Source organism: Kitasatospora sp. NPDC058063 (assembly GCF_042885395.1).
GTDB classification, from domain to species: Bacteria; Actinomycetota; Actinomycetes; order Streptomycetales; family Streptomycetaceae; genus Kitasatospora; species Kitasatospora lactacystinica.
In genome coordinates this window covers 56,139-102,714 of the sequence record NZ_JBHVSD010000031.1, presented here as the reverse complement: position 1 = coordinate 102,714, position 46,576 = coordinate 56,139, and the positions used below count along the sequence as shown (strand labels likewise).

The window sequence follows — 46,576 nt, the reverse complement described above, 5'->3', positions numbered from 1 at the left end:
GCCGATGGGCCCGTCCGGCCGGCCCCGGGTGGCGCCCTCGGGCGCCAGGGGGAGGCGGCCCGGCCGGTGCGGCGGGCCGGGCCCGTCGAGTGCTACGCGGAAAGGGCGGCGCGCCGGGGTGCCCGGCGCCGGTCGGCGGAGCCCTGGTTGTCGCGGCCGGAGGCGGCCCGGGTGTTGCCACCGGTGTTGGCCCGGGTGTTGCCGCCGGTGTTGGCGGGGCCGCCGCGGCCGCGGCGGCCGCGGCTCGCGGACGCGCTGCGGCGCGGCCGCTCGACGACGGGGTCGGGGATCACGACGGGCACGCCGGTGGGCACCCGGGCGCCGGTGATCCGGACGAGGTCCTCGTCACCGGCGGTGACCCTGGTGGTGACGGGGGTGATGCCGGCGGTGGTCATCATGCGGGCCATCGCGCGGCGCTGGTTGGGCAGGACCAGGGTGACGACGGTGCCGGACTCGCCGGCCCGGGCGGTGCGTCCGCCGCGGTGCAGGTAGTCCTTGTGGTCGCCCGGCGGGTCGAGGTTGACGACGAGGTCGAGGCCGTCGACGTGGATGCCGCGGGCGGCGACGTTGGTGGCGATCAGCGCGGTCACCTGGCCGGTGCGGAACTGCTCCAGGGTGCGGGTGCGCTGGGGCTGGGACTTGCCGCCGTGCAGGGCGGCGGCCTTGACCCCGTTCGCGAGCAGGTCCTCGACCAGGCCGTCCGCGCCGTGCTTGGTGTCGATGAACATGATCACCCTGCCGTCACGGGAGGCGATGTGGGCGATCGTGGCGTTCTTGTCGAAGTTCTGCACCTGCAGCACGTGGTGCTCCATGGTGCTGACCGTCGCCGCGGACGGGTCCACGGAGTGGGTGACCGGGTCCTTCAGGAAGCGCCGCACCAGGCGGTCGACGTTGCGGTCCAGCGTGGCGGAGAACAGCAGGGTCTGGCCGCCTTCGGCGACCTGCTCGAGGAGCTCGGTGACCTGGGGCAGGAAGCCCATGTCGGCCATCTGGTCGGCCTCGTCGAGCACCGTGATGTCGACCCGGTCCAGCCGGCAGTCGCCGCGCTGGATCAGGTCCTTGAGCCGGCCGGGCGTGGCCACCACGACCTCGGCCCCGCGGTTCAGCGCCTGGGCCTGGCGGCCGATCGAGGTCCCGCCCACCACGGTCGTCATCCGCAGCCGTACCGCGTGCGCGAACGGGGTGAGAGCGTCGGTGACCTGCTGGGCGAGCTCGCGGGTGGGGACCAGCACCAGGGCCAGCGGCTGGCGGGGGTCGGCCTTCCGGCCGGCGGTGCGGGCCAGCACGGCGAGACCGAACGCGATGGTCTTGCCGGAACCGGTGCGGCCCCGGCCCAGGACGTCACGTCCGGCCAGCGAGTTCGGGAGCGTCGCGGCCTGGATCGGGAACGGCGCCGTGACACCCTGCCGGGTCAGCGTGGAGAGCAGGGCCTTGGGCATGTCCAGCTCGGCGAACGTTTCGACGGCCGGGAGCGCCGGGGTGGTGCTCACCGGCATCGCGAACTCCTGCTGGGCGGAGGAACCCTGACGGGTGGTGCGGCCGCCCGAGGGCCGGTCCCCGTAGAAGGAGCTGCCACCGGCGCGGGTTCCGTGGGCGCGGCTGGAACGGGAGTTGGCGTTCTGGTACGAGGAGCGAGTGGAGCGGTTCATGCGGGAGACCTTCCTCGGGGCGGCACGTCACGGGGAAGGCTCCGGGGCGCGGTGCGCCGACGGAGACCGCAAGGGAACGGGCCGAGAGCTGTGACGGGTGGGGCGTGGACGGTGCAACCGTGCGGCACGCCACCTGCGGTCGGCGCCCGCCGGCATGGGCGGGAGCGAGGACCTCGAATCGAGATGTCACGGCAGGGGGGTGATTCGGACGCGGCGCTGTGCGTCTCGCGTGGGGGTGCCCGCCGGCGGCGGTGCTGGTCAGCGGGCTCAGTGGCCGGGGGCGCGCCTGAGGCAACGCCGAGGGGCCCGCACCGGGCATTGTGTACGCGGTGCGGGCCCCTCGCTGCTAGGCGGGTGCCGTGGCAGAAGAATTACAGCGGGCGAATGTTCTCGGCCTGCGGGCCCTTCTGGCCCTGAGTGACGTCGAACTCCACCTTCTGGCCCTCGAGCAGCTCACGGAAGCCGTTGGCGTTGATGTTCGAGTAGTGGGCGAAGACGTCCGGGCCGCCACCCTCCTGCTCGATGAAGCCGAAGCCCTTTTCCGAGTTGAACCACTTCACGGTGCCATTAGCCATTAAAAATCTCCTTCAAGGGGCTTTCCGGAGCACGCACAGCGCGAGCTCCGAGTCGCCGCGATGAGCACCCACCCGGGGAAGAGCCGGGAAACAAAAATGCGCCTGCGGAATACATCAGCAGGCGCACACAAAGTTCATGGGAACCACTACTGCAACTAAAACGACTCTAGCAGGCCCGGGCGGGCAGCGGGCGGATATTTCGCCTCCGGTTTCGGGGAAGCCTCGTCCGGGGCCGCCGGTCCCGAGCGAGGCAGGGACCCAACACGCTTTGAGGGCAGGATGGTTGGCATGACGTGCACGGTCCGTGGAGGCGCCTCCCACCGGCGTGAATCCGCTGGGCGCGCCGTGTCCGGCCGCGCACCCCTACGCCCTGGCGCCCTCGCGCACTCCGAGCGGGACACGTCGCCGTCGGAGACCGCCTCACCCGCGACACGTACGGGGACCGGGCCGTGCCCTACCCTGGGAGTCATGTCGAACCCTGATGGGCTGCTCGTCGACATCGCCGCGATGGTGGAGTCCGAGCACAGCAACCAGATGGCCTTGACCGTGGTGGTCCCCGGCGCGGTGATCACCGGCAGACTCGCACCGGTGGCCCTGTGGTGGGAACGGGTGGCGGAGGTCCTCCAGGCCTCGGATCACCTGAAGCCGTTCGCCGCCCTCTTCGCCCCGCCCGCGGACGGCCCGCCCGCGCGGCCCACCCACCTCCACCTCCACCGGGCGAAGATCCTGCAGGGCGACTTCGCACTGCCCCACACGGGCGGCATGTACCGCATCGCCATCGAGGACATCAGCAGCTGGACGATCGGGGACCTCAGCTACTCCGATACCTGACAGCCCCGGCCGCCGCGCTCCCGCTCCGGCGCTCAGCCGTCCAGGCGGCGCCGGCTGAGCCAGGCGACCATCTCGGGATCCCGGTGGTCGAAGAACAGCGTCGTGCCGGTGTCGAGGGCGGCGACGGCGGACATCTGGTCGTGGTCCAGTTCGAAGTCGAAGACGTCGATGTTCTGCGCCATCCGGTCGGGGTTGACCGACTTGGGAATGGTCACGATGCCGCGCTGAACCAGCCAGCGGAGCACGACCTGCGCCACGGACTTGCCGTGCGCCTCGCCGATCCCGGCGAGGACGGGGTTGGTGAACAGCTCGTTCCTGCCTTCGGCGAAGCCGCCCCACGCCTGGTGCCGGACGCCGTGCTCGCGCATGAGGGCCTGGTCGGCGGCGCGCTGGAAGAAGGGGTGGGTCTCGATCTGGTTGACCGCCGGGGTGATCTCGTTGTTGAGGACCAGGTCGAGGAGCCGGTCGGGGTAGAAGTTGGCGACGCCGATCGCCTTGGCCAGGCCCTCGCGGTTGACGGCCTCCATGGCGCGCCACTGGCCGTACACGTCCCCGTACGGCTGGTGCATCAGGTACAGGTCGACGTGGTCCAGGCCGAGCCTGGTCAGCGAGGTCTCGAAGGCGCGGCGGGCGTTGGCCTCGGCGGGGGCGTCCTGGATCCACAGCTTGGTGGTGACGAACAGCTCCCGGCGGGGGATTCCGCTGCTCCCGATGGCGCGGCCGACGGCTTCCTCGTTGCCGTAGGCGGCGGCGGTGTCCAGCAGGCGGTAGCCGACGGCGAGGGCCTCGGAGACGGCCTGCTCGGTCCGGTCCGCCGGGATCTGGTAGACGCCGAAGCCGAGGATCGGCATCCGGACGCCGTTGTTCAGGGTGACGTGCTGCACGGGGGCTCCTGGAGAGGACCGGATGGAAGGGGGCGGTGTCAGGTCGGCCGGTGGCTTCGGCGATCGCCGCCGGGACGCCGGTGGCGCGCCGTCCGGCGGCCTGCTGCTCCGCCCGGGTGGCCGTCCGAGGGTCCGTGCACGTCGGTGCCGCGCCATGGTGGTTCGCACTCTATCCATGACTCGTGCGATGCGCGCCGCCGACGGAGGCGGAGCGAGCATGGGAACGGTCACCACGGACGGTGACGGGCAGGCTCGTCGGCGGGCGCGGCCGGCCGGGGCCCGGCCGGCCGATGCGCCGCCCGTCACCAGGGCGCGTCCTCCCGCCGGATCACCGGTCGGCCGGGATCCCCGGTCCGGCGGCCCCGGCCGGAGCGGTGGCGTCGGCAGGGCCGGCCCCGGCCGGGGTGGCGCGCGATCCGAGGAGCTGTGCGACCGGATCGGCGCTGCCCGTGGCGCTCAGCTCCTGCACCAGCTCGCAGTTCCTGGCGATCCTGCCGGCGACCCACTCGCGCAGCCACTCGGACAGCTGCGGGAGCGGCAGGTCGGACGGGGCCAGCCCGGTGAGCACGCACCCGGTCGCCGCCGCGCCGCCGACGTTGACGACCACGTCCGGCAGGACGGTGTGGCCGGCCTCGCGCAGCAGCCGGCGGGCCGGTGCGGTGCAGCTCAGGTTCCCGCCCTCGACCACCAGACGGGCCCGGACCGCGGGCACCGCCTCCTCGTCGACCGCGGAGGCGGAGGCCGCCAGCACCAGCACGTCGGCGTCGACGTGCAGCCACGCCTGCCCGGGGCCGTGGACCGTGACCCGGTCGGGCAGCCGGCTCCGGTCGATCGCGCCGTCGCTGCTGGTGAGCGCGGCGAGTTCGGTGACGGGCAGTCCGCGCTGGTCCTCGACGGTGCCCCGGACGTCGGCCACGGCCACCACCCGGTGGCCGTGGGCGGCCAGATGACCGGCCACCGCGCGCCCGACGGTGCCGAAGCCCTGGATCGCGATGCGCTGCGGGGTCGGCGCGCCGGAGGCCCGTAGGGCGCCGAGCACCGCGACGGCCACGCCGAACCCGGTGATGTCGGCCATGTGGTCCCACAGTTCGGCCCAGCCGACGGTGAGGCGGGTGGTGCCGGGGAGGCGGGTGACGTCGTACCCGGCGGCCTCGAAGGCCAGCCGCCGGTCGGCGTAGGTGGTGCCCTGGTCGCAGCCCAGGTACACCCCGCCGTGCAGCAGCGGGGCCGCGGCGCGGCCGAACTCCCGCATCACCGCCTCCCGTTCGACGCCGGCGTCCGGGTCGGGGGCGATGCCGGCCTTGGCGCCACCGATGGGCAGGCCGACCAGCGCCAGCTTGTGGGTCATCGCCCTGGCGAGCCCGGTCAGCTCCTGCTCGGTCACCGTCCGGGTCATCCTGGTGCCGCCCATGGCGAGGCCGTCGACCACGGAGTCGACGACGACCCAGCCCCGGGCCCGGCACTCCGGGAGGTCCAGGGCGGTGGAGAGCACGGGCCCGGTCGCCGGGCGCGCACCGTGCGGTGCGAGCGTCGGGTTCACTGCGCACCGTCCTCCGGGACGGACCGCAGGCGCAGGCTGCGGGGGCGCATGTCGGTCCACACGCGTTCGATGTGCGCGAGGCATTCGTCCTTCGCGCCCTGTACGCCGACCTCGTGCCAGCCCGCCGGCGACTCGCGGTCGGCGGACCAGATCGAGTACTGCTCCTCGTCGTTGACGACGACCTTCCACTGCTCGGTTGCCGCGCTGGTCATGGTGTTACCTCCGGATGTCGCTGGTGGGTGGGGGGTCCGCCGGGCGGCGGACGGGTGGAGCCGGTTCGGGGCCGGCGTCGGGGCGGGTGCCGAGGCGGGCGTTGGGGCGGGTGTCGGGGCGGGTGCCGAGGCGGGCGTCGAGGCCGTCCAGCCATCCCGGCAGGCCGGCGGTGCGCAGGAGGCCCGTCCCGACGAGCACACCGGCGAAGCCCTCCCCGAGCAGGCGGGCGGCGTCGTCGGGGCAGCGGATGGCTCCGGCACTCACCGGGCACCGGGTGCCGCTGTTCAGCACCGCGGGCAGGAGCGAGGAGCTCCGGCCGAGGTCGCCCGGGCCGCGTTCACGGGTGGCGATGTCCTTGTTGTTCACCGCGACCACGCACTCCTCGGCGCGTGGCACGCGGCTGATCTCCTCCTCGGTGGTGACTTCGACGAACGGCGTCAGGCCCAGGCGCAGGCCGAGGTCGACCAGGTGGCCCAGGGTGGCGCGGGGCAGCAGTGCGGCGGTGAGCAGGACCGCGGAGGCGCCGCTCTCGCGGGCCTGGTGCAGTTGGCTCCGGCGGGTGATGAAGTCCTTCTGCAGCACGGGCAGGTCCGTCGTCTCCACGACCTCGCGCAGCAGGTCCTGGGTGCCGCCGAACCACCGCCCGGTCACCACGGACAGGCAGGGTGCGCCGACGCCCTGGTAGTCGGCGACCAGGCGGGCGGCCGACCTGTCACCGAACAGGTCGTTTCCTGCGGCGTCCTGCCGTTTGAGCTCCATGATCACCGGTCGGCGGGCGTCCAACAGTGCCTCGATGAACTCGGCGGTCATCCGGGCACCCCGCTGCCGTCCGTCGCGTGCCAGCCGCGCCGCACGGCCGTGACCCGGTCGGTGCTCAGCCGTCCGTCGGAGTCCCTGGCCGCCGTGTCCACGTCGATGCCCAGGAACAGGGGGTGGTCGACCACCTCCCGGTAGTCCTCCCGGTTGCCGGCCGTGATGCCGCCGGCCAGCAGGAAGGGGCGCGAGAGGCGGTCCGCGATCCCGAGGACGGCCGCGCGGTCGGCCGGTTGCCCGGTACTGCCGATCCGGCCGTCCCCGGCCACCGTGTCCAGCAGGAAGAGGTCCGTTCCCGCCCGCTCGTACGCCGCGATCAGGGACCGCTCCGCGCGGGTGTCCGTACCGAGGTGCAGCACCTTGACCACGGTGAGGTCCGCGGTGCTCTTCAGCGCGCGGACCAGACCCGGCGGCTGGTAGCCGTGCAGTTGGACCCACGGCACCCGGGCCGCGTCCGTCGCCGCGCGCAGCGCCCCGGCGTCGTTCAGGAAGGTCACGAGGACCGGACACAGTCGCGCCGTCCGGTGCACGACGTCTGCCAGCACGGTCAGTTGACGCAGCGTCAGCTCCGTGCAACCCCCCGGAACGCCGTGCCACAGGCCGACCAGGTCGGCTCCGGCGCTTTCGAGCGAGGCCACGTCCCCGGCCGAGGCGGCTCCGCAGATCTTGACCAGCATCAGGCGTCACAGCCCCAACATGGCGGCGACGCGGTTGCGTTGGATCTCCGAGGTGCCCGAGTAGATCGGGCCGGCGACCGCGTCGCGCACGTCCTTCTCCAGTCCGTACTCGGCCAGGTACCCGCTGCCGCCGAAGATCTGCACGGCGGCCAGCGCGGAGGAGAGGTTGCTCTCGCTGGCGACGAGCTTGCTGACGGCGATGTCCCTCGTGACGTTCTCGCCCTCCGTCAGCCGAACCGCCGTGTCGTACAGCCATTTCCGCGCGGTGTCCAGGCCGATGCTCATGTCCACGAGCTTGTGGGAGATCGACTGGTACGAGCCGATCGGATGGCCGAACTGGACGCGCTCCTTGGCGTACTCGACGCAGCGATCGAGCCGGTACCGCATCTGCCCGGTGTTGATGACGAAGGAGCAGAGGATCTCCCACTTCATCACGTGGTCCAGGACCAGGAACCCGGATCCGACCCGGCCGATCACGGCGGACGCGGGGACCCTGCAGTCGTCGAAGTGCAGTTCGCCCAGCGGAGCGGTCCGCAGTCCCATGGTGGCGACGGGCGGCCCGACGACGAGCCCCGGGGTGTCCCGCTCCACGACGAAGGCGGTGATGCCGAGCGGGCCGCCGTTGGGGTGGGTGCGCGCGTAGACCACGAACACGTCGGCCACCGGGCCGTTGGTGATGAAGGACTTGCCGCCCCGCAGCACGAAGCCGTCGTCCTCGCGGGTGGCCGTGGTCCTCATCGCCAGCGCGTCGGAGCCGCTCTCGGTCTCGCTGATCGCGTGCGCCCCGATCGTCTCTCCCGAGCAGATCCCCGGCAGGTAACGCGCCTTGAGCTCAGGCGATCCGAACCGCTGCAGCGGGACCCCGGCGCCGACCAGGTGGGTGGCGACCGAGAAGTTCAGTCCGCCGTCACGGCATCCGGTACCGAGCTGTTCGAGCACGTGCATGGTGGTGAGCAGGTCCTGGCCCAGCCCGCCCCACTGCTCGTCGAACGGCAGGCCGAGGATTCCGGACCTCCTGATCAGCTTCCACTTGTCCCACGGGAAGGCGCCTTCGGCGTCCCCTTCGAGATGGCCCGAGCTGAGTTCCTCGCACCACTGGGCGATCCCCTCGCCCAGGGCGATCTGGTCGGCGTTCCACCTGATCATCTGTCGGTCCCGTCAGTCCTGTCGGTCCTGTCAGTACTCGGAGAATTCGGCCGAGTCCAGGTTGTGGCGTTCGTCGCCGCGCAGCGCGGGCGAGAACACGCAGACCAGGCGGAGGTCCTCGTCCTGGCTCGCGATCAGGAAGTGGGCGTCGTGCCGGTCGAGCGCGTACAGCGTGCCCGGCTCGATCGGGTGGGACGTGCCGTCGGCGTCCACGACCTCGCCCGTCCCCTCGATGCAGTAACAGGCCTCCAGGTGGCGGCGGTACTCCAGCCTCGACTTGGTGCCGGCGCGGACGGTGGTGTCCGTCATCGTGTAGCCCAGGCCGTCGGATTCGAGAAGGAACCTGCGGCTGAGCCCGTTGCCCCAGTCCACGGTCTTCGCTTCGTCAAGGCGTCGGACGATCATCGGGTGTGCCTCCTGGTGTTGGCTGAGTACGGCGAAAGGGTGTGCACGAAGGTGTGGAACTCCTCGACCACGTCGGCCCCTTCGGCGAGGGCCTGCTCGATCCGGGCGACCCCGGCGCTGCCCACGACCGCGGCGTCGGCACCGAGGCCGTGCAGCAGGTCGATGTCCGCCCCGGAGCGGACGCCGAACCCGACGGCGATCGGTACGGCGGTCGCATTCCGCAGTTCGGCCAGCGCGGCGGCCAGCTCCCGGTGGTCGGCCGTGAGCCTGCCGCCGCTGCGGCCGTAGTGGGCCACCAGGTACAGGTACGCGGTGGCGCTCTCGGCGGCCGCCGCCTTCACCTCGGCCGTCGACGCGGCGTAGCAGGTGGCGACCATGGGCAGCCCCGCCTCCCGCACCGCTTCCAGGCAGCCGGCCCGCAGCCGCGGTGGCAGGCCGTGGACCAGCAGCCCGTGGACGCCCGAGTCGGCGACCCGCCGGACGAACACGGGCACGGTCAGGTCCCTGACCGTGTGGCTCCAGTCGGCCAGCAGAGCCACCCGCAGGTGGCGCAGCCGGGGCAGGATCCCGCCGAGGAAGTCGAGCACCTCGTCGAGTCCGCCCCCGTCGGCCAGGGCCCGCTGCGCCGATCGGCGGATGACGGGCCCGTCGGTGACCGAGTGGGGAAAGGGCACCGCCAGCTCCAGGCAGTCCACCCGGCAGTCGTCGAGCATCCGCATGACGTCGGCCAGTACCGGCAGCGGCGGGTCTCCGGCGTTGAGGAACACCGCCAGGCCGGGCCGGTCCGGCGGCCGGTGCGCGAAGAACCCGCTCACCGCGCACGCGCCGCGGCCGCCGTGCGGCGCGCCGGTCGGGCGCGCAGGCGCTCGACGAGCTCGCGGGCGGCGCCGCTGCGCAGGGCGTCGTCGGCCGCCCCGATCGCCTCCGGCCACCCGTTGACCAGCCCGCTCGCGACGGCCAGCGCGGCGGCGTTCAGGCGGACGGTCCGCGTCGCGAGATCCGTCCCCTCCCCGGAGAGCACGCCGAGGAAGTGGTCGACCACGTCCTCGCCCCTTCCGGCCGGCCGCAGTTCGGCGATCGCGTCGGTCCCGATCCCGATCCCGGTCCCGGTCCCGGTCCCGGTCCCCGGAGCCTCGGCCGACAGCCGGATCCCGTCGGTGCCGTCATTGGTGAGGACGGTGTTGTCGACGGAACCGACGAGCTCGTCGATGCCCAGCTCGTTGGAGCACAGCCAGATCCGCCGGCCGGCGACGGTGGCGGCGACATGGCCCAGAGTCGGCACCAGCGAACGGTCCGAGACGCCGACGAGCTGGGCGGAGACCGGCACCGCGGCGAGGAAGGGGCCGACGAAGTTGATGAATCCGCCGATCATCCGCAGGTCCATCGGCACGATGCTCCGGGCCAGCAGCGCCACCTCCCGCGGGTAGACGAAGTTCCCCGGGAAGGCGATGCCGAAGCGTTCCAGCTGGGCCTCGGTCTGCTCGTACGAGGTGGTCCTTCCGATGCCGAGGCGGTCGAGCAGATCGTGGGAGCCGCAGCTGCTCGTATAGGCGCGGGATCCCGTCTTGACGATGCGGACGCCCAGGGCCGCGGCGACGAACGCCGCCGCGGTGGAGATGTTGAACGTGGCCGGACCGCCTCCGGTGCCGACGATGTTGGCCGCGCCGTCCAGCCGCGCGGGGACGGCCGGCCGTCGCTCGTCCAGGGAGCGGAGCATCGCGACCAGCGTGTCCGGATCGGGCATCCGGGTGGACAGCGAGGACAGCAGCGCCACCGTCTCGCCGGACCGCAGCGCGCCGTCGCGCAGCTGGTCCCAGAAGGACCCCCACAGCTCCTGGTCGACGGTGCGGTCCCGGTCGATCAGCGCTCGCAGTACCTCGTGCATGACTAGTGGGATTCCGTCCGGTGCGGCTGGGCCTCTTCGATGAACCTGCTGATCGAGGCGACGGAGCGGAAGCTGTCCGGGTCGAGGTCGAACTCCTCGACGCGCAGGTCGAAGCGGTCCTCGAGCCAGGCGATCGTCTTGAGCAGGCCGAGGCTGTCGATGACCCCGCCGTCCACGAGGTCGTAGTCGGAGTCCAGCTCGTGCGCGCCGACGTCCGGCAGGAACTCCTCGATGATGAACCGGGTGACTGTCGCGGCGTGCTTCACGTGGCCGTTCCTTCGCTGGGCTGGGGTTCGCTGAGCTGGGACTGGAGCTGGGACTGGGAGCAGGTGCGCTCGATGGGAGTGCGGTCGATCTTTCCGGTGGACGTCCTGGGCAGCGGGTCGTCCGTGATCAGCAGGGTCGAGGGGACCGCGGTGAGCGGAAGCCGTTGTGCGCAGTGCCGGCGCAGCGCCAGCGAGTTCAGCCGACTGTCCGGGGCGCGACGGACCACGCTCCGCAGCAGCCGGCCGGCCACCGGGTCGGGCACGGCCAGCACGGCCGCTTCGACGACGTCGGGATGGTCGAGCAGCACCTGTTCGACCTCATGGGTGTTGACCCGTGTGCCGCGGACCTTGACCTGGTGGTCGTTCCGGCCTTCCAGGGTGATGCGGCCGTCCCGGTCGCGCCGCACGAGGTCGCCGCTGCGGAAGTAGCGCCGCGCCTCCCCTTCGTGGCGGTGGGTCGCGAACCTGTCGGCGTTCTGCTCCCGGTCCAGGTAGCCGGCGGTCTGGAACGGCGTCGCGACATGGAGCTCGCCGGTGCCCGGCCCGGTCACGATCCCGCCGTCGGCGTCGACGATCACCGCGTGGACGCCGGGCAGCGGGCGCCCGATCGGCACCGGGCCGTCCGCCGGCTCGGTGCCGTCGACCTCGTGCAGGAAGCTGTCGTTGGTCTCGGTGCAGCCGTAGACGTTGTAGAGCCGCGCGCGGGTGAACAGGTGCGGAAGTTCGGCCAGGCAGCGGGCGGGCATGCTGTCACCGGTGAAGACGACGTGCTCGACCGTGTCGAGCCGCCGGCCGCTCTCGGCGGCCGCGTCGACCAGCAGCCGGTAGAACATCGGTACCGCCTGGACGAGTTGGACCCGGTGGCGGGAGACGAGGTCCAGCAGGTGGCCCGGGTGGGTGGCCCGGGCCGGATCGACCAGGACGACGCGGCCGCCGTACTTGAGCGTGGTCCAGATGTCCAGCAGGCACAGGTCGAAGGTGAGCGGGGCGTAGTTGAGGACCGTGGTCCCCCGGCGGATGCCGAACCGCTCGCCGGCCCAGGTGGTGAAGCGGTCCACCGCCCCCGTACTCAGCGGCACGATCTTCGGCCGCCCGGTGGAACCGGAGGTGGTGAACATGAAGGAGATGTCGGCGGGCTCCGTATCGCGCGCCGCCCCCGGTTCCGCCGGCCGGTCCCCGGCGCCCGGCCCGGGCGCCCGGGGGCTGTCCGGAGTCAGGACGTGCCGGATTCCGGCCCGCTCGACCAACGCGTGGGACGTCCGCCCCTCCGGCGTGGGGGCCGGCAGCAGCAGGAAGCGCCGCCCTTCGAGCAGGCAGGCGAGCACCAGGGCGATCGTCGAGGGCGACTTGGCGGCCAGGATGCCGATCGGCTCGTCCTCGTCCGGGGCGAGCCGGCCGATCCGGGCGCGTTCCCGCTCCGCCAGTCGGTGGAGTTCACCGTAGGTCGTCTCTTCTCCGTGCCACACCAGCGCCGGATCGCCGGGATGGCCGGTGGCGTGCGAGACGAATGAACCCACCAGGCTCTGCTGCTGCGTCATGCCTTCTCCGAGTTCATGCGAACGAAGTGAGTTCATATTCAACGGATGAGTTCATGCAACGGGTTCACCGATCTCATTCGGAACATTGTTGGGGCCGACACGAAAGGGGCTCACCCGGCCGTCCACCTGGTGAAAGAAGAATTATCACGTGGCGCCCGTCCACGGAAGTGGGTTGCTCGACCGGGGTCATGACGGCACGTCAGAGGCGGTCTCGCGGCCGATCGCGCCGATGCTAGCCGTCGAGCGTGTTCGATCTACATAAGGAATCCGGTGGACTGGCGTAAAGATTGTCTTGATGCCTGCAACTCCGTTTCCTGTCTTGCGGAGTGAGACGGGAGCTGCCTACTATCCGCCGTACTGATCGCGATGTAGCGAATCGGCGAGGGGATTTCCGGGGCGTTCGAGCGTTCCCGATCGCCGTGAAAGGTGGATCCGTCATGCCTGGCTCCGATCGGCGCGCGCACGCTCCGACCCTGTTGTCCTTCGCCCAGCAACGGCTGTGGTTCCTCGACCGGCTGCGGCCGGGTCGGCCGGACCACAACGTTCCGACCGCGGTCCGCCTGCGCGGCCGGCTGGACCAGGACGCGCTCGTCCGGGCGCTGACCGAAGTCGTGCGGCGCCACGAGGTGTTGCGCGGCAGGATCGTCGACTCCGGCGACGGCCCGCGCCACGTCACGGATCCGGTCGGGACCTTCGTGCCGACGATCACCGATCTGACGCACACCCCGGCGGAGCAGGCCCGGCAGCGGGTCCGGGAGCTGATGGCCGCCGATCTGGCGACCCCGTTCGACCTCGGGACCGCTCCGATGCTGCGGGCCCGACTGATCCGCACCGCCCCCGACGACCACCTGCTGCTCCTGGTGATCCATCACATCGCCTGTGACGGCTGGTCGTTGTCGGTGCTGTGGGAGGAGGTCTCCGCCGGATACGGTGCCGCCGTGGAAGGCCGGCCGATCGCCCTGGCGGACCTGCCCGTCCAGTACGCCGATTTCGCGGATTGGCAACGGGACCATCAGGACGGAGCCGCGCTGCAGGAGCAACTCTCCTACTGGCGCGAGCACTTGGCCGACCTCGGCCCGTCGGTGCTCCCGACGGACCGGGCCCGCCCCGCGGTGTGGTCCGGCCGGGGCGACCAGGTCGAGATCGAGATTCCCGCCGAACTCGCCGACCGCGTCCGCGCACTGGGGCGCGCCCACGAGGTCACGCCGTTCATGACACTGCTGGCCGCCTTCCAGGTCCTGCTGGCGCGCTGCACGGGACGGGCCGACGTGACGGTGGGGACGCCGATCTCCGGACGGACCCGGATCGAGGTGGAGCCGCTGATCGGCTTCTTCGTCAACACGCTCGTCCTGCGCACCGACCTGTCCGGCGACCCCGGCTTCACCGACGTGCTCGCCCGGGTACGGCGGTGCGCGGTGGAGGCCTACGCCCACCAGGACGTCCCCTTCGAACGGCTGGTGCAGGAGCTGCGGCCCGAACGCGATCTCGGTCAACACCCGCTGTTCACCGTCATGTTCCAGCTGGAGGATCCGCCCGCGCTCCCGTCCGGCCTCCCGGGGATCGAGGTGAGCGACCATCGGATACCGAACGAGGTGGCGAAGTTCGACATCGAGGTCTCCCTGACGGACCGCGGAGACCGCATCACCGGCGTCATCCGCTACGCCACCGACCTCTTCGAGCGCGACACGGTGCGGCAGCTCTCCGAGGGTTTCAGGGCGCTGCTCGACCAGCTCGTCGGCAGCCCCGAACGGCCGATATCGGCGTGGGAGACCCCTCCCGGCCTCCGTGCGAGCCGCTCCGCGCCCGCCACTGCCGCCGTGCCGCCCGCGGCCCCGCGGTCCGGTGCCGACCGGGCCGGCGCTCCCGTCGCTCCCGTCGCGAGGACCGCGACCGAGACCGAGCTTCTCGTGCTGGAGATCTGGGCCGAGGTGCTCGGTGCCGCCCCGGACGACGTGCACGGCGACTTCTTCGAGCTGGGCGGCCATTCGCTCCTCGCGTCGAAGATCATGTCCCGACTCGGCCGGGCACTCGACCTCGAACTGCCGGTCACCCTGCTGTTCTTCCACCCGACCGTCGCCGAACTCGCCGAGGCCGTCGACGCGGCGCTGCTGGTGGACCTCGGCGCCGCCGAAGCGGAACCACGTCCCGCCGAAGCGGAACCACGTCCCGCCGAAGCGGAACCACGTCCCGCCGAAGCGGAACCACTCCTCGCCGAAGCCGAACCGCTCCCCGCCGAAGCCGAACCGCTCCCCGCCGGAAAGGCCCGTCACCCGTGAAGGCACCGCACAGTCGATCCGAACCCGGCCGGCCGGCCGGTTCCCCGCCGGCCACCACCCGGGCCCTGCTGGACCAGCGCGTCCGCGCGGCCCGGAGCAGGGCCGCCGAGGGCGAGCCGGGGGACGCGGTCCCACGCCGCCCGGAGGGCGCGCAGGTGACGTCGTTCACCCAGGAACGCATGTGGCTGATCGAGCGGCTGTCCAACGGCCCCGCGATGTACAACGTCCACGAGGTCTTCCGGCTGCGCGGCCCGCTGGACGTGGCCGCCCTCGGCCACAGCCTCACCGAGCTGGTGCGGCGCCACGAAGTCCTGCGCACCGCCTTCCCCGAGCAGGACGGGCGCCCCGTCCCCTCGCTCTTGCCGGCCCGGCCGCTCGACCTGCCCGTCACGGACCTGCGGGCCGAGCCCGCGGAGCACCGGACGCGGCTGGCCCTCGATCTCGTCCACGCCGAGATCCTGCGCCCGTTCGATCTGGCCACCGCCCCGCTGCTGCGCGCGGCACTGCTGCGGGTCGACGAGGACGAACACGTCCTGGTGGTGGTCGTCCACCACATCGCGGTCGACGGCTGGTCGATGCCGCTGCTGTGGGACGACCTGTCGGCGATGTACCGGAGCCGGCTGGAGGGCCGCGAGCACGAGCTGCCGCCCCTGCGGATCCAGTACGCGGACTTCGCCCACTGGCAGCGGGCCCGCCTCTCCGGCGAACGCCTGCAGCGCCAACTGGACTACTGGAGCGCACAGCTGTCCGGGCTGTCGCCGCTGGACCTGCCCACCGACCGTCCGCGCGGACCGGTCCGCGCGGGCCGGGGCGAGCGGATCACCTTCACGGTGCCCGAGGAGCTGGCCGGGCGGTTGCGGCTGCTGGGGCGGCGGCACGGCGCGACGATGTTCATGACGCTGCTCGCCGCGTTCCAGGCCCTGCTCGCCCGCTACAGCGGGCAGTCGGACGTGGCGGTCGGCACCCCGGTCGCGGGCCGCACCCGTCCGGAACTCGACCCGCTGGTGGGCTCGTTCATCAACACCGTGGTCATCCGCACCGACCTCGCGGGCGACCCGAGCTTCGCCGAGCTGCTCGATCGGGTCCGCCGGACCGTCGCGGACGCCTACGCGCACCAGGACGTGCCGTTCGAGCGGCTGGTGCAGGAGCTGCGGCCGGCCCGCGGTCTCGACCGCAACCCGCTGTTCCAGGTGATGTTCGCCGGCCTGTCCGACCCGACCGCCTCCCTCCGGCTGCCGGGGACGGAGGCCGAACGGATCGAGGTTGACAACGGCACGGCCAAGGTCGACCTCAGCCTGGTGATCGCCGACGGGCCGGCCGGCACGGGCGGGACGACCGGGACGGTGGCCTTCGACACCGATCTGTTCGACCGCGCGAGCGTGGAGCGCCTGGTCGGCCACTACCTCCGGCTGCTGGACGCCGCGGCCGGCGATCCCGACCGTCCCGTCTCGCGCCTGGAACTGCTCACCGAGGCCGAACGCGAAGCGCTGCTGGTGGCCGCCAACGCCACCGACGAGCCCTTTCCCGCGGACCTCTGCGTGCACGAGCTGGTCGAGGAGCGGGCCCGGCGGACCCCCGACGCGGTGGCGGTCCGCTGCGGCGCCGAGCGACTGACCTACCGGGAACTCGACCGCCGGGCCAACCGGTTGGCCCGGCACCTACGAGCCCGGGGAGCACGGCCGGAACGCCTGGTCGGCGTGTGCCTGCCGCGCTCGGCGGACCTGGTCGTGGCCCTGCTGGCCGTCCTCAAGTCGGGCGCCGCCTACCTGCCGCTGGACCCGGACCTCCCGGCGCAGCGCATGTCGTTCATGCTCGCCGACGCCGACGTGCCGCTGCTGCTCACCCAGGACTCCCTGGCCGACCGGCTCCCGAGCCACGGCGCCGCGACGGTGCGGATGGACACCGAGGCCCGGCTCATCGCGGCCCGGCCGGACGACCCGCTGCCACCGCTCGCGACGCCCGCCAACCTGGCGTACTCGATCTACACCTCCGGTTCGACCGGCCGCCCCAAGGCCGTGCTGGTCCCGCACGAGGGCGTGGTCAACTACCTGGTGGTCCGCGGCCGGCAGCTGGACCTCGGCGGGGACGACGTCGTCGCCTCGGTGGCCTCGATCTCCTTCGACGTCATCGTCCCGCAGGTGCTCATGCCCCTGGCCTGGGGCGCGAGCGTGGTGATCGCCCCGTCGGAGGTCGCCGTCGACGGCCCGCGCCTGACGGAGATGATGCGCGAGTTCGGCGTCACCACGCTCATGGCCACACCCGCCACCTGGCTCCTGCTGCTGGACGGCGGATGGCAGGGCGGCCGGTTCCAGGCGATCTGCGTGGGTGAACCGCTCCAGCCCGCCCTGGCCCGGCGGCTCCTCGACCGGGTCTCCACACTGTGGAACGGCTACGGTCCCACCGAGGCGTCCGTCGGCTGTGTCACCCGGCGCGTGGACGCCGAACGGGACCTGGCCCGCCCGGGCGGGTCCGTGCCGATCGGCCGGCCGCTCGGCAACCTCCGGATCCACCTGCTGGACCCGGCCGGCGCCCCGGTGCCCGTCGGCGTACCGGGGGAGATCCACATCGGCGGGGTCGGCGTCACCCGCGGCTACGCCAACCGGCCGGGGCTGACCGCCGAGCGCTTCGTGCCGGATCCCTTCGGCGCGGCCGGCGGCCGGCTGTACCGGACCGGCGACCTGGCGCGGTACCTGCCGGACGGCAGCCTCGTCTTCCTCGGCCGCACCGACGAGCAGGTGAAGATCCGGGGATACCGCATCGAGCTGGGCGAGATCGAGGCCGCGCTGTGCGCGCAGCCCGGTGTCGCCAGGGCCGCGGTGACGGTGCGCGGCAGCGGGACGGACGCCGAACTCGCCGGCTACCTGGTGTGGCAGGACCGGCCCGGTGACCTGGGGGACCTGCGGCGCTCCCTGCGCGAGACCCTGCCCGAGTTCATGGTGCCCACGACGCTGACCGCGCTCGACCGGATCCCGTTGACCACCAACGGCAAGGTGGACCGCGGGGCCCTGCCCGCGCCCGCCCGCCACGGCCACGAGGCCGGTGCGCTACCGCCGCGGGACCTGCCGGAACTCCTGATGACCGGGATCTGGGAGCGTGTGCTGGGCACCCCGCGGGTCGGCGTCCGGGACGACTTCTTCGCGCTGGGCGGGCACTCCCTCAGGGCGGTCGAGCTGGTGGAGGCGATCCGGCGGGAGTGGGGGGTCACCGTGCCGCTGAACACGGTGTTCCGCCACCCCACCGTCGAGGGCCTGTGCGCGGAACTGCCCGACGCGTCCCGGGCGCTGCGCCGGCTCGTCGTCCCGCTGGCCGAGGGGGACCGCCGCCGGGCGCCGCTGATCCTGGTGCACCCGCAGAGCGGCGACGTGTGCTCCTTCCTCCAGCTGGCCGGACAGCTCACCGGGCGCCTCGCCGCATCCCCTGCGGGCGCCCGGCCCGTCCACGGCCTGGAGGCCGTCGGCTACAACACCGACGAGCCGCCCCTGGCCACCGTCGAGGAGCAGGCGCAGCGCTACCTGCGGGAGCTGCGGTCCGTCCTGCCCGACGGCCCGTACCTGCTGGCCGGCTGGTCCTTCGGCGGGCTGGTCGCCTTCGAGATGGCCCGCCTGCTGGAGGAACAGGGGAACCCCCCGGGATTCCTCGGGATCATCGACGCCGGAGCGCCCGCGTCCACCGCCGGAGCCGCCGACGGGTCGGCCGGGGACCTCCACGGGCTCGACGAGCAGGACGTCCTCTCCCTGCTGCTCCACGACGCGAACTCCGGTGAGCGCCTTCCCCGGCGGGGGCGCACCGAACAACTGCAACGCATGGTGCGGGTCTTCACCACCAACGGCGAGGCCGCCCGACGCTACCGGTCGACGGCACGGCTGCGGACACCGATCCACCTGTTCACGAGCGCCGAGGCCCACCCCTCGCTGGCCGGCCCGGTCGTCGTCCCCGCCCGGTGGCGGGAACGCACCCGCGGGGCGCTGAACGTGGTCGAGGTCCCCGGCAACCACCACGACATGCTCTCGCCGCCCCATGTGGCGCCCTTCGCCGACGCGCTGTCGGCCGTCCTGGAGGAGCTCGGATGAGCGACGGACACGAGTTGCCGCTGTCGTCGGCGCAGTCCGGCATCTGGTTCGCCCACCACCTGCGCCCCGGCAGCCCCGCCTACAACACCGGCGAGTACGTGGACATCCCCGGGCCGATCGACCCGGAGCTGTTCGAGACGGCCGTGCGGCGCGTGGTGGACGAGACGGAGTCACTGCGCGTCCGCCTCACCGACGGTGCCGACGGCCCCCGGCAGGTCGTCACCCCGGCGCCCGACTGGACGATGCACCACGTCGACCTCACGTCGACACCGGATCCGCTGCGGGCGGCCGAGCGCTGGATGCGCGCCGATCTGTCCACACCGGTCGGGCTCACCCGGGACCCGCTGTTCCGCCAGGCCCTGTTCACCGTCGCGCCGGACCGCTTCCTCTGGTACCAGCGCGTCCACCACATCGTGGTCGACGGCTTCAGCATGTCGCTGATCGCGCGCCGCGTCGCCAAGACCTACACCGGACTGGTCGAGGGCAGGGGCGGGGCAGGACCGGCCTTCGGGCCGCTGAGCCTCCTGCTGGCGCACGACGCCGCCCACCACGCATCGCAGCAGCCCGAACAGGACCGGGAGTTCTGGGCGGCCCGGCTGGCCGGCCGACCGGATCCCGTCAGCCTCGCCAGCCGCTCGGCGGCCGCCTCGGACGGCTTCCTGCGCCGTACCGGCAGCCTCGACGCGCCCACCCTGGCCGCGTTGCGGCGGGCCGCGCGACCCGCCGGGGCGAGCTGGCCCACCGCCTTCACCGCGACGGTCGCCGCGTACCTCCACCGCCTCAGCGGCGAACGGGACATCGTGCTCAGCATGCCGGTGACCGGGCGCACCGGCTCCTCCGTACCGGCCGTCCCCGGCATGGTCGCGAACGTGGTGCCGCTGCGGCTGAGCGTGCACCCCGAACAGGGTCTGTCCGCCCTCGCGCGACAGGTGGCCGAGGAGGTCGCCGCGCTGCGCCCGCACCAGCGCCACCGCAGCGAGGACCTGCGCCGGGAGCTGGACCCGGCACGCTCGGAGCGGGTCCTCTTCGGGCCCGTCGTCAACATCATGTCCTTCTACTACCGCCTGGACTTCGCGGGGGTCCGGGCCACCGTGCACAACCTGTCCAACGGGCCGGTCGAGGACCTCTCGTTCTCCGTCTACGACCGCTCCGACGGCACCGAACCCCGGCTCGACGTCGACGCGAACCCCGCGCTCTACTCCGAGGCCGAACTCGCCGCCCACCAGCAGCGGTTCCTCCGGTTCCTGCACGCGGTGGCCGCCGACCCGGACCGGCCGATCGGCCGGCCCGACCTCCTCACCGAGGCGGAACGGCACCGGACCGTCGTGGCCGGCAACCGCACCACTCGGCCGCTGCCGCACCCGACGGTGCCGCTGGCCTTCGCGGCCGAGGCCGCGCGCACACCCGACGCGCCCGCCGTGGTGTGCGGGGAAACCACGCTGTCCTACGCGGAGTTGAACGCCCGGGCCAACCGGCTGGCCCACCGGCTCATCGCCCTGGGCGTCCGCTGCGACAGCACGGTGGCCGTGCTCATGGAACGCTCCGCCGACGTGGTGGTGGCGGTCCTGGCGATCGGCAAGGCCGGCGGCGCCTACGTGCCGCTGGACACCCGGGCCCCGACGGCCCGCCTGCGGCGCGTCCTGGACGACACCGGGGCGGCGGTGCTGCTCACCCACCGGGCCACCCGGGAGCACACACCGTCCCACGGCACACCGGTGGTCGTCGTCGACGCCGACCCCGGCCTCGCCGAGGAGCCGGCCACCGACCCCGTGGTGCCGCTGCGCCCGGACCATCTGGCGTGCGTGCTGTACACCTCGGGGTCCACGGGCACGCCGAAGGGGGTGGCCCTGAGCCACCGCAACGTCATCAGCATGACCGCGCAGGGCTGTTGGCGCGAACAGGGCGGCCCGCGCGTGCTCGCGCACTCCCCGCACGCCTTCGACGCCTCGACCTTCGAGTGGTGGGTACCGCTGCTCAACGGGGGCCGGGTGGTCGTGGCCCCGCCCGGGGAACTGGCGCTCTCCGACCTCCACCGGCTGATCGTCGACCACCGGGTCGGCGCACTGTGGTTGACGGCCGGGCTGTTCCGGGTGCTCGCCGAGGAGTCCCCCGGCACGCTGGCCGGGGTCGGCCAGGTGTGGACCGGCGGTGACATCGTGCCGGCCGACGCGGTACGGCGCGTCCTGGCACGCTGTCCGGACTCCGTGGTGGTCGCCGGGTACGGCCCGACCGAGGCCGCCACGTTCACCACGCGCCGGGTGCTCCGCCCCGGCGAGGCCGTGCCCGACGTCGTCCCCCTCGGCCGGCCGATGGACAACAGGCGGGTGTACGTCCTGGACGAGGCGCTGTCGCCGGTGCCGCCGGGGGTGGCCGGCATGCTGTACGTCGCCGGTGCGGGCGTGGCGCGCGGGTACCTGAACGACCCCGGCCGCACGGCAGGCCAGTTCGTGCCGTGCCCGTTCGGCGAACCGGGGGAGCGGATGTACCGCACGGGCGATGTGGTCCGCTGGAACGCGGAGGGGGAACTGGAGTTCCTCGGCCGCGCGGACGAGCAGGTCAAGCTCCACGGGTTCCGCATCGAACCGGGCGAGATCGAGGCGGTGCTGGCCGGGCACCCCGCCGTCGCCCAGGCGACCGTGGTCGCCGGCCCGGGTGCCCCGCCCGGACGGCGTCTGATCGGCTACGTCGTCCCGGCCGGGGACTCGGGGCTCGACCCGGCGTCGGTGCGGGAGCACGCCTCGGCGGTGCTGCCGGACTACATGGTGCCCTCGGTGATCGTCACGCTCGACGCCTTTCCGCTGACCCCCAGAGGGAAGATCGACCGGGCCGCGCTGCCCGTCCCGGACCTCGCACCGGCACCGTCCGGTCCCGGGCCGCGCACCCCGGCGGAGCGGACGATGTGCGCGCTGTTCGCCGAGGTGCTCGGCCGGCCCGCGGTGGGCGTCGACGACGGTTTCTTCGCGCTGGGCGGCAACTCCCTGCTCGCGACCAGGCTGGTCAACCGGGTGCGGGTGAGGTTCGGCCGCGAACTCACCCTCGGCGCCCTGTTCCAGGCGCCCACGCCGGCGCGCCTGGTCGACGCGCTCGACGACGCCCCGGACGCCGCGGCCGTACCGGACCTCTCACCACGTACCCGACTCCGACAGCTCTGACAGTTCCGACAGCTCTGGCAGCTCCGACAGCGATCACAGGAAGCACCTCGGCATGGCCCACACCCTCTCCCAGCCCGACGACACACCGGCAGCGCCGGCACCACCTGAATCCCCGATCGCGGCAGCATCCCCGACGGCCCCGGCACTGGGGGTGTCCCAGGTCCGCCGGTACTACCAGCTCGTCGACGCCGGGGACGTGCCCGCGCTGGTCGCCCTGTTCACCCCGGACGCCCGCTACCACCGCCCCGGGTACCGGCCCATGGTCGGGCACGCCGAACTGGAACGCTTCTACCGCGACCAGCGGGTGATCCGCACCGGCGTGCACACCCTGGCCACCGTGGTCACGACCGACGACGAGGTGGCGGTGCACGGCCTGTTCCGCGGCGTGCTGCACGACGGCGGTGAGGTCGAGCTGCGGTTCGCGGACTTCTTCCGGATGACGCCGCAGGGCCGCATCGCCGCGCGGGACACCTTCTTCCACGTGCCCGCGGTCTGAGTCACGGCCACAGCGGCCACAGCAACTGCAATGGCCACAGCAACTGCAGCGGCGCCAACGGCGACGGCCCACCCGGTCGCGCGTCCAACCCCGACGGGGACACTTCAGCACAGGAAAGCGGGAAGCAGTTGACCAAGACCGTCTTCACCTCCGACATCCCGGCGTTCGTCGGCAGCGGACGGCCGCCGTTCGACGCCCGGGCCATCCACGAACTGGTCGCCGAACAGGCGGAGCGGGCCCCGCACGCGCCCGCCGTCACCTGCGACGGACGGACCCTGACCTACCAGCAGCTCAACGACCGCGCCCACCGGCTCGCCGGGCGCCTGCGAGCGGCCGGACTGGCGCAGGAGGACGTCGTGGGCGTGCTGGTGCCGCGCTCGCCGGAGCTGATCGTGGCCCTGCTCGCCGTCCTCGTCGCCGGCGGGGCGTACCTCGGACTCGAACCGGACGACCCGGCGAGCCGCCACGCGCTGCTGCTCAAGGACGCCGGCGCGGGCATGGTGATCACCGAGGAGGCCCTGCGGGAGCAGCTGCCCGGCACCGTCGTCACGGTGACGGAAGGCCGCCCGGCGCGGGAGCCGGCCACCGGGCCGGCGGTTCCGGCCCGCCCCGGCGACCCGGACCGGCTCGCCTACGTCAGCTACACCTCGGGCTCCACCGGCGAGCCCAAGGGCGTCGGCGTGCCCCACCGGGCGATCGACCGGCTCGTCCGGGGCGCGGACTGGATGGACGTCCGCGCCGAGGACGTCTTCTTCCACCTCGCGCCGGTCGCGTTCGACGCGTCCACGTTCGAGATCTGGGCCCCCCTCGTCAACGGCTGCCGACTGGTCCTCTTCCCCCCGGTCGCCATCACGCTGGAGCACGTGGCGCGCGTCGTCCGGGCCGAGCGCGTGACGGTCCTGCTGCTGACCACCGGGCTCTTCCACCAGATGGCGAGCTCCCACCCGGAGGCGTTCGCCGACGTGCGGCACGTCCTCACCGGGGGCGACGTGGCCTCCCCGAGCCACGTCCAGCACCTGCTGGCCCGCCACCCGCAGCTGCTCTTCACCAACGGCTACGGACCGACCGAGAACACCACGTACACGACCTGCTGGACCAGCAGCACCCTCCCGGAGCTGCGGAGCGTGCCGATCGGCCGCCCGATCAGCGGCACCAGGGTCGCCGTGCTCGACGGCGACCTCGGCCCGGTGCCCGTCGGCGAGTGCGGGGAACTGTACGTGGCCGGGGCGGGCCTGGCCCGCGGCTACCTGGGCCGCCCGGCCGCCACCGCCGAACGGTTCCTGCCGGACCCGTTCGGGACCGAGCCGGGCGCCCGGATGTACCGGACCGGCGACCTCGTGCGATGGCTGCCCGACGGCACCCTGGAGTTCGTCGGACGCGCGGACGACCAGGTCAAGGTCCAGGGCTACCGCGCCGAACCGCGAGCCGTCGAGGTCGAGCTGGAACGGCTCGCCAGGGTGCGGCACGCGGTCGTGCTGCCGCAGCCCGACCCCGCGGGCGGCACCCGGCTGCTGGCCTACGTCGTGCCCGCGGAACCCGATCCGGCGGGCAACGCCGAGCTCGGCCGGCGGCTGCGCCACGAACTGCGGGACCGGCTGCCGGGCTACCTGATCCCCTGGGCGATCCTCGTCCGTCCCGAGCTGCCGGTGAACCGCAACGGCAAGATCGACCGCCGGGCCCTGCCCACCGCCACCCGGGTGCCGCGCAACGTGCCCAACGAGTTCGTCCCGCCCCTCACCGAGGTGCAGACGCGACTGGCCGAGTTGTGGGGCGACGCCCTCGGCGTCGAACCGGTCGGCGTCGACGACGACTTCTTCGACCTCGGCGGACACTCCCTGCTGGCCACCGACCTCCTGGTCGCCACCCAGCGTGAGTTCGACGTGGACCTGCCCGCGCAGACCCTGTACCTCTCGCCGACCGTTGCCGAGCTGGCGACGGCGCTCACCGCCCGGATGCGGACGCCGGGCCCGGACGGCCCGACGGACGGCCCGACGGGGGACCCGGCCGACGAGGCGGGGGAGGGGCAGCTCCGATGACGGCGGTTCCCCCGACCATGCGCTGCCCGGTCCTCGCCCCGCAGCCGGTCGATCTGATCGACCCCGACCTCTACCTCTCGGGCGGGGCGCACGAGGCGTGGCGACGGCTGCGCCGCGACGCCCCGGTGAGCTGGCAGCCGGTCGGCGACATCGGCTACTGGTCGATCGTCGCCCACGCCGAGGCCAACCGGGTCCTGCGCGACCACGACACGTTCACCTCCGAACAGGGCACCCTGCTCAACCTCCTCGGCAAGGGCGACCCCGCCGGCGGCCGGCAGATGGCCGTGACCGACCCGCCCCGGCACTCGCGCCTGCGCGGCCCGCTGCAGCAGGCGCTGTCGATCAAGACGGTGGAGAACGACCGGGAGGCGATCCGCCGGGCCGTCGTCGAACTGCTCCGGCCGTTGGCCGACGGCGGCCCGTACGACTTCGCCGCCGCCATGGCCACCCTGCCGATGGCGGTGATCGGCACCATGATGGCGCTACCGGAGCAGGACTGGCCGCGGCTGGTCCTGCTCGCCCACGCCTGCATCGCCGCGGACGACCCCGAGTTCCAGCTCGCCGCCGGACCACGGGCCACCCTCGTGACCGCCCACCGCGAACTGTTCGCCTACTTCCAGGACCTCGTCACCGCGCGTCGGCGCGCACCGGGCGGCGACCTGATCAGCGTGCTGCTCACCATGGAACTGGACGGACGCCGACTGTCGCCCGGCGAGATCGTGTCCAACTGCTACAGCCTGCTGCTCGGAGCGACCGTCACCACCGCCCAGCCGCCGATCGCGGCGATGGCCGAACTGGCCGGGACCGCCGTCCTGGACGACTGGGCGGCCCACCCGGAACTGCTCGGCAGCGGCGTGGAGGAGGCACTGCGCTGGGCCTCGCCCACCCAGCACTTCATGCGCCACGCCACCCGCGACGTTGAGATCCGGGGCGTGCCGATCCGCGCGGGGGACGCCGTCGTCGTGTGGCTGGCGTCGGCCAACCGCGACGAGACCGTGTTCGCCGACCCGGACACCTTCGACATCCGGCGGCGTCCCAACAAGCACATCGCGTTCGGCGTCGGCGCGCACTACTGCATCGGACACACCGTCGCACGGGTGGCCCTGCGGATCCTCTTCGCCGAACTGCTCGGCCGGTTCACCGGCTTCGAACCCGCCGGGCCGCCGCGGCGCATGCGCTCGAACATCATCGCGGGCTTCACCCACCTGCCGATCACCGCGCGGACCCGGTAGGAGCCGTCGCCACGGCCGCTGCCGAACCCGAGAAGAAACCCCACCCACGGAAGGTCATCAGTGGACGCTCCGACGGCCCGTACCCGCAACAAGTGGTTCCTGCGCGAGCCGTCGCCGGTGGCACCGGCGCGGCTGTTCTGCCTGCCCTACTCCGGCTGCGGTGCGAGCATGTACCGCCAGTGGCCGTCACAGGTCGACGGCGTCGAGGTCTGCCCCGTGCAGCCGCCCGGCCGGGAGAACCGGATGCGCGAGCCCGCCCACACCACCTACGAGGCGCTGGCCGACGACCTCTGCGAAGCGCTGCGCCCCCACCTGGACCGCCCCTACGCCCTGTTCGGGCACTGCGGCTCCGCGCTGGCGGCGTACGAGACCGCCGTACGGCTGGTCCAGCGGGGCTGCCCCGCCCCGACCCGGCTGTTCGTCTCCTCCGAGGTCGCGCCGCAGGACGGCCCCTACGGCCGCTTCCTCGGCATGAGCGACGACGAGCTGGCCGCCGAACTGCGCCGGCTCGTCGCGGAACTGGGCGGCACCCTGGAACCGAGCCTGCTCGCGCTCTACCTCGGCGTCCTGCGCAACGACGTCGACATGAACAAGCGGTACCACGTGGCCGAGCCGGTCCGGCTGCCGTGCCCGGTCACCGCCATCGGCTGGACCGAGGACACCGGCATCGCCCCGTCGCTGATGACCGGCTGGTCGGCGTGCGGCGAAACGACCTTCGAACTCCTGGAGGGAGGCCACTACCGCTTCATCGAGGCGCCGGCGGAACTCCTGGCGCTCCTGGTCGCGGATCTGACGCCCACCCGGTCCCGCACGCCCTGACACCGGACCGTCCGGTGTCGACCCGGTCAGCTGTCCCGGCTGCGCAGCGCGAGCCAGCCGGCCAGCAGGGCCGCCGCCGTCCAGGCCGCGAGGACCAGCAGACCCGTCGCCGGGCCGAGGCCCGGATCCGCCTTCATGACCTCGGCGCCGGCGTGGTCGGGCAGGTACCGGGCGGCGGACCGCAGCACCGGGACGGCGTTGGCCACCGGCGAGAGCACGAAGACGAAGGCGAACAGCAGTGTGAGCGTGAGAGCGGTCCTGCGCAGCACCGTCGCGACGCCGATCGAGAACAGGCACATCAGGGTCAGGTAGAGGCAGGCCCCGAGGACGGCGCGCAGTGCGCCCGGACGGCTCAGCCCGATGCCGTGCGGGCCCAGCGCCGCCTGGGAGGCGAGGAAGGAGAGGAACGCGGTCGGTACGGCCACCAGCAGGGCCACCACGGTGGCGGCGGTGATCCTGGAGAGATAGAACAGGCCGCGGTCGGGCACCGCCGCGAGCGAGGTGCGGATCATGCCGCTGCCGTACTCGGTGCAGACCATCAGCACCGCGAAGGCGATCAGGGCCAGCTGGCCGCACTGGACGCCGACGAAGCCGGCGTCCAGCGGGTCGAAGTCGGGGCGGAGCAGGCTGCTCCTCCTGTCGATCGCCGAGCGGGCCGAGGCACCGTTCAGCACGCCGATCCCGACGCTGACGAGCAGGGCGACGACGAGCGGGACGAGCGTCGACCGGACCGTCCCGATCTTGGTGAGCTCGGCCCGGACCACGGCGGTGGCCGCGTTAGAGGACATGCCGGTTCCCTTCCGTGAAGACCCCGGCCCGGAACTGGGCGGCGTCGCCGGTGAGACGGAGGAAGGCGTCCTCCAGGGAGGCCGCGCGGACGGCCAACTCCCCGAGGGCGATCCCGGCCCCGGCCGCGATCCGCCCCACCTCCTCCGCCCCGGCGCCCTCGACGACCACGGCGCCGCGCTCCTCCTGGCGCGCCGTCAGCCCGGCGCGGCCCAGGACACCCAGCAGCCGGTCCGGCTCCGAGGTACGGACCAGCACCCGGGGGCGGCAGTGCTCGGCGATGAAGTCGTCCGTGCCGGTGTCGGCGAGCAGCCTGCCCCGCCCGATCACCACCAGGTGCTCGGCGGTGATCGCCATCTCGCTCATCAGATGGCTGGACACCAGGACCGTCCGGCCCTCGGCGGCCAGGCCCCGCAGCAGGGTGCGGATCCAGCGCACGCCCTCCGGGTCGAGGCCGTTGACCGGCTCGTCGAGCAGCAGCACCTGCGGGTCGCCGAGCAGCGCGGCGGCGATACCGAGCCGCTGACCCATACCGAGGGAGAAACCGCCGGCCCGGCGGGAGGAGACGGACTCCAGACCCACCAGAGCGAGCACCTCGCGGACCCGGGCGCGGCCGATCCGGTTGCTCCGGGCGAGCCACAGCAGGTGGTGGTACGCGGTGCGACTGCTCTGCACCGCCTTGGCCTCCAGCAACGCGCCGACGTGCCGCAGCGGCTCGCGCAACTGGTGGTAGCTCTTGCCGTCGTAGCGGACCTCGCCCCGGTCAGGGCGGTCCAGGCCGAGCATCATCCGCAGGGTGGTGGACTTGCCGGCCCCGTTCGGTCCCAGGAAGCCCGTCACGTGGCCGGGCCGGACCGTGAAGGTGAGCCCGTCGATCGCCACCGTGTCGCGGTAGCGCTTGGTCAGTTGCCGTAGTTCGATCACGGCACCAGGCTGGCGTGGAGCGGCACCCCGGCACATCGGCCGGCGCTCCGAGCCGTGGCTTCCACCGGGCGGCGGAGGCGGCGGGCTCCACCGGCGTCATCTCCTACCACGGGTGGTCGTTCCCGCGGCCGAGGCGACGTCGTGCCCGAGCGGCTACGGTGAGCGCATGGCCCAACTCCCTTCGACCCGGCAGGCGCTGTACCGTGACGGTGCCGTCCGACCGCTGCGCCGAGGCGAGTTGGTGGCCGTCGACGGTCTGGTGGCGGTGGTGCTGACCGCGCTCTTCCTGGCGCTGCCGGGCTCGGAGTGGAGCTCCCACGGCGGTTGGCCGGTCCGGCTCGCCGTCGCGGCCGCGATGGGACTGCCGCTGGCCCTGCGCCGGATCCGTCCGGCCTCGGTCTGCGCCGTCGTCGCGGCGGCCTCGGTGGCGGCCGCGGTGGTCGGCGCCGTCCGGGAGCCGTTCCTCGGCGCGGCCTTCGCGCTCTACCAGGTGGCCGTCACCACCTCGGCCCGGCGGGTGCCCACCCCCGTGATCGGGGCGGTGAGCGGCGGAGTGCTGGTGCTGCTCCTGATCTCGGGCTCCCCGAGGGGAGGCCTGCAGGACCTCGTGCTCCGCCTGGCCGGCCTGGCCCTGGCCGGGATGGCCTGGGTGCTCGGCCGGGCGGTCCGCGAGCGGCGCGCGCACGCCGCCCGATCGGCCCGGCGGGCCGCCGGGGAGGCCGTCACCGAGGAACGGCTGCGGATCGCCCGGGAACTGCACGACATCGTGGCGCACCACGTGGGAGTGATCGCGGTGAAGGCCGGCGTGGCCAATCACCTCCTGGCCGTCCACCCGGAGGGGGCCGGTGAGGCGCTGCGGGTGATCGAGACGGCCAGCCGATCGGCGCTGACCGAGATGCGGCAGATGCTCGGCGTGCTGCGGACCGGCGGATCCGAGCCGGAGGCCGACGAGGCGGACGGGCTGCGGCCGGCACCCGGGCTCGCCGCCCTGCCCGAACTGGTGGCCGGTGCCACCGCGGCCGGGCTCACCGTCGAACTGCGCACCGAGGGCATCGCCGAGGGCATCACCGACCTGCCGCAGGGCGTGCAGAGCTCGGCGTACCGGGTGGTGCAGGAGGCCCTGACCAACGTGCTCAAGCACGCCGGGCCGACCCGCTGCCTGGTCGAACTGGCGGCCGACGGACGCGAGTTGCGGATCGAGGTGACCGACGAGGGCGCCGCCACGGCCCGCGGCGCCCGCCGGCCCGGCCAGGGCGGCGGGCACCCGACCCGGCACGGGCCCACCGAGGCGGCCGGGCACGGGAGTGGCCACGGCCACGGCCTGCTCGGCATGCGGGAACGGGTGGAGGTGTTCGGTGGACGCTTCGACGCCGGGCCACTGGCCGGCGGCGGCTTCGCCGTTCGGGCCGGAATGCCCTACCGGGCGGCCGTGCCGGTGGGGGAGGAGCCCTGATCGGGACCGGCGCGACGGACCGGCCGGGGCCGGGGGCCGGACTGCCCGGGGCGTCCTGTTTCGGACGAACGACGAACGACGAACGTGTGGAGGACCGTGTGACCGAGCCCGTCCGTGTCCTGGTGGTGGACGACCAGGCGCTGCTGCGCGGCAGCTTCCGGATGCTGATCGACGCCGAACCCGGCCTCACCGCGGTCGGCGAGGCGGCGGACGGCGCCGCCGCGATCGAGCTGGTCGCCGAGCAGCGGCCCGACGTGGTGCTGATGGACGTGCGGATGCCCGGAACGGACGGCATCGAGGCCACCCGGACGATCTGTGAGCGGAACCCGGGCGTGCGGGTCCTGATGCTCACCATGTTCGACCTGGACGCGCACGTCTTCGCGGCGCTGCGGGCCGGAGCCGCCGGGTTCCTGCTCAAGGACATCCCGCCGGCCGAACTGCTGCACGCGATCCGGGTGGTGGCCGTCGGGGAGAGCCTGCTCTCGCCGAGCGTCACCCGGCGACTGATCTCGGAGTTCTGCCGCCAACCGGCCACCGGGCCGACCGGTCCGCCGCCCGCCCTGGACGGCCTGACCGGCCGGGAGCGGCAGGTGCTCCAACTGGTGGGCACCGGAAGGTCCAACGCGGAGATCGCGCAGGAACTGCATGTCTCCGCGGCGACGGTGAAGACCCACATGGGACACCTGCTGGACAAGCTCAACGCCCGGGACCGGGTCCAGCTGGTGATCATCGGCTACGAGAGCGGCCTGCTCACCCCACGCCACCGGGCCTGACCGGTCGGCGTCGCACCCGCCGCGGCGCCCTCCGTCCGACGCACCCGCCGCGGCGTCCGACGCGGTGTCCGAATGCCGCCAGCACGCGGCCCCGTCCAGGGACGACGATCGGAACAGCCCGACCGTGCGGCGCCCGCGGCCCTCCCGGCCTGCGGGCCCACGCCCTCGCCGGTCCCCGCCCGCCACCTGCCCGCCCCTCACCATCAGTAGGCGCCGTGAACACCCTTGCCCCCGACACCGTCCCCAGCACCGCCGAGGCCGTCGTCCGCACCCTCGACGCCGCCGACTGGACCGCCCTGACCGCCGAACTCGACACCCACGGCTGCGCCCCGACGCCGCGCCTGCTCGACCCCGCCCAGTGCCGGGAGATCGCCGCGCTCTACGACCGGCCCGAACTGTTCCGCACCACCGTCGACATGGCCCGCCACCGCTTCGGCTCCGGCCAGTACCGCTACTTCACCCACGACCTGCCCGAACCCGTCGCCGCCCTGCGCGAGGCCCTCTACCCCCGCCTGCTCACCGTCGCCCGTGCCTGGGCCGAGAAGCTCGGCCGCCCCGCCCCCTGGCCCGACACCCTCGCCGAGTGGACCGCCAGGTGCCACGCCGCCGGCCAGGACAAGAGCTCCCAGATCCTGCTGCGCTACGGCCCCGGTGACTGGAACGCCCTGCACCGCGACGTCTTCGGCGACCTCGTCTTCCCCCTCCAGGTCGTCATCGGCCTCGACGCCCACGGGACCGACTACACCGGCGGCGAGTTCCTCCTCGTCGAACAGCGGCCCCGCGCCCAGTCCCGCGGCACCGCCACCGTCCTCCCCCAGGGGCACGGCCTGATCTTCACCACCCGCGACCGCCCCGTCCCCTCCGCCCGCGGCCACCGCGCCGGCCCGGTCCGCCACGGCGTCAGCACCGTGCGCACCGGCCGCCGCCACACCCTCGGCCTCGTCTTCCACGACGCCTGAACCCCGCCGCCATGGCCGCCGCCGGCGCACCTGCGCCCACACCTGCGCCCACACCCGCACCTGCGCCCACACCCGCACCTGCGCCCACACTCACACCCGCGCCCACCGTCGGCACCGCCCCGGTCCCGTCGCACCGCTACACCCTGACCGGACCCGACAACCGCCCCTACTCCAGCACCGCGCCCGGCACCCTCGGCGGCCACCGCCGGGGCCGCCGCTACGGCCGCCTCGACTGCCCCTCGGCCCTGCGCGCCATCGCCGCCGGCGGCTACGTGCGCCACCGCGTCTTCTTCGCCGACGAGGCCACCGCGATCGCCGCCGCCTACCGGCCCTGCTCGGTGTGCCTGCCCGGGAAGTACCGGCAGTGGAAGACCCGTCAGAAGGACCGCACCCCATGAACCCCCGCCCCGCCCCCGACCGCTCCCCACTCCTTCCCGAACCCGGGACCACCGCCTACGGCGACCTCCCCGCACCCGCCCCCCACACCGCCCCCGAACTCGCCGCCCTGCTGCGCCTGCTCGCCGAGCACCGCCGCCCGCCCCTGCGCGGCGTCGCGATCGGCCACAGCCGCGACGAGGCCTCCCGCACGGCCGCCGCCGCGTTCGCCGCCGCCTGGCAGGCCGCCGGCAACGCCGTCCTGGCCGTCGTCGACTGGCCCGAACAGGCCGCCTCCTGGCTGCGGCCCGCCCACCGCCTCACCGCCCCCGAACCCGACGCCCTCGTCATCGCCGCCGCCCCGCTCGGCTGGGCACAGCTCGCCCGACGCCTGCGCCACAGCACCCCCTGGCGCCCGGACCGCACCTTCGGCTTCGGGTCCCTCGCCGAGCCGGTCGCCGCGGCGCTCGCCGGGCCCGGCGTCCTGGACGGCGTGCGCGGCGCGAGCGCGGACGGCGGCACCTGGCGCATCGAATCCGGCTGGACCGCCTCCTTCCCGCCCCCCGGCCCGGGCGCCGCCGCGTGAACAGCACCCCCGCCCTGTTCGGCCCGCCGCCCGCCGGCTACGAGCGCCGCGAGATCGCGCCGGGCGCCGTCCACCTGCCCGGCTGGCTCACCCCCGACCTGCAGCGCGAGCTCGTCGCCGCGTGCCGCGCCTGGGCCGTCGGCCCCGTCCCGATCCGGCACACCCGGCTGCCGGGCGGCGGCGTCATGTCCGTGCAGACCGTGTGCCTGGGCTGGCACTGGCAGCCCTACGCCTACACCCGCACCGCCGACGACGTGAACGGCCGCCGCGTCCTCCGCCTCCCTGACCGGCTCGCCGACCTCGGCCGCCGGGCGGTGGCCGACGCCTACCAGGACCCCGGCCAGGGCGCCGCCTACGAACCCGACGCCGCGCTGGTCAACTTCTACGACGCCGACGCCCGGCTCGGCATGCACCAGGACAAGGACGAGCGCTCCCTCGCCCCGGTGGTCTCCCTCAGCATCGGCGACACCTGCCTCTTCCGCTTCGGCAACACCCGCAGCCGCAACCGGCCCTGGACCGACCTGACCCTCGCCTCCGGCGACCTCCTGGTCTTCGGCGGCCCCTCCCGCCTCGCGTACCACGCCGTGCCGAAGATCCTCCCCGGCACCGGCGACCCCGCCATCGGCCCCGCCCGGGGCCGCCTCAACATCACCCTGCGCGTCACCGGCCTCACCGGCCACCCCGCACCCGCGGCGACCGGAGCGCCCCGGTGACCGCCGCCGCCCGGTGACCGCCCCCGCCCCCGCTCCCGCTCCCGCTCCCGCTCCCGCCCGGCCACCGGCCGGGATCAGTGCCTTGAGGCCGCGTCAACCCGAGGCGCGCCGAATGTGAACGCTTCATTAACCCAAACTGGTCAGTGTGTGACATATTCTTCCTCGGCGGATGAATTCGGACCAATCGTCCTGAACCCGCCCGGAGGGCATCCCCTCACCCTCCCGTACCCTCAAGCACTCCCAGGAGCCCTACCTTGAGCGACCGCATACCATCCGTCACGAACGCGGTGCGGCCGATACCCGGATCTCGGGCCCGACGTGTGCCCGGTCGTGCCGTACTCGGGGCTCTCGCCACCACGACGCTGGTGCTCGCGTCGTCCGTGCCGTTCGCCGTGCACGCCGCCGCGGCACCGCCGGCGAAGGCCGGTACGAGCGGGGCGCAGCGGCCGATCGGTCCGAAGCCGGCGCTCGACCTGCTGGCGCACGGCAACCTCACGATGGCGTCCAACTCGGTGGTCTCCTGCGACCCCGAGGACAGCGACTGCGACCTCAACGCCTACAACAACAACCGGGTCAACTGGGTCAAGACCGACCCCAAGGCCCCCGGCAACACCGCCTCCGCGGCCACCCTGACCGTCCCGCCGGGTGCCAAGGTGCTCAACGCCCGGCTGTACTGGCAGGCCAACCCCGTCGGAACCTCGCGGCTGTCCACGTCCGGTGACGCCTCCAAGGCCGACCAGGTCGAGTTCAAGGTCCCCGGTGCGACCGGCTACCAGCGGCTGACCGCCGACACCTACGACTGGTTCGACCAGAAGACCGGCGGTACGCCCCCGGCCCCGCTCACCGCCCACGCGGGTGTCAAGGACGTCACCGACCTGGTGCGCGCGGCCGGTTCCGGCGAGTACACCGTGGCCGACATCCAGGCCTGTCAGGGCCGTTCCTCCACCTCCGACTTCGGCGGCCAGAACGTCGGCTGCTGGGGCGGATGGTCCCTGGTCGTCGCCTACGAGGACGCCAAGGAGCCGCTGCGCTACCTGCAGGTCTGGGACGGCTACCAGCTCATCCGCCCGCCCGAGCCCAGCATCACCATGACCCTCGACGGCATCCGCACCCCGGCCGGCCGCGCACCGGCCGCCACCATGGGCGTCATCGTCGGCGACGGCGACGCCCCCATCGCCGGGGACTCCCTGGAAGTCGGCCCCGACGCCGGCCGGCTGACCCCGCTGCTCATGCCGACCGCCACCGGGCCCGCCCCCGACAACGCCTTCACCAGCCGCATCGACCGGGTCGCGCCCGACGGCACCGGCACCAACCTCACCGACCGCAACCCGAACACGGTCAACAACGTCGGCTACGACGCCCGGACGATCGACGTCACCGGCAAGCTGCCCGCCGGCAGCAAGCAGGCCGTGCTCCGCGTCACCGGCCAGGGCGACGCGCTGCACCCCCAGGCGGTCTGGCTCGCCGTCGAGGCCCTGGAACCCGACCTCCAGATCGTCAAGGCCAACACCCCGGCCGGCTCCACCACCAACAGCCCGCCCGGGCTCGTCGACCCCGGAGCCGAGATCACCTACACCTTCACCGTCGCCAACCGGCACCCCGACGGCACCACCGCCGACCTCGACACCGCCACCGGCGTCACCCTGACCGACGTGCTGCCCCAGGGCACCAGTTACGTCGACGGCTCCGGCACCGGCTGCACCGCCTCCGGACGCAACGTCACCTGCCCCACCGCCGACCTCGCGCCTGGCGCCGAGACCACCGTCTCCTTCCGGGCCAGGGTCGACGCCGGCCTCGCACCGGGCACCAGGCTCGACGACACCGCCTCCCTCGCCTACCGCGGCACCCAGACCGGCCGCGAACAGCACCGCACCAGCAACACCGTGCGCAACACCGTCACCGAACACGCCGGCTACCGGGTCACCAAGACCGCCGACAGGAGCCAGGCCGCCCCCGGCGACACCGTCACCTACCACGTGGACGTCACCAACGCCGGGAACACGCCCCTCACCGCACTGACCGTCACCGACGACCTGAGCGCCGTCCTCGACGACGCCACCTACAACGGCGACGCCACCGCCACCCTCGGCACCCCCTCCTACACGCAGCCGGTCCTCACCTGGACCGGCGACCTGCCGGCCGGCGGCAACGCCCGGCTCACCTACACCGTCAAGGTGAAGGACCCCGCCGCCGGGGACCACACCCTGCGCAACACCGCGGTGGCCGACCGGCCCGGCGGCAACTGCCCGCCCGGTGCGACGGCCGGGGAATGCACCGCCACCGTGACCGTGACCACGTCCTCCCCGACCCCGACGGCCTCCCCGACCACGTCGCCCTCCACCACGCCGACATCCGCGCCCTCGCCGACCGCGACCGACGGCAACGGCGTCGACCCGGCGCCCACCGGCAAGCCCCAGCAGCCGGGCGGTGGCGGCGGTCTCGCCGCGACGGGCAGCCAGGTCGCGCTGGTCGGCGGCATCGGCGCCGCCGTCCTCCTCGGCGGCGCGGCCCTCCTCCTCGCCTCCCGCCGCCGGCGCCACCGGCACTGACACCCCGTCCCGACCCTGACGTGGGGGCGGCCACCGACCCTGTCGGAGGCCGCCCCCACGGCCGTCCGGCAGCGCCCGTCCACCAGCCCGGCACGGCGACAGCCGAACGGCCCGTCGTGGAGAATCACGTCCATGCGCATCCTGATCGTCACCACCGGCTCCCGCGGGGACGTCGCGCCGTTCACGGGCCTGGGCCGACGCCTGATGGACGCCGGGCACCGGGTCGCCGTGGCCGCCCATCCGACCTTCACGACACTGATCGAGTCCTGCGGTCTGGAGCACCGGCCGCTGCCGGGGGATCCCGAGGAACTCATCCGCGCCAGGGCCCGCGCGACCTCCCCGGAGGAGACCCGTGCGCTGATGACCGCGTTCGTGGACGGACTCGCCGACGGCGTGGCCGAGGCCGCGGCGGGCGGAGCCGACCTGCTGCTCACCGCCTTCGCCCCGTCGCCGCTCAGCCGCACGGCCGGGGAGGCCCACGGCGTGCCCGTCCTCGGCACCTACCTCACGCCCGCCTTCGCCACCAGGGAGTTCCCACTGCCCGGCCCCGCCGGCAGCGAGGACCTGGGACCGGAGGGCAACCTCGCCGCCGGCCAGGAACGGCTCCGGAGCGCGGACCGGCTGTTCGCGGGCGCCGTGGCCCGGATGCGCGAGCGCCTCGGCCTGCCCGGCACGACACCACCGCCACCGCTCGGGCACACCCGACCGGTCGTCCACGGCTACAGCCCCCTGCTGCTGCCGCGCCCGGCGGACTGGCCGGCCCCGGTCGACGTGGCGGGCTTCTGGTGGCCCGCCAGGCCGCTGGACTGGCAACCCCCGGCCGAACTGGTCGACTTCCTCCACGCCGGCCCGGCCCCGGTGTTCATCGGCTTCGGAAGCATGGCACCGGGCGAGGGCGCCCGACTCGGGGAAGTGGTGACGGCGGCCGTACGGCAGGCCGGCGTGCGGGCAGTCGTCCAGGCGGGCTGGGCCGGACTGGAGGCGGCAGGCGACGGCGTCCTCTCCATCGGCGACCTCCCCCACGACTGGCTCTTCCCCCGGACCGCCGCCGTTGTCCACCACGCCGGAGCCGGCACCACCGGCGCCGCGCTGCGCGCCGGGGTCCCCGCCGTACCGGTGCCCGTCATGGTCGACCAGCCGTTCTGGGCGGCACGGCTGCACCGGCTGGGAGTCGCCCCGCAGCCCGTGCCGTTCGCGGAGCTCACCGCCGAACGCCTCGCCGCCGCGATCAGGGCCGCGCTGGCCGAGCCGGTCCGCCGCCGTGCGGCCGCCGTCGCCGGGCTGATGGCAGCGGAGGACGGCGCCGGCGCCGTCCTCGACCGCATCGCCCGGATCGACGAGAACCCCGGCCACTGAGCCCCGCCGCCCGCCGCCCGCCGCCCGCCGCCCGCCGCCGGCCCGACCGGGAGAGGGGAGCCGAGCCGATCATGGGTGCTTCACCACACACAAGATCACGCCGAGGCCGTGCTGCCGTCCGGCGAACGACCAGACCCGTGGCGGTCTCAACAAGCGGCCCGAAGAGGGGCGTTGGCAGCACGGTCAGCTGCGTCGGCCGGCCCTGATGCCGCAGCGGGTGGACCAGTCGCCGACGGGAACCAGCCGCTCTCCGCTCAGCCGCACGACGACCGGCTTCCCGTTCTCGAAGCCGATTCGATCACCGACGGCCAGGAAGAGCGGTCTGGCCAGCTCGAAGGCGTAGCCGTTGTCGGTTTCAAAGTCCTCGACCAGAACCAACCGCGAGGTCGGCGCGGCCCCATCGGCAATCAGTCGCATGCCGAGATGGTCCCACGCTGTGCGATGCCACCACGGGCCGATCCAGCAGGCCGGCAGGCCAGAGGAACTGCCGGTACTAGCATGCGTGGATGGACCTTTCGCACCTCGGCACGCCGATCGGGCCGATGACTCGTGTCCACGGCGGTTTCGCCAACCGGATGTACCGGCTCGACACCGATCAAGGGTCGTTCGCGGTGAAGGAGTTGAACCTCGTCGACCGCCGCTGGACCTATCGTGTCGAGGACGTGTTCAGGTTTGAGCGGGCGGCCTTCGCTGTCGGCGTCCCGATGCCGGAGCCGATCTCGGCCGGCCGTCACACCCTCGTTCATCGATGGGTCGAGGGAGAGAAGGTGCCGGAGGCACCGGTGTCGGTGGCGTACGCGTTCGAGATCGGTGAGATCCTCGCGCGCATCCACGCGCTCGACGTCGCGTGGCCCGGTGAGTCGATCGAGGAACCGACGTCACGGGACTGGCCCGAGCTCGCCGCGCGGGCGGCGGCGACCGGCCAGCCGTGGGCCGGCGAACTCGCCTCTCACGTCGAGACGTTCCTCGCGATCGCCCAGTTCGTCGACACCTGCGAACGGCCGGGCCCCGTCGTGCTGACCCACGGGGACATCCAGCCGTGGAACCTGCTCGCCCGGGAGGGGCGGCCGGTGGTGCTCGACTGGGAGCTCGCGGGCATGCTCGACCTGTCCGGTGAGCTCGGCTCGACCGCGCTGAGCCTCGCGAAGGGACCCGGCTTCGACGGCATCGAGCCCGCCGTCTTCCGCTCGGTCCTGGACGGCTATGTCGCGGGGGGCGGAGCGCTGCCGCCGTCAGGTCCGAGCTGGTTCGCGTTCATGATCGGCGGCTGGCTGGGGCACACGAGGTGGAACATCCTCCGGTGCCTGGCCGGTGTCGAGGCGAGCACCGGCCCCGACCTCGCGCTGTCGCACGAGTCCGTGCGCAACGGAGTGCGCGGCCTCCCCGACCTGTTCGGCCGGCTTCCGGAGCTCGAGGCGCTGCTCCTGTGACGGTCCCGGGCCCGACCCGAACGCGACACGATTCAAGGGGAGTTCAGGTGATCCAGGTGCGGCCCAGCGAGCAGATGCGTGACCTCGGCGTCGTCCAGGAGGGCGCGCCCATCCTCGCCGAGCCCGCCCGTCCCTTCGACCTGCCCGCCGAGCGCGAGGCCGCCGAGCAGGTCGTCGAGAAGCTGTTCACCGCGATGGAGCGCATCGGTCAGGTCCACCCCTTCGCCAAGGGCATGGGCATCGCGGCACCGCAGATCGGCATCGGCCGCGCTGCCGCCATCGTCCAGCCGGCCGAGCCGGGAGCGCCGGCGATCGTCCTGCTCAACCCGACGATCACCGACCGCTCCAGCGAGACGGACCAGCAGTACGAAGGCTGCCTGTCCTTCTTCGACGTCCGCGGCATGGTCCCCCGACCGCTGCGGATCATCGTGGAGACCACCACGCCGGGCGGCCGGCTGATCACCACCACGTACGAACGCGGACTCGGTCGCTTGGTCCACCACGAGATCGACCACCTCGACGGCCTGCTCTACACCACCCGCATGCGGACCGGCATCGAGCCCATCCCCGTCGAGCAGTACCGGCAGACCGGCCAGGCATGGGCCTACGAGCAGTGACCCCGGCTCAGCCGACCCTGGGCGGCACCGGATCGGGGCAGCCCTGTCGCAGATGTGCGACTACCGTGTGCGGCCGATCCGCCCGGTGACGACGGCCAGGGCGGTGCCCAGCACCACCAACCCGGCGTACCCGGCGGTCTCGTGGCCGCCCGGGACCAGGTACTGGACGAAACCGAAGAGGCGGAAGCCCCCGAGGTGGTCGGAGAGCAGGCCGCTGATCCCTCCGACGATGAGGGCGAAGCTCACGAAACCGAGCAGATTCTTCATGCCCCTGAGCCTAGAGACGCAGGTCAGCCCCGGTATCCGACGTTCGGTGCGACCTGTCGCCACCAAGGTCGCGCAGTCGGTGGGCGGCTGACGCGGCGGAGAGCAGCGCGGGGGCGGCCGCCAGGGCGAAGCAGAGCGGCAGCGGCAGCCGGCCGACCAGCAGGCCGACGGTCGCGGTGCCGCCCGCCGAGCCGGCGTTGAAGGCGGTGTTCACCCAGGCGCCGGCCCGGGTGCGGGCCTGTGGAGCGGCCGTCTCGTCGGCGATCAGGTAGGCGGTGGTGACGACGGGGGAGACGAACAGTCCGGCCAGTGCGACGGCCGCGGTCAGTACGGGGAGGTTCGGCGCCAGCCCCGCGCCCGCCAGCGCCAGGCCCAGCCCGGCGACCAGCAGCGGCAGCCGGGCCCGGTTCGGGGCGGACCAGCCGACGGCGCCGTAGGCCAGGCCCCCGACGGCACTGCCGGCCGAGAGCGCCGCCAGGATCCAGGCGACCGCCCCGGCCCGCCCGCGCTGCTCGGCGAAGGCCACCACCATCAGGTCGAGCGCTCCGAGGGCCAGCCCGGTCGCGGCCGAGGCGAGCACCGCCCGGCGCAGCTCTCTCCCGCCGTCCGGGCGCGCGCCGGGTGCGGCCGGCCCGGTCCGGTCCGCCGCCCGCGTGGCGGGGGAGGAGACCAGGGCCAGGGTGCCCGCCAGTACGAGCCCGGCCCCCGCAACCACCCCGGCCGTCGGACCGGCGACCGCGAGCAGCAGCCCCACCAGCAGCGGGCCGCTGACGAACAGCAGTTCCTCGGCGACGGTGTCCAGGCTGTACGCGCGTCGGAGCAGTTCCTGGTCCGGCAGCAGCCGGCGCCAGAGCGTCCGCATCACCGGCCCGAGCGGCGGGGTGCAGGCGCCGGCGGCGACCACCAGAGCACCCGTCAGGACCGGCGGCGCGCCCGGCCGCCAGGTGGTGCCGGCCACCAGGGTCAGCAGCCCGGCGTACAGCGCGGCCATCGGCGGCAGCGCGCGCCGGGGGCCGTACCGGTCGACCAGGGCGGCCCGGGCCGGCGAGAGGAAGACACTGGTCAGCCCGAACAGGGCCAGCACGGTGCCGGCCACCGGGTAGGAGCCGGTGGCGTCCCGGACGGCCAGCATCATGGCGAGCGGGACCATCCCGTACGAGAGCCGGCCCAGCAGGGCGGCGCCGAAGGTGCGGCCGGCGTGTGGGGCGCGCAGGACGGCGGCGTAGGAGGGGGTGGGCGAAGGGACGTAGGAGGGGGTGGGCGAAGACAAGGGAGACGTTCCTCGGCGAAGGCGGGCAGGGCGGGGCCGTACCCGAAGGCGTGCGGGGACACCGGAGCGCCGTGCCCGGTCAGAGGGGGCACGGTCGTGGCGGGTCCGCTACGCACGGGGGAGGAACATGCCCGGAACCGTAGCAGGCCCGCCGTCCAGGTAAGGCCCCACCGTCCAGTAAGGCTTGCCTTGCCAACCGGTCGGACCCGCCCCTGGGGTGAAGTCCTCAGGGTCGTCCTCATGACTGTTCGCCCGGTACGCCATCGCTCAATGGTGGAGGAGGCCACGGCCGAGCTGCGCCGACTGATCGCCACCGGCGAGTGGCCGGTCGGCAGCAAACTGCCCGGTGAGGTGGAGCTGAGCCGACTCCTCGGAGTCGGCCGGACCACCTCGCGCGAGGCGGTCCGGGTGCTGATCGTCGATGGCCAGCTGCGCGCCCGGCAGGGCTCGGGCACGTACGTGGCCGCCGCCTCCCCGGTCTCGGAGTTCGACCGGGAACTGCGACGCTCGGAAGTCTTCGACGTGTACGAGGTCCGGGCGGCGCTGGAGGTGGAGGCGGGCCGGCTGGCCGCGCAGCGGCGCACCGAGACGGACGTCGCCGCGCTCCGGGCGGCGCTGGCCGCCCGGGACGCGGCCGTCGGTCCGGCCGAACTCGTCGAGGCGGACCTGGAACTGCACCGCCAGGTCGTACGGGCGGCGCGCAATCCGGTGCTCGTCCGCCTCTTCGACTCCTTCGTCGACGCGCTGCGCGAAGCGGCCGGCCACGTGGTGGCCGACAGTCAACTCCACGACGGCGTCGAGGAGGAGAGCATCACCCGCGCGCACCGCACCCTGGTCGAGGCGATCGCCGCGGGTGACCCGGACGCCGCCGTCGCGGCGACCCAGGCCAACCTGGACCGCACCCTCGACAGACTGCGCGCGGCGGGAACCGGCCCGCACTGACCCGAGGGCCGCATCCGCGCCCGACCGCGTCCGGCCCGGGCCCGACATCGCTCCCCGGAGCTCCGGCGTGCGTTCGGCCGCGGGAACGGACCCGGAGCGTCTCCCGCCCCCAAGGTTCGGGGATCACCGCGGCGGGCGCCGTTCGCGGGTGGCCGGTGAGCCGTCGCGGTGGAAGGAAGGCCGGTGCGAAAGCAGGCCGCCGTGACGGCCCGGCGGACGGTGGTCGTGCCTGCGTGACGGGCATCGTGTGGTGCCCGATCAGGCAGCACGGGCTGCCTTCACGTCTCTGGTGGCGCCTCTGCCCATCTGTTATCCAGGAGAATGTCCGCCTGCCGTGCGAGAGGGAGAGCATGCGCGTCCAGCAGAGCACACGAACCAATGACGCCGAGAACAGCCGTCCACCGGCCGGCAAGCCGGCAAGCCGGGTCGCGCCGCCTCTCCTGGCCCTCCAGCGCAGCGTCGGCAACGCGGCGGTCGTCCAGATGCTCCACCGAGCCGGACACCCAGGGACTCGGGGACGATCCCGGCCGGGCGAGGAATTCGACGGCCTGCAGGCCGAACATGCCGTTCAGCGCTCCACTGTCCAGGATGTCCTGCGCTCCCCGGGGCGGCCGCTCGACCATGACACCCGCACCGAGATGGAAGGCCGGTTCGGCGCGGACTTCTCGGACGTCCGTGTCCATACGGACGCGGCCGCGCGGGCCTCGGCAGTGGAGGTGGGCGCCCGCGCCTACACCTCCGGCCACCATGTCGTCATCGGCGACGGCGGAGGCGACAAGCACACCCTCGCCCACGAACTCACCCACGTCATCCAGCAACGCCAAGGCCCCGTCGCCGGAAGCGACAACGGCACCGGACTGAAGGTCTCCGACCCTTCCGACCGCTTCGAGCGCGAGGCCGAAGCCAACGCCACCCGCGTCATGCAGCGGTCGGTGCTCCCACCGGCGCGGACCGAGGGCGTGGCCGGCGGAGGCATCCGCGCCGACGTACCGGTGCAGCGCGCGTCGGAGGAGGACCGTCAGGCCACCGAGGCCCTCGCTCACGCGGCGCGCGAGCGCACCGAGCCGTGGGAGCGCGAGGAGTCCGATCCCCACGACATGGAGATCGGCGCTGGGAGGACCGGTGTCCACATCGCCGGCGTCCAGGCCCCCACGGACAAGGTGATGGGCAAGGGCGCGGAATGGTCGGCCGTCGAACTGGAGGAGAAGAAACGGCTCCTGGGCGAGGCGATGGACACCGCGTTCCTCGAATGGAGCAAGCGGTACGACCCCGAGCACGTGTACATCTTCACCGCACCGGAGTACTACTTCAGCGGCGAGGGCACCCACTTCCTGAGTGCGGAGCAGGCGGCCGGCGTGGACGACTGGCTCGCCGACCGCCTGGCGGGTCTGCCCAGCAACTACCTGGTGGTGCCGGGAACCATCGGCCGCCGGCGCGACCTCGACGAGCAGGGATCGGACCTGGCGCGCGCCGACCAGCGGAAGGGCCGGGAGCTGATCCAGGACGAGGTGGACGGCGGCAACGAGTATGCCGAGTTGTCGGCAGCGGAGCTGGAGGAGGTCTGGGAGCAGGGGCCCGCGCTCGACGGCTCGGGCAACGTGACCGTGTTCGACAACTACGCGCGTGTCTTCCAGGGCGGCCAGGGGCCGAAGACCTACACGAAGCGTTTCGAGGCGCCGAGGGAGGGAGGAGCTCCGGACCGTTCGCCGGAGGAGGTGGAGCAGGGCTTCTTCGCCATCGGGAAGGAGAACTTCGAGACCACGGTGAAGGGCGTTCAGGTCCGGCTCCAAATATGCTCGGACAACGCCGCGGAGAGCCTCTGGCACGCACCGTACGAGGGTGTCCACATCCTGGTGGCGGCGCATTTCGGCGACGCGGGGGAGAGCCAGGCCAACATGCACGGGGACACCTTCGTCGTGGCCGACTCGGGACATGCTCAGCTCTTCGAGTCCGACAACCCGGTTGCGCCGGCAGAGAAGGTCAAGGACCGCCGGTACAACGCCAACATGAAGCGGAAGATGACGAGCAAGAGCGCGGAGGCGACCAGCAGGAAGGGCCCGGTCTCGCTGAACTTCTACCGCACGGCGACCCGGAAGCCCACCGCCCAGTAGCCGCCGCGCGGTGCGAGGGCCGCCGTCGCGCAGTGGGCTGAGGAACGCGCTGGGGTCAGGGACGGGTCGCCGGGCGGGCCGAGGCTGGTGAAGACGATGCTCGCGGTCGGCTTCGTGGGGTCCGTTTCTGGATGTCAGGGGCATCCGGTTGGATGAGCACGTGACTGTTCATGACGTAGCCCGCCGGCTCCCTTCCATCGCCGACCTGCGGAACCTGTGCCGCTCACTGGCGATGCTCGATGCGATCTTGAGCCCGGACTGGGAAGGCCGGTACTACTCCTTCAACGCCGGCTGGGCCGACGGCGAGGAGATGGCGTCGATGCGCAACGGGTCGGGGGACGAGTACTCCATCGTGTTCTCGGCTGCCGGGGCCTATGTCCGTGGCTTCGACCACGAAGCACCGATGAGCCCGTACGGCAACGGCGGCGAGCCCTGGCCGGGAGTGATTGACGGGGTTCCGGAGGTCTTCAAGCCCTTCGTCGAGGAGCCGGCGTTCACCGACGAGGACGACGTTCCCGTCGTGACGGCCTGCCTGTGGCGGGAGGCAATGGACGACCGGTGGCGGCACGGCGTGATCGACTTCCCTGCCGAGTGTTCCGACCCCGACGGGGCGACGGGCCTGTTCGAGCTCCTGGTCGACCGTTCGCCGGAAGCGTTCCAGCGCTTCGCCGAGGACTACTACGAGGTTCCCGTGGACCTGGAAGCGGTGCGCGACGTCTACGCCTTGCGACCGCTGAGCCGGAAGCTCGTGTCAGTGCTGAACTCGGAGCTCACCCTCGTGGACCTGGCCGAGGACATCGCCGAGATCGGCTACCCGCAGCCGGTCCGGGACGTGATCCGGGCTTCATGACAGCGACGGGCCCGATAGCGACGAAGCGGTGTGAAACGACCCCGGCGGCCGTCGGGCCGCCGGGGTCGTCGTGAACACTGCGTCGGCCTCACGCTCACGGTGTCGCGCGGGTCGCGGGGCACTCGTGCCGATGGGGCGGGGTCCCACGACGTCGAGGGTCGGGCCTTCGCCGTCCGGGCCTTCGTCGTCCGGGACTTCGGAACCGAGGACGAGGCCGGGTGCCGGGCGGCGCCCGTTTCAGCTTTCCGGACCGCCGAACCAGCGGCCCGCGGCCCGCTCGAACGCTTCACGATCAGGTGTGCGATCGCCTGCCCAGGCGACCACGCCGTCGGGCCGGACCAGCACGGCACCCAATCCGAGGTCGTCCTTCGCCGGACCGGCCGCGTACCGCATCCGGCTCTCCCAGCCCCTCGCCGGACCGTGCAGGCATCGGTCGGCGCTGAAGTCGAGCGTGACGCCCCGTCCGTCCCGCATCAGGTCGCCAAGCCGGGTGCCGTCCTCCAGGCAGAAGTCCGGGGCGCTGCGGCCGACCAGCGGGTGCTCGCTGCCGAGGTCGTAGCGGATGGACGATCCCGATATCCGCTCGAACACGTAGGTCGTTCCGTCCCGGGTTTTGATCAGGTCGCGAATCACCCCTTGGACGGCCTGACCGTGCGGGTCCGGCCGCATGGCCGTCACCTGTGCGCGCGACCAGTCGAGCACCGCCGACCCCACCGGACGGCGCTCGCGGCCGTAGGTGTCGAGAAGTCCGTCCGGCGCCTGTCCGTGCACGGCCGCCGCCAGTTTCCAGCCCAGGTTCAGGGCATCGCCGATGCCGGCGTTGAGTCCCTGCCCGCCCAGGGGCGAGTGGATGTGAGCGGCGTCGCCCGCGAGCAGGACGCGTCCGCGCCGGTAGGCCGTCGTCTGCATCGCCCGATCGGTGAAGGTCGACGCGAGACGGACCTCGCTCAGCGTCACGTCGGTGCCGGACACCCGGCGCAGAACCGTCTGGAGATGGTCGCGCGTCGGCTGCCGCGAGCGGTCGAACGCGCCGTCGTCGAAGTCCAGCATGGCGATGTAGTCCCCCGCGGGCTGGATGTACATGCCCGTGGGCGTCAGATGGAACCCGGGGTTCAGCTTCTCGGGGTCGGCGACGGTGGCGAGCATGATGTAGCCGGTGCACAGCGGCTCGGTCCCGACGAAGTCGAAGCCCGCGAGCCGGCGTACGGTACTGCGTCCGCCGTCGCAGCCGACCAGCCAGCGCGCCGGGTAGGCGTGTTCGCCCGCCTGCGCGATCACGCTTCCGTCGTTGTGCGCGATGGCCGAGACCGTGACGCCGCGCCTGACGTCCACGCCCAGCTCGGACGCCCGCTCGGCCAGCACCGCCTCGATGGCTTCGACGTGTGTCGGCATGCCCTCCGGTGCCGGGTCGGGCAGCCGGTACGGCAGGGCCGCGGAGTCGATCTTGGCCGGGTCGAGCATCATGCCGGCGAAGTGGCCACCGCGACGAGGAACCGACGGCGCGTCCGGTCCCGGGTGCGCGCCGGACTCATCGCCGACGCCCGATGCCTTCAGCAGCGGGTGCAGCATCCCGCGGCGGTAGAACGCCTGGACCGAGGCGGCGGACAGGCCCCGGATGCCGAGCGGCAGCGCCTTGAACGGCGAGCGGGGTTCCGGCTCCCGCTCGAGCACCAGGACCGAGCAGCCCGCGAGGCCGAGCTCGCAGGCGAGGAACAGCCCCACCGGGCCGGCGCCCACGATCACTACGTCATGCACAAGAGATCCCCTTCCCCTGAGTCCACGGCCGGATCGGTACCCGGCGGGACCTCTCGAAGGTCCCAGAGCCCACCTGCATCCGACCGGCGCATCACCGGCAGGCCGCTGACACCCGACCGGCAGCCTCCGGGCACGCCGCCCTCCCCGCGCCCCCGGTCCGTGCCCGGTCCCGGGGTTCGCGCGGCGCGGCCTGGGCAGCGGCACGTGCCGGCGTCGCAGGCGGCCCACTCGGCGAAGGGGCGAGGGGCGCGGCTGAGGACCCGCCGGATGTCCGGGCTGATGCGCAGGATCGGTGGCACGCAGGCGGCGGCGATGCCCGCGTCGATCCAGAACAGTCCTTGCCCGCCGGTGCTGTCG

Annotated in this window: 41 protein-coding genes (1 of these 41 running past the window's edge); 21 read left to right on the top strand and 20 right to left on the bottom strand. The window is 73.2% G+C overall.

Going from position 1 to position 46,576, the window contains the following annotated elements; translation table 11 throughout:
• Window positions 1-92: 92 nt before the first annotated feature.
• Window positions 93-1,649 carry a DEAD/DEAH box helicase gene (locus ACFVUY_RS37400; protein WP_387736602.1) on the bottom strand — a complete coding sequence of 519 codons (1,557 nt, stop codon included), beginning with the start codon at window positions 1,647-1,649 and terminating at the stop codon, window positions 93-95.
• Window positions 1,650-2,020: 371 nt separating this feature from the next.
• Window positions 2,021-2,224, bottom strand: coding sequence for a cold-shock protein (locus ACFVUY_RS37395; RefSeq protein ID WP_045694210.1), 204 nt, complete (start codon window positions 2,222-2,224; stop codon window positions 2,021-2,023).
• A gap of 468 nt (window positions 2,225-2,692) precedes the next feature.
• Between ACFVUY_RS37395 and ACFVUY_RS37390 the strand changes: the two genes are divergently transcribed.
• A complete protein-coding gene (locus tag ACFVUY_RS37390; RefSeq protein WP_359908853.1) occupies window positions 2,693-3,055 on the top strand; it encodes a hypothetical protein in 363 nt (120 codons plus the stop codon).
• A 32-nt stretch (window positions 3,056-3,087) separates the two neighbouring features.
• Here ACFVUY_RS37390 and ACFVUY_RS37385 read toward each other — a convergent pair whose 3' ends face one another.
• The 11 genes from ACFVUY_RS37385 to ACFVUY_RS37335 form a co-directional block, all read right to left on the bottom strand.
• Complete coding sequence (locus ACFVUY_RS37385; RefSeq protein ID WP_387736601.1) at window positions 3,088-3,939, bottom strand: aldo/keto reductase; 852 nt, start codon at window positions 3,937-3,939, stop codon at window positions 3,088-3,090.
• 328 nt (window positions 3,940-4,267) lie between these two features.
• On the bottom strand, window positions 4,268-5,479 hold the full coding sequence (locus tag ACFVUY_RS37380; protein WP_387736600.1) for a Glu/Leu/Phe/Val dehydrogenase dimerization domain-containing protein: 1,212 nt from the start codon (window positions 5,477-5,479) through the stop codon (window positions 4,268-4,270).
• Entirely contained in the window at window positions 5,476-5,691 is a 216-nt protein-coding gene (locus ACFVUY_RS37375) for an MbtH family NRPS accessory protein (protein ID WP_359908868.1), read from the bottom strand. Before ACFVUY_RS37375 ends, ACFVUY_RS37380 begins: the two co-directional genes overlap by 4 nt.
• A 4-nt stretch (window positions 5,692-5,695) precedes the next feature.
• Window positions 5,696-6,502 carry an indole-3-glycerol-phosphate synthase gene (locus ACFVUY_RS37370; protein ID WP_387736599.1) on the bottom strand — a complete coding sequence of 269 codons (807 nt, stop codon included), beginning with the start codon at window positions 6,500-6,502 and terminating at the stop codon, window positions 5,696-5,698.
• Window positions 6,499-7,182 (bottom strand): N-(5'-phosphoribosyl)anthranilate isomerase, encoded by a 684-nt coding sequence (locus ACFVUY_RS37365; protein ID WP_387736598.1) that lies wholly within the window; start codon window positions 7,180-7,182, stop codon window positions 6,499-6,501. Before ACFVUY_RS37365 ends, ACFVUY_RS37370 begins: the two co-directional genes overlap by 4 nt.
• Window positions 7,183-7,188: 6 nt before the next feature.
• Window positions 7,189-8,328, bottom strand: coding sequence for an acyl-CoA dehydrogenase family protein (locus ACFVUY_RS37360; RefSeq protein WP_387736597.1), 1,140 nt, complete (start codon window positions 8,326-8,328; stop codon window positions 7,189-7,191).
• 30 nt (window positions 8,329-8,358) lie between these two features.
• The gene (locus ACFVUY_RS37355) at window positions 8,359-8,733 is read right to left on the bottom strand and encodes an ectoine synthase (RefSeq protein ID WP_387695262.1); all 375 of its coding nucleotides are present in this window, start codon (window positions 8,731-8,733) and stop codon (window positions 8,359-8,361) included.
• The gene (trpA, locus tag ACFVUY_RS37350) at window positions 8,730-9,548 is read right to left on the bottom strand and encodes a tryptophan synthase subunit alpha (protein ID WP_387736596.1); all 819 of its coding nucleotides are present in this window, start codon (window positions 9,546-9,548) and stop codon (window positions 8,730-8,732) included. The genes ACFVUY_RS37355 and trpA overlap by 4 nt, the downstream gene beginning before the upstream one ends.
• Complete coding sequence (locus ACFVUY_RS37345; protein ID WP_387736595.1) at window positions 9,545-10,618, bottom strand: anthranilate phosphoribosyltransferase; 1,074 nt, start codon at window positions 10,616-10,618, stop codon at window positions 9,545-9,547. The genes trpA and ACFVUY_RS37345 overlap by 4 nt, the downstream gene beginning before the upstream one ends.
• Before the next feature lie 2 nt (window positions 10,619-10,620).
• On the bottom strand, window positions 10,621-10,884 hold the full coding sequence (locus ACFVUY_RS37340; protein ID WP_387736594.1) for an acyl carrier protein: 264 nt from the start codon (window positions 10,882-10,884) through the stop codon (window positions 10,621-10,623).
• Entirely contained in the window at window positions 10,881-12,422 is a 1,542-nt protein-coding gene (locus ACFVUY_RS37335; protein ID WP_387736593.1) for an AMP-binding protein, read from the bottom strand. Before ACFVUY_RS37335 ends, ACFVUY_RS37340 begins: the two co-directional genes overlap by 4 nt.
• 437 nt (window positions 12,423-12,859) lie before the next feature.
• On the opposite strand from ACFVUY_RS37335, the gene ACFVUY_RS37330 reads away from it, so the two are divergent.
• The 7 genes from ACFVUY_RS37330 (at window position 12,860) to ACFVUY_RS37300 (ending at window position 26,503) form a co-directional block, all read left to right on the top strand.
• Window positions 12,860-14,698 carry a condensation domain-containing protein gene (locus ACFVUY_RS37330; protein WP_387736592.1) on the top strand — a complete coding sequence of 613 codons (1,839 nt, stop codon included), beginning with the start codon at window positions 12,860-12,862 and terminating at the stop codon, window positions 14,696-14,698.
• Entirely contained in the window at window positions 14,695-18,768 is a 4,074-nt protein-coding gene (locus tag ACFVUY_RS37325; RefSeq protein ID WP_387736591.1) for an amino acid adenylation domain-containing protein, read from the top strand. Before ACFVUY_RS37330 ends, ACFVUY_RS37325 begins: the two co-directional genes overlap by 4 nt.
• A complete protein-coding gene (locus ACFVUY_RS37320) occupies window positions 18,765-21,920 on the top strand; it encodes an amino acid adenylation domain-containing protein (RefSeq protein WP_387695256.1) in 3,156 nt (1,051 codons plus the stop codon). Before ACFVUY_RS37325 ends, ACFVUY_RS37320 begins: the two co-directional genes overlap by 4 nt.
• A 52-nt stretch (window positions 21,921-21,972) precedes the next feature.
• Window positions 21,973-22,416: a nuclear transport factor 2 family protein gene (locus tag ACFVUY_RS37315; RefSeq protein WP_387695255.1), complete on the top strand. Its 444-nt coding sequence runs from the start codon at window positions 21,973-21,975 to the stop codon at window positions 22,414-22,416.
• Between the two features lie 128 nt (window positions 22,417-22,544).
• Entirely contained in the window at window positions 22,545-24,452 is a 1,908-nt protein-coding gene (locus ACFVUY_RS37310) for an amino acid adenylation domain-containing protein (protein ID WP_387736590.1), read from the top strand.
• Entirely contained in the window at window positions 24,449-25,684 is a 1,236-nt protein-coding gene (locus ACFVUY_RS37305; RefSeq protein WP_387695253.1) for a cytochrome P450, read from the top strand. Before ACFVUY_RS37310 ends, ACFVUY_RS37305 begins: the two co-directional genes overlap by 4 nt.
• 60 nt (window positions 25,685-25,744) lie before the next feature.
• Window positions 25,745-26,503, top strand: coding sequence for a thioesterase II family protein (locus ACFVUY_RS37300; protein ID WP_387736589.1), 759 nt, complete (start codon window positions 25,745-25,747; stop codon window positions 26,501-26,503).
• Between the two features lie 26 nt (window positions 26,504-26,529).
• Here ACFVUY_RS37300 and ACFVUY_RS37295 read toward each other — a convergent pair whose 3' ends face one another.
• Window positions 26,530-27,291, bottom strand: a complete 762-nt coding sequence (locus ACFVUY_RS37295; protein ID WP_387736588.1) for an ABC transporter permease — start codon at window positions 27,289-27,291, stop codon at window positions 26,530-26,532.
• Window positions 27,281-28,213: an ATP-binding cassette domain-containing protein gene (locus tag ACFVUY_RS37290; RefSeq protein WP_387736587.1), complete on the bottom strand. Its 933-nt coding sequence runs from the start codon at window positions 28,211-28,213 to the stop codon at window positions 27,281-27,283. The genes ACFVUY_RS37295 and ACFVUY_RS37290 overlap by 11 nt, the downstream gene beginning before the upstream one ends.
• Window positions 28,214-28,379: 166 nt before the next feature.
• Here ACFVUY_RS37290 and ACFVUY_RS37285 point away from each other — a divergent pair, with 166 nt between their 5' ends.
• The 8 genes from ACFVUY_RS37285 (at window position 28,380) to ACFVUY_RS37250 (ending at window position 36,977) form a co-directional block, all read left to right on the top strand.
• Window positions 28,380-29,666: a sensor histidine kinase gene (locus tag ACFVUY_RS37285; RefSeq protein WP_387736586.1), complete on the top strand. Its 1,287-nt coding sequence runs from the start codon at window positions 28,380-28,382 to the stop codon at window positions 29,664-29,666.
• Between the two features lie 98 nt (window positions 29,667-29,764).
• Complete coding sequence (locus tag ACFVUY_RS37280; protein WP_387736585.1) at window positions 29,765-30,439, top strand: response regulator; 675 nt, start codon at window positions 29,765-29,767, stop codon at window positions 30,437-30,439.
• A gap of 296 nt (window positions 30,440-30,735) precedes the next feature.
• Window positions 30,736-31,398, top strand: a complete 663-nt coding sequence (locus ACFVUY_RS37275) for a 2OG-Fe(II) oxygenase (RefSeq protein WP_387736608.1) — start codon at window positions 30,736-30,738, stop codon at window positions 31,396-31,398.
• Window positions 31,399-31,409: 11 nt separating this feature from the next.
• On the top strand, window positions 31,410-31,796 hold the full coding sequence (locus tag ACFVUY_RS37270) for a metal-binding protein (RefSeq protein ID WP_387736584.1): 387 nt from the start codon (window positions 31,410-31,412) through the stop codon (window positions 31,794-31,796).
• A complete protein-coding gene (locus ACFVUY_RS37265) occupies window positions 31,793-32,359 on the top strand; it encodes a hypothetical protein (protein ID WP_387736583.1) in 567 nt (188 codons plus the stop codon). The genes ACFVUY_RS37270 and ACFVUY_RS37265 overlap by 4 nt, the downstream gene beginning before the upstream one ends.
• Window positions 32,356-33,072, top strand: coding sequence for an alpha-ketoglutarate-dependent dioxygenase AlkB family protein (locus ACFVUY_RS37260; protein WP_387736582.1), 717 nt, complete (start codon window positions 32,356-32,358; stop codon window positions 33,070-33,072). Before ACFVUY_RS37265 ends, ACFVUY_RS37260 begins: the two co-directional genes overlap by 4 nt.
• Before the next feature lie 365 nt (window positions 33,073-33,437).
• Window positions 33,438-35,621, top strand: a complete 2,184-nt coding sequence (locus ACFVUY_RS37255) for a hypothetical protein (RefSeq protein ID WP_387736581.1) — start codon at window positions 33,438-33,440, stop codon at window positions 35,619-35,621.
• Between the two features lie 132 nt (window positions 35,622-35,753).
• Window positions 35,754-36,977: a glycosyltransferase gene (locus ACFVUY_RS37250; RefSeq protein ID WP_387736580.1), complete on the top strand. Its 1,224-nt coding sequence runs from the start codon at window positions 35,754-35,756 to the stop codon at window positions 36,975-36,977.
• A gap of 183 nt (window positions 36,978-37,160) precedes the next feature.
• Here the strand turns inward: ACFVUY_RS37250 and ACFVUY_RS37245 are convergent, their stop codons facing one another.
• On the bottom strand, window positions 37,161-37,394 hold the full coding sequence (locus ACFVUY_RS37245; protein WP_387736579.1) for a hypothetical protein: 234 nt from the start codon (window positions 37,392-37,394) through the stop codon (window positions 37,161-37,163).
• A gap of 89 nt (window positions 37,395-37,483) precedes the next feature.
• Between ACFVUY_RS37245 and ACFVUY_RS37240 the strand changes: the two genes are divergently transcribed.
• Both ACFVUY_RS37240 and ACFVUY_RS37235 read left to right on the top strand, forming a co-directional pair.
• Window positions 37,484-38,407 (top strand): phosphotransferase family protein, encoded by a 924-nt coding sequence (locus ACFVUY_RS37240; RefSeq protein ID WP_387736578.1) that lies wholly within the window; start codon window positions 37,484-37,486, stop codon window positions 38,405-38,407.
• Window positions 38,408-38,454: 47 nt separating this feature from the next.
• Window positions 38,455-39,024 (top strand): peptide deformylase, encoded by a 570-nt coding sequence (locus tag ACFVUY_RS37235; RefSeq protein WP_387736577.1) that lies wholly within the window; start codon window positions 38,455-38,457, stop codon window positions 39,022-39,024.
• Window positions 39,025-39,084: 60 nt separating this feature from the next.
• On the opposite strand, the gene ACFVUY_RS37230 is transcribed toward ACFVUY_RS37235, so the two are convergent.
• A complete protein-coding gene (locus tag ACFVUY_RS37230) occupies window positions 39,085-39,291 on the bottom strand; it encodes a hypothetical protein (RefSeq protein WP_387736576.1) in 207 nt (68 codons plus the stop codon).
• 10 nt (window positions 39,292-39,301) lie between these two features.
• Window positions 39,302-40,561, bottom strand: coding sequence for an MFS transporter (locus ACFVUY_RS37225; RefSeq protein ID WP_387736575.1), 1,260 nt, complete (start codon window positions 40,559-40,561; stop codon window positions 39,302-39,304).
• Window positions 40,562-40,831: 270 nt separating this feature from the next.
• Between ACFVUY_RS37225 and ACFVUY_RS37220 the strand changes: the two genes are divergently transcribed.
• The 3 genes from ACFVUY_RS37220 to ACFVUY_RS37210 all read left to right on the top strand — a co-directional run bounded on the left by ACFVUY_RS37220 (window position 40,832) and on the right by ACFVUY_RS37210 (window position 44,464).
• Entirely contained in the window at window positions 40,832-41,503 is a 672-nt protein-coding gene (locus tag ACFVUY_RS37220; RefSeq protein WP_387736574.1) for a FadR/GntR family transcriptional regulator, read from the top strand.
• A 350-nt stretch (window positions 41,504-41,853) separates the two neighbouring features.
• Window positions 41,854-43,614: a DUF4157 domain-containing protein gene (locus tag ACFVUY_RS37215; protein ID WP_387736607.1), complete on the top strand. Its 1,761-nt coding sequence runs from the start codon at window positions 41,854-41,856 to the stop codon at window positions 43,612-43,614.
• A gap of 142 nt (window positions 43,615-43,756) precedes the next feature.
• Complete coding sequence (locus tag ACFVUY_RS37210) at window positions 43,757-44,464, top strand: hypothetical protein (protein ID WP_387736606.1); 708 nt, start codon at window positions 43,757-43,759, stop codon at window positions 44,462-44,464.
• A 237-nt stretch (window positions 44,465-44,701) separates the two neighbouring features.
• On the opposite strand, the gene ACFVUY_RS37205 is transcribed toward ACFVUY_RS37210, so the two are convergent.
• Window positions 44,702-46,219, bottom strand: a complete 1,518-nt coding sequence (locus tag ACFVUY_RS37205; RefSeq protein WP_387736573.1) for an FAD-dependent monooxygenase — start codon at window positions 46,217-46,219, stop codon at window positions 44,702-44,704.
• Window positions 46,207-46,576 carry the 3' portion of a hypothetical protein gene (locus ACFVUY_RS37200; RefSeq protein WP_387736609.1) on the bottom strand. 17 nt of this gene lie beyond the right edge of the window, so only the last 370 of its 387 coding nucleotides appear in the window; the start codon falls outside the window, past its right edge — the gene reads right to left on this strand; the stop codon is at window positions 46,207-46,209. The genes ACFVUY_RS37205 and ACFVUY_RS37200 overlap by 13 nt, the downstream gene beginning before the upstream one ends.

Bases quoted from the DNA above. Each gene is read 5' to 3' on its own strand.
- ACFVUY_RS37400 (WP_387736602.1), bottom strand. From the start codon at position 1,649: ATGAACCGCTCCACTCGCTCCTCGTACCAGAACGCCAACTCCCGTTCC.
- ACFVUY_RS37395 (WP_045694210.1), bottom strand. From the start codon at position 2,224: ATGGCTAATGGCACCGTGAAGTGGTTCAACTCGGAAAAGGGCTTCGGC.
- ACFVUY_RS37390 (WP_359908853.1), top strand. From the start codon at position 2,693: ATGTCGAACCCTGATGGGCTGCTCGTCGACATCGCCGCGATGGTGGAG.
- ACFVUY_RS37375 (WP_359908868.1), bottom strand. From the start codon at position 5,691: ATGACCAGCGCGGCAACCGAGCAGTGGAAGGTCGTCGTCAACGACGAG.
- ACFVUY_RS37370 (WP_387736599.1), bottom strand. From the start codon at position 6,502: ATGACCGCCGAGTTCATCGAGGCACTGTTGGACGCCCGCCGACCGGTG.
- ACFVUY_RS37365 (WP_387736598.1), bottom strand. From the start codon at position 7,182: ATGCTGGTCAAGATCTGCGGAGCCGCCTCGGCCGGGGACGTGGCCTCG.
- ACFVUY_RS37360 (WP_387736597.1), bottom strand. From the start codon at position 8,328: ATGATCAGGTGGAACGCCGACCAGATCGCCCTGGGCGAGGGGATCGCC.
- ACFVUY_RS37355 (WP_387695262.1), bottom strand. From the start codon at position 8,733: ATGATCGTCCGACGCCTTGACGAAGCGAAGACCGTGGACTGGGGCAAC.
- ACFVUY_RS37345 (WP_387736595.1), bottom strand. From the start codon at position 10,618: ATGCACGAGGTACTGCGAGCGCTGATCGACCGGGACCGCACCGTCGAC.
- ACFVUY_RS37335 (WP_387736593.1), bottom strand. From the start codon at position 12,422: ATGACGCAGCAGCAGAGCCTGGTGGGTTCATTCGTCTCGCACGCCACC.
- ACFVUY_RS37330 (WP_387736592.1), top strand. From the start codon at position 12,860: ATGCCTGGCTCCGATCGGCGCGCGCACGCTCCGACCCTGTTGTCCTTC.
- ACFVUY_RS37320 (WP_387695256.1), top strand. From the start codon at position 18,765: ATGAGCGACGGACACGAGTTGCCGCTGTCGTCGGCGCAGTCCGGCATC.
- ACFVUY_RS37315 (WP_387695255.1), top strand. From the start codon at position 21,973: ATGGCCCACACCCTCTCCCAGCCCGACGACACACCGGCAGCGCCGGCA.
- ACFVUY_RS37305 (WP_387695253.1), top strand. From the start codon at position 24,449: ATGACGGCGGTTCCCCCGACCATGCGCTGCCCGGTCCTCGCCCCGCAG.
- ACFVUY_RS37295 (WP_387736588.1), bottom strand. From the start codon at position 27,291: ATGTCCTCTAACGCGGCCACCGCCGTGGTCCGGGCCGAGCTCACCAAG.
- ACFVUY_RS37285 (WP_387736586.1), top strand. From the start codon at position 28,380: ATGGCCCAACTCCCTTCGACCCGGCAGGCGCTGTACCGTGACGGTGCC.
- ACFVUY_RS37270 (WP_387736584.1), top strand. From the start codon at position 31,410: ATGGCCGCCGCCGGCGCACCTGCGCCCACACCTGCGCCCACACCCGCA.
- ACFVUY_RS37265 (WP_387736583.1), top strand. From the start codon at position 31,793: ATGAACCCCCGCCCCGCCCCCGACCGCTCCCCACTCCTTCCCGAACCC.
- ACFVUY_RS37250 (WP_387736580.1), top strand. From the start codon at position 35,754: ATGCGCATCCTGATCGTCACCACCGGCTCCCGCGGGGACGTCGCGCCG.
- ACFVUY_RS37245 (WP_387736579.1), bottom strand. From the start codon at position 37,394: ATGCGACTGATTGCCGATGGGGCCGCGCCGACCTCGCGGTTGGTTCTG.
- ACFVUY_RS37240 (WP_387736578.1), top strand. From the start codon at position 37,484: ATGGACCTTTCGCACCTCGGCACGCCGATCGGGCCGATGACTCGTGTC.
- ACFVUY_RS37230 (WP_387736576.1), bottom strand. From the start codon at position 39,291: ATGAAGAATCTGCTCGGTTTCGTGAGCTTCGCCCTCATCGTCGGAGGG.
- ACFVUY_RS37220 (WP_387736574.1), top strand. From the start codon at position 40,832: ATGGTGGAGGAGGCCACGGCCGAGCTGCGCCGACTGATCGCCACCGGC.
- ACFVUY_RS37215 (WP_387736607.1), top strand. From the start codon at position 41,854: ATGCGCGTCCAGCAGAGCACACGAACCAATGACGCCGAGAACAGCCGT.